Raw genomic sequence first — 57,671 nt, forward strand, 5'->3', positions numbered from 1 at the left:
GGCGTACGGTTACCGGGATAGCGAATTCTTTTTCATGAAGATCAAGAGCGTCTTTCCCGGTAATCCGTGAAGAACCATAAAAAAGCCGCGCAAATGCGCGGCTTTTTTGTGTCTGGTGTTCAGGCTCCCCCAAGCTTTTCTCTTCAACAAGCAGCTTACACGCCTACAAAGTGTCCACGTGGGCTTACCAACGCAGTAGCGTCATTCCCAGACATACAATGGAATTTGACAAGCCAGCCTTGAACTTTAGGATGACTCAACCTATAAATACTATAGAAACCCAATGAGCCTCCTACTGCCTTTTCCACTGCCAAAAAAGAAAGCTCTCGAAATAATACGTGGGCTTTCGGAGGTATCGGAACGCATCTTTTACTCTCCGCATGCCAAGGCAAGGATGATTGAGCGAGGGGTGAGCATGCCGGATGTGATGGACCGCCTGGGCAAGGGGCAGATCACCGAAGGGCCGTTCCAGCAACAGGGGGGTGATTGGAGGTTTACTATTTCCTGGTTTAGAGCTGGGTCACCTCTCCAGGTCGTCGGCGCAATCGATGTTAATGACGACGGGACATTTCTCGTCATAGTGACCACGATACAAAAGAAGGGATGAATTTATGTACCACTACGTAGAGAGCGGCCTGCCAAATGTATGGCTTAGCAACGGCTTCGTGGTGAAAGAGACCGCGTATGGCGAGTCCGTCGCCATCACCGATGTGAAAGGCTTACATGACGTCATCGGCAAGGCCATCGCCGAGAAGACTGCTGTGTTGACAGGGGCTGAGTTCCGATTCCTCAGGAAAGAACTTGGGCTGTCTCAAGAAAGCCTCGCTGAGATCGTTGGTTTGACGAGCCAGGCTGTAGCGATCTGGGAAAAAACCGACAAAATCCCAATGGTGAACGACCGCTACTTGAGGGGCCTTTATCTCGAAGCCAAAACTGGCGAAGCGGATTTGATGGCAGCTATCAACACCATCAACAAATTGGACCACGACCTCTACAAACTGAATCTGGAGTTTGAAGGCGGATGGCATAACCAAGGCAATGCATACGCTTGAATATGAATGGTGCGAAAAAGCCCGGCGAAAATGCCGGGCTTTTTGATGTGCGAATGGCACAGCTTTTTCGTACCCGCAATTAGCCCCTACTTGGGCAACGCATACGCAATCACATAATCCCCACGATCCGTCGACTGACGCGCACCACCCACCGTCAGCAGGATGTACTGCTTGCCGGTTTTCGGCGAAACGTACGTCATCGGCCCCGACTGACTGCCCACAGGCAAACGCGCCTTCCAGATCTCATTGCCGTTGCCGGTATCGAACGCACGCAGGTAGAAATCCTGTGTCCCGGCGAAGAACAACAGCCCCGACTGGGTCGCCAGCGAAGCGCCCAGCGTCGGCATGCCAATCGGGATTGGCAAATGCATGCGGATCCCCAGCGGGCCAGTGTCTTGCACGGTGCCGACCGGGACTTGCCACATCAGTTTGTGGGTCTTGAGGTCGATGGCGGACATCGTGCCAAACGGTGGTTTCTGACACGGAATGCCGGCCGCCGAGAGGAAGCGTTCGCGCATCGCACCGAACGGCGTACCTTCCTGCGGCACCACACCCATTTCAATACCACTGGCCCCGGCGGCGATCTTGTTGCGCGGGATCATGTAGTTGGCAAGGCCGAGGCGCATGTCGTTGACGAACATGTAGTGGGTGTTCGGGTCCACCGAAACGCTGCCCCAGTTCATGCCACCCAGCGAGCCCGGGAACTGCAACGCGCGATCAAGCCCTGGCGGGGTGTAGACGCCTTCGTGGCGCATGCCTTTGAACTGGATGCGGCACATCAGTTGATCGAACGGCGTGGCGCCCCACATGTCGGACTCGGTCAACGTCTTGTTACCGATTGACGGCATGTCCACCGAGAACGGCTGGGTCGGTGAATAGCGTTCGCCGGGGACATTGCCTTGCGGCACCGGACGCTCTTCGACGCGGGCGATCGGTACACCGGTTTCGCGATTGAGCAGGAAGATCTCGCCCTGCTTGGTCACTTGCGCCAAGGCTGGCTGCACGCCGCCCTTGTCGTCCGGCACGTCGTACAGCAGCGGCTGGGCTGGCAGGTCGAAGTCCCAGAGGTCGTGGTGAGTGGTCTGGAAGTGCCAGCGCACCTGACCGGTCTTCACGTCGATAGCGACGATGGACGAGTTCCATTTGTCATCGAATGCCGTGCGCTGGCCGCCGAAGAAGTCCGGGGTGGCGTTGCCGGTTGGCAAATACACCAGACCGAGCCTGGCGTCGTAGGACATGGCCGACCAGACGTTCGGCGTACCACGGGTATAGGTCTCCCCGGCAGGCGGGCGTTTGGTGGTGTTCGGATTTCCCGGATCCCACGCCCACACCAGTTCGCCACTGCGCACGTCATAGGCGCGGACCACACCTGGCGGTTCGCCGGTGGAGTAGTTATCAGCCACGCGGCCGCCGACAATCACTACGTTACCGGCGACCAACGGGGTCGAGGTTTGCTGGTAATAGCCCGGTTTCACTTCGCCCATGTCCGTTGTCAGGTCGACCGTGCCGAGGTTGCCAAATTCCTCGCAAGGCATGCCGGTGTCGGCATTGATGGCGATCAAACGCGCATCGCCGGTCGGCAGAAACAGACGTTTCGTACAGGCTGTTGGCTGGTTATCCGACGACGGCGGCGTTTCGGAATACCCCAGGCCTCGGCAGCGCTGCCAGTTCGGCGCGGTGCCTTGCGGGTCGAATTTCCAGCGCTGAGCGCCGGTGTCGGCGTCCAGGGCGAAGACTTTGCCGTAGGCGGTGCAGGTGAAGACCGTGTCACCGATTTGCAGCGGGGTGTTCTGGTCTTCAGCACCGGCGCCGGTGCTTTGCGGGACGTCGCCGGTATGGAAGGTCCACGCGACTTGCAGCTTGTCGATGTTGCCTTTGTTGATCTGGTCCAGCGCGGCAAAGCGATTGCCGGCGGTGGTGTTGCCCCAATGCGCCCAGTCTTTCTGTTCAGTGCCCGGCGTCACCGGCGTTACCGCCGGCTCGATGGAAGCCTTGACCACATGCGTAGGCACAAACATGTAGGCCATCGTTGCGACGACACCAACGCCCAGGATACCGGCCAGGCCATAGGCACCGCGGCCCGCCGTCGCGCCTGAAGCGCGCACCAGCATCGGATACATCAACGCAACGACCAGACCGATCACGGCGAATGTCAGCACTCGTGAGACGAGCGGCCAGTAGTCGAAACCGGCATCCCACACCGCCCACATCGCGGTCAGGATCAACGCCAGGCCATAAAGCCACGCGCCTTGGGGCTTGCATCGGGCAATCATCAGCCCGGACACCAGCATCGCCAAGCCCATCAGCAAGAAGTAAGCGCTGCCACCCAGCGCGATCAGATAACCGCCGCCTGCTGCGAGGCCAAGCCCGATCAAGGCAATCAGCACACCCAGACCGCGCAACAGCCATTTGCCGCCGCCGGCAGCCCCAGAATTATTCATGTCGGAAATTTTCCCCATTTGTGACAAGCGCAGAATGATGTACTACCTAGTTACTTATGGCAATTTGTCGCAGTCATAAATGTTCTGAACGGTACAAAGACTCGTTCGAATATCGCCCACAAGCGTCGTGTCGAACGAGCCTGTAACATGCTCAATCATTGTTCCACGCCACTGGAGACGCCCCTTGCCTGATACACGCCCACCCGTTCTTGACGAGATAGATCGCCAGTTGATCGCCGCCCTGCAGATCAACGCCCGCGAGAGCGTGGCCATGCTGGCCCGGCAATTGGGCATTGCGCGCACGACCGTCACCTCACGATTGGCGCGCCTGGAAAAGACCCGGGTCATCACCGGTTATGGCGTGCGACTCGGTCAGCGCGTGGTGGATGGCGGATTACAGGCGTACGTCGGGATTACCGTGCAACCGCGCTCGGGCAAGGAAGTGCTGCGTCGGCTCAGTGCGATGGCTCAGGTTCAGCAGTTGTGTGCGGTGAGTGGCGAATTTGATTATGTGGCGTGGCTGCGGACTGACTCGCCAGAGCAACTGGATCAGTTGCTGGATCAGATCGGCAGTGTCGATGGGGTGGAGAAGACGACGACGTCGATTATTTTGAGTAGCAAGATTGATCGGGGGCAGCCGGTTTAGCGTTCGGGTTTGGGCTGTTTGGCGACTGAACGCGCCTCTTCGCGAGCAGGCTCGCTCCCACAGGGATCGGATTTTGTCAGATAGCAGGTATATATCGTCATATTGATTGGTTTATTGGCAAAACGACGACACATTGCGTCTTATTAACGTGTTCTACGCTCACTAGAATGGCTGCCATCTTTTCCTATACTCAGACGCGCATCCTGCGTCGGGTCGCCAGCAAGGTCAGCCATGAACAAGAACAATCGCCATCCTGCAGACGGTAAGAAACCAGTCACCATTTTCGGCCCGGACTTTCCTTTCGCCTTCGACGACTGGATCGAACACCCGGCTGGCCTGGGCAGCATTCCTGCGCACAACCACGGTGCCGAAGTAGCGATTGTCGGCGCGGGCATCGCCGGTTTGGTGGCGGCCTACGAGTTGATGAAGATGGGCCTCAAACCCGTCGTCTACGAAGCCTCGAAGATGGGCGGTCGCCTGCGCTCCCAGGCGTTCAACGGGACCGATGGAATCGTCGCCGAATTGGGCGGGATGCGCTTCCCGGTATCGTCTACCGCGTTTTATCACTACGTCGACAAACTCGGCCTGCAGACCAAGCCTTTTCCGAACCCGCTGACGCCCGCATCGGGCAGCACGGTGATCGACATCGAAGGCAAAACCCATTACGCACAGAAACTGGCGGATCTTCCAGCACTGTTCCAGGAAGTGGCTGACGCCTGGGCGGATGCACTGGAAGCCGGTTCACAGTTCGCCGATATCCAGCAAGCGATCCGTGACCGTGACGTGCCGCGCCTCAAAGAATTGTGGAATACCCTGGTTCCGCTCTGGGACGACCGCACTTTCTACGACTTCGTCGCGACCTCAAAAGCCTTCGCCAAACTCTCGTTCCATCACCGCGAAGTGTTCGGCCAGGTCGGCTTCGGCACCGGCGGCTGGGACTCTGACTTCCCGAACTCGATGCTGGAAATTTTCCGGGTGGTGATGACCAACTGCGATGATCACCAGCACCTGGTCGTCGGCGGCGTCGAACAAGTCCCGCAAGGCATCTGGCGGCATGTGCCGGAACGCTGCGTGCACTGGCCCGAAGGCACCAGTCTCAAGTCTTTGCACCGAGGCGCGCCACGCTCCGGGGTCAAAAAAATCGCCCACGCCGCTGACGGTCGTTTTGCGGTCACCGACAACAATGGCGACACCCGCGAATACGCCGCTGTACTCACCACGTGCCAGAGCTGGCTGCTGACCACTCAGATCGAATGCGACGAAACCCTGTTCTCGCAAAAGATGTGGATGGCCCTCGACCGCACCCGCTATATGCAGTCGTCGAAGACGTTCGTGATGGTCGACCGCCCGTTCTGGAAGGACAAGGATCCGGAAACCGGCCGCGACCTGATGAGCATGACCCTCACCGACCGCCTGACCCGTGGCACTTATCTGTTCGATAACGGTGACGACAAGCCCGGCGTGATTTGCCTGTCGTACTCGTGGATGAGCGACGCGCTGAAAATGCTCCCGCACCCGGTGGAAAAACGCGTGAAACTGGCGTTGGACGCGTTGAAAAAGATCTACCCGAAAGTCGACATCGCCGCGCGCATCATCGGCGATCCGATCACCGTGTCGTGGGAAGCCGACCCGCATTTCCTCGGTGCTTTCAAAGGCGCCCTGCCCGGCCACTACCGCTACAACCAGCGCATGTACGCGCACTTCATGCAGGACGACATGCCGGCCGAGCAGCGCGGGATTTTCATCGCCGGTGACGACGTTTCGTGGACCCCGGCCTGGGTTGAAGGCGCGGTGCAGACCTCGCTCAACGCGGTGTGGGGCATCATGAAACACTTCGGCGGTGAAACTCACGCCGAGAACCCGGGTCCAGGAGATGTGTTCAACGAGATCGGTCCGATCGCCCTGCCCGAGTAAGAGGAATCCGAAATGCGCGTAGCCCTTTACCAATGTCCACCGCAGCCCCTGGACGTCGCCGGCAATCTGCAACGCCTACAGCAATTGGCCCAGGAAGCGAATGGCGCCGACCTGTTGGTGGTGCCGGAGATGTTCCTGACCGGCTACAACATCGGCGTCGATGCGGTCAGCGTCCTCGCCGAGGTGCACAACGGCGAGTCGGCGCAGCAGATTGCGCGCATTGCCAAGACCGCCGGGATTGCCATTTTGTATGGCTACCCGGAGCGCACCGAGGACGGGCAGATCTACAACGCCGTGCAGTTGATCGACGCCCACGGCGAGCGGTTGTGCAACTACCGCAAGACGCACTTGTTCGGCGACCTCGATCACTCGATGTTCAGCGCCGGGCAGGATGATTTTCCGCTGGTGGAACTCAACGGCTGGAAACTTGGCTTCCTGATTTGCTACGACATGGAGTTCCCGGAAAATGCCCGGCGCCTGGCCCTGGCCGGTGCCGAGCTGATCCTGGTGCCAACGGCGAACATGATTCCCTTCGACTTCGTCGCCGACGTCACCGTCCGCGCCCGTGCATTCGAAAACCAGTGCTACGTGGCCTACGCCAATTACTGCGGCCATGAAGGCGAGATCCACTACTGCGGCCAGAGCAGCATTGCCGCACCGGATGGCAGTCGCATCGCTCAGGCCGGCCTGGATGAAGCGCTGATTGTCGGCGAACTGGATCGTCAATTGATGGCCGACTCACGGGCCGCCAATCGCTACTTGATCGATCGTCGTCCCGAGCTTTACGGCGACCTTAACAAGCGCTAATCCCCTGTAATCCGCTAGCATTAGCGCTTCTCTGTACTGGAAGTGCTCATGCCTGCGCTGAATCACCCTCGCCCCCACACTGAAACCCTGGCCAATGGCTTGCGGGTGACGTTGCGTCATGCCCCGAATTTGAAGCGCTGCGCGGCGGTACTGCGTGTTGCGGCGGGCAGTCACGATGTGCCACTGGCGCGGCCCGGTCTGGCGCATTTTCTGGAGCATTTGCTGTTTCTGGGGACGGAGCGATTTCCGACCGGGCAAGGGCTGATGGCCTACGTTCAGGGTCATGGCGGTCAGGTCAACGCGCGGACCAGTGAGCGCACCACCGACTTCTTTTTCGAGCTGCCACCTCAGGCGTTTGCCGGTGGGCTGGAGCATCTGTCAGACATGCTCGCTCATCCGCGTATGAATCCGGACGATCAGTTGCGGGAACGGGAAGTGCTGCACGCGGAATTCGTCGCCTGGTCGCAGGATGCGCTGGCGCAACAGCAATTGGCGTTGTTCGATGGGTTTTCTTCGACGCATCCCTTGCGCGGGTTTCATGCCGGCAACCGCGACAGCCTGCCAGTGCAGCAGCCCGAGTTTCAGCAAGCGTTGAGGGATTTCCATCAGCGGTTTTATCAGACCGGGCAGATGACCCTGAGCCTGGCCGGGCCGCAGACTCTCGATGAGTTACGAGAGATGGCTCAGCGTTTTGGCACCGGGATTCCCGTCGGGCAACGAGTCCCGCAACACGCACCTGAAGCGCTGGTGAACTCGTCGGAAAAAACTTATCAACAGGCTGGCGAGCGCCGGCTCGATCTTCTGTTCGCGTTCGAAGCGTTACCAGAGTCATCGCCTGAGGCTCTGGCGTTTCTGTGCCATTGGCTGAACGCCGTGAAACCTGGCGGACTGGTGGCGACACTGCGAGAACGGGGCCTGGCGGACAGCCTGAAAGCTGCGCCGCTGTATCAATTCGCCGGGCAAGCCTTGCTGCACGTCCAGTTCATCACTTCTCAATCGAAAAGCCTGATTGGCCAAACGCTTCTCGACTGGCTGGGCTTTTTTGCCTCCCATCAAGACTGGGCCGGCTTGCGCGAAGAATACGCCGCCCTGGTGCAACGCCAGCAGCAGGTCAGCGGTGCCTTGCAAATGGCTCAGTGGGACGCCGAGCAACTGGAAACAGGGTTATCCGAACAGGGCGTTGTAGCGCTGAAAGACATCCTGAACAAAATCGGTGCTGTGGATAACTTCAGCAGCGAATGGCAACTGCCGACGCCTAATCCGTTTATACGCAGCGAAGCGCCCGCGGCCAATGCCGGGCTGATTCGCGGGCAGACCAGCAAACACCGTGGCCTGCGCACGTTTGCCCAGGACCGCTCACGCAGTCGGCGCGAAAACTCCCCGATGCAATTTAGTTCGGTGCTGCCAGATAACACCGATGAAGGGGTGATTTATCTGCGCTGGAAACTCGACTTCACACCTCTCGCCAGTCTTCAGTCGACATTGGAGAACCAGTTGAAGCCCTTGCGCGAAGATGCGCGTCAGGCGGGTGTCGACTTTTCCTTCAGCGCTTCAGGCAATGAATGGCTGTTGAAGATGACGGGGCTACAGGCACCGATGCCAACTGTCCTCGAACACGCCTTGAAAGAGCTGACAACACACGGATGCTCACAGGATGAACCGCCAAGCGCCCCATTGATGCCGATCAAGCAACTGCTGAAGGCGCTGCCTGGTCTTTGTCTTGAACCCTCTGCTGACTCAGGCGACTTGCAGCAACTTTGGTCGAGCGCGCGCTGGGAAGGCTTGGCCGTTGGCCTGTCGTCACAGACACAAGCGGCGATGGGTTTGGCGCTGAGCCGCGTGCCCGGCGTGGCGGATCAACCCTCTTCGCCGCCCTCGATCAACGCGCAGCGCCTGTGGACAACTGTCGACACCGACTCCAGCGAACACGCGCTATTGCTGTTCTGTCCGACCGCCACGCAAGACATCGCCGACGAAGCCGCCTGGCGACTGCTCGCCCAACTGTGCCAGACGCCGTTCTATCAGCGCCTGCGGGTCGAGCTGCAACTGGGCTATGCCGTGTTCAGCGCACTGCGCCAGATCCATGGGCAGGCCGGGATTCTGTTCGGCGTGCAGTCCCCGAGCGTTGCACCGGCAGGTTTGCTGGAACATACCGAACAGTTTCTAAGCGACTTGCCAGGAATGATCGAAGGCTTGGACGAGGCGACATTCACCGCCCACCGTCAGTCTTTGGCGGAGCAATTCGACCTGAACGCCCTTCCCGTCCCTCAGGCAGCCGAACTGCTCTGGCAGGGCAAACTGGCTGGCCACTCGTCGGATTATCTGGAGCGTCTGCCTGAAACAATTCTGTTGATCGACCGCGATGCACTATTGGACGCTGCCAAGCGATTGAATCAAGCACTCGGCGGCTGGCGCTGCCTGGCCAGCGGCCCAAGCCCGAGCGCGGTTTGGCAAGTGACAAAATGATCATTACAGGCGCTGCAATTAGCTTTCTCAAAGTTTCACGGGCAACCGCGCTGTAATTTTGAGTAACATAGCAACCTAACTATCTGAACATCTCCGGCTGGAGGTGGACTATATGTATAGACCTCAACTGTCCCATCACCTGAAGGAGCGCTCCCATGTCCTGGTCCAAACCCGCTTACACCGACCTGCGTATCGGCTTTGAAGTCACCATGTACTTCGCAAGCCGCTAATCTTTTTGTATCGCAGTGCCAACGCCTCGGCTCGCCGAGGCGTTTTTATTTTCAGTTTTCGAATGATGGAGCGGCCATGTTTGTCCAGATTCTAGGTTCCGCCGCTGGCGGCGGTTTCCCCCAGTGGAACTGCAACTGCGTGAACTGCGCCGGTTTTCGCGATGGCAGCCTGAACGCCAAGGCGCGGACCCAGTCGTCCATCGCCATTTCCGATGATGGCGTGAACTGGGTGCTGTGCAACGCTTCGCCAGACATTCGCGCCCAACTCCAGAGTTTCGCCCCGATGCAACCGGGTCGGGCCCTGCGCGACACCGGCATCAGCGCGATCATCCTGATGGACAGTCAGATCGATCACACCACCGGCCTGCTCAGCCTGCGCGAAGGGTGTCCGCATCAGGTCTGGTGCACTGACATGGTCCATGAAGATTTGAGCACCGGTTTTCCGCTGTTCACCATGCTGACCCACTGGAACGGCGGGCTGGACTGGAACCGGATCGAGCTCGATCGCAGTTTCACCATTGCGGCCTGCCCGAACCTGCGTTTCACCCCGCTGCCGCTGCGCAGCGCAGCCCCGCCCTATTCGCCACACCGCTTCGATCCGCACCCCGGCGATAACATCGGCCTGATCGTTGAAGACCTGAGCACTGGCGGCAAGCTGTTCTACGCACCGGGCCTGGGCAAGGTCGACGCGCCGCTGCTGGAGATCATGGCTGGCAGCGATTGCCTGCTGGTGGACGGCACGATGTGGGACGACGACGAAATGCAGCGCCGTGGTGTCGGCACCCGCACCGGTCGGGAAATGGGCCATCTGGCGCAGAACGGTCCCGGCGGCATGCTGGAAGTGCTGGAGCAATTGCCCGAGCAACGCAAGGTGCTTATCCACATCAACAACACCAATCCGATTCTGGATGAGGATTCGCCGGAACGTGCCGAGCTGGTTCGGCGGGGTGTTGAAGTGGCGTATGACGGCATGAGTATTGTGTTGTAGCTGACAGCCAATTCGCGAGCAGGCTCGCTCCCACAAGGGGACCGCATTCCAATGTGGGAGCGAGCCTGCTCGCGAAGGCGTCAGACCAGACACCAAAGAATCCACCGGTTGTTCCCCGGAGAACCGCAATGACTGACACCCCAATGTCCCCCGCCGAATTCGAGGCCGCCCTGCGTGCCAAAGGCGCCTATTACCACATCCATCACCCCTACCACGTGGCGATGTATGACGGTCGGGCGACGCGCGAGCAGATCCAGGGCTGGGTCGCCAACCGCTTCTACTATCAAGTGAACATCCCCCTGAAAGACGCCGCGATCCTCGCCAACTGCCCAGACCGCGAAATCCGCCGCGAGTGGATTCAGCGTTTGCTCGACCACGACGGCGCCCCCGGCGAAGACGGCGGCATCGAAGCCTGGCTGCGGCTTGGCCAGGCGGTTGGACTCGACCCGGATCAACTGCGCTCCCAGGAACTGGTCCTGCCCGGCGTGCGGTTCGCCGTCGATGCCTACGTCAACTTCGCCCGCCGGGCCAGTTGGCAGGAAGCCGCCAGCAGTTCGCTGACCGAACTGTTCGCGCCACAGATCCACCAATCGCGCCTCGACAGCTGGCCGCAGCACTACCCGTGGATCGACCCGGCCGGCTACGAGTATTTCCGCACTCGCCTGGGCCAGGCGCGGCGCGATGTGGAACACGGTCTGGCGATCACTTTGCAGCATTACACGACGCGGGAAGGCCAGGAGCGCATGCTGGAAATTCTCCAGTTCAAACTGGACATTCTTTGGAGCATGCTCGATGCCATGAGCATGGCCTACGAACTGAAACGCCCGCCGTATCACAGCGTGACCGAACAACGGGTCTGGCACAAAGGAATCACCTTATGAGTTTCGACCGCAGCAACACCCCAATCTGGCGTACCGGCTACCGTTTCCAGTACGAACCGGCGCAGAAAGGCCATGTGCTGCTGTACCCGGAAGGCATGATCAAACTCAATGAAAGCGCCGCGCTGATTGGCGGCTTGATCGACGGCGAACGCGATGTCGCCTCGATCATTGCCGAACTGGACGCGCAGTTCCCCGGCGTGCCCGAGCTCGGTGAAGACATCGAGCAATTCATGGAGGTCGCCCGTGCTCAGCACTGGATCGAACTTGCCTGATTCTGCGTCAGGCACGTTACCGCCCAAACCGGAAATCGGCCTGCCGCTGTGGTTGCTGGCCGAACTGACCTACCGCTGCCCGCTGCAATGCCCGTACTGCTCCAATCCACTGGACTTCGCCGAGCAAGGCAAAGAGCTGAGCACCGAGCAGTGGATCAAGGTGTTCCGCGAAGCGCGGGAAATGGGCGCGGCGCAGTTGGGCTTTTCCGGTGGTGAGCCGCTGGTGCGCCAGGACCTCGCCGAGTTGATTGCCGAGGCGCGCAAGCTGGGTTTCTACACCAATCTGATCACCTCCGGCATTGGCCTGACCGAGCAGAAAATCAGTGATTTCAAGAAGGCCGGCCTGGACCACATCCAGATCAGCTTTCAGGCCAGCGATGAGCAGGTGAACAACCTGCTGGCCGGCTCGAAAAAAGCCTTCGCACAGAAGCTGGAAATGGCCCGTGCGGTGAAGGCTCACGGCTATCCGATGGTGCTGAATTTCGTGACCCATCGGCACAACATCGACAAGATCGACCGCATCATCGAGCTGTGCATCGCACTGGAAGCAGACTTCGTCGAACTCGCCACTTGCCAGTTTTACGGCTGGGCGCAGCTTAACCGGGTCGGCCTGTTGCCGACCAAGGAACAACTGGTCCGCGCCGAACGCATCACCAATGAATACCGCGCCAAGCTGGAAGCCGAAGGGCATCCGTGCAAGCTGATTTTCGTCACGCCGGACTATTACGAAGAGCGCCCGAAAGCCTGCATGAATGGCTGGGGCAGCATCTTCCTGACGGTCACGCCGGACGGCACCGCCCTGCCCTGCCACGGCGCCCGGCAAATGCCGGTGCAGTTTCCCAACGTGCGCGACCACAGCATGCAGCACATCTGGTACGACTCGTTCGGCTTCAATCGTTTTCGCGGTTACGACTGGATGCCCGAGCCCTGCCGCTCCTGCGACGAGAAAGAAAAGGACTTCGGCGGCTGTCGCTGCCAGGCGTTCATGCTCACGGGCGATGCGAGCAATGCCGACCCGGTGTGCAGCAAATCCGAACATCACGGCGTGATCCTCAAGGCCCGCGAAGAAGCCGAGCACGCGACCCAGACCATCGAACAACTGGCCTTTCGCAATGAACGAAACTCACGCCTCATCGCAAAAAGCTGAGCCCTTCAGCGCGGCTAAAGCCGTCGCTGCCGGTGTCGACTTTGCCGAGTTGCAGGTCGGCCGCAACGGCTTGTTCTGGAACGAGTACCGACCTGAAGACGGCGCCTGCCGGATCTGGCATTGGCGCGATGGCCAGGCACATTGCCTGACACCCGCGGGTTTCAGCGTGCGCAGTCGGGTGTACGAATACGGCGGTGGCGCGTTTTGCCTGACCGATGACGGGATAGTGTTCGTCAACGAGGCGGACCAGCAGCTGTATCGGCAATCGCTCACAGGCGAGCCTTTGTTGCTGACGTCGGGCGAGTGCCGTTTTGGCGATCTGCAATTCGCCCACGGCCAGGTTTTGGCGGTTGAAGAAAACCGCGACCGGCATCGATTGGTGGCGATTGATGTGAAGGACGGCACGCGTCATCTGCTGGCAGAAGGTGCCGACTTCTACGCGGCGCCAACCCTGAGCCCAGACTCGCAACGCCTCGCGTGGATCGAGTGGAGCCGCCCCGATCAGCCCTGGACCGCGACGCGGCTGATGGTTACCGAACGTCTAAACGATGGCGGGTTTGCCTCGCCGCGCTGCGTGGCTGGCGAGGGTATTCAGGAGTCACTGCAACAGCCTCGATTCGATGACAGCGGTCGACTGCTTTGTCTGACGGACCGTGGCGGTTTTTGGCAGCCATGGGTGGAATCTGCAGACGGTTTGCGCCCGTTGCCCTGCGCCGCAGCGGATCACGGGCCGGCGCCTTGGCAACTCGGAGGTTGCACCTGGTTGCCTTTGGGTAAAGATGATTACCTGGCCAGTTGGACCGAAGAGGGTTTTGGCCGACTGGGTCTTTGCGGTGAGACCGTCGAAGATTTCACCGGTGCCTACAGTCGCTTCCGCCATCTGGCGCTGGATGAGCGATTCATTTACTGCATCGCCGCATCGCCAGTCAGTTCGTCAGCGGTGATCGCCATCGACCGCTCCAACCGGCGGGTCCAGGTACTGGCCGGCGGGATTGCACCGTTACCAGCCGCGCAGATCAGCGTCCCGCAAACCCTGCGCTACCCGAGCGGTTCAGGTGAAGCCCACGGTTTCTTCTATCCAGCGATGACCGGGGATGCAAAGCCGCCACTGGTGGTGTTCATTCATGGCGGCCCCACATCGGCGTGCTACCCGATGCTCGATCCGCGTATTCAATACTGGGCACAACGCGGCTTTGCCGTGGCCGATCTCAACTACCGAGGCAGCAGCGGCTATGGCCGGGCCTATCGCCAGGCACTGCATTTGAGCTGGGGCGACGTCGATGTGGAAGACGCCTGCGCAGTGGTCGCCCATCTCGCCGACCGTGGATTGATCGACGGTGAAAAAGCGTTTATTCGTGGCGGCAGTGCCGGCGGTTATACGACCCTGTGTGCGCTGGCATTTCAGAAAGTTTTCCGCGCCGGCGCCAGTTTGTATGGCGTCAGCGATCCCGTGGCATTGGGACGCGCAACGCACAAGTTCGAAGGCGATTATCTGGACTGGCTGATCGGCGATCCTTTGGAGGACGCCGAGCGCTATGCCGCGCGAACGCCGCTGCTGCATGCGGGCAACATCAGCGTGCCGGTGATTTTCTTTCAAGGGGAACTGGACGCTGTGGTCGTGCCGCAACAGACCCGTGACATGGTTAACGCGCTGCAGGACAACGGCATTCTGGTTGAAGCGCATTACTACGCGGATGAACGCCATGGCTTTCGCAAGGCCGGCAATCAGGCCCATGCGCTGGAGCAGGAGTGGTTGTTTTATCGGCGGGTGATGGCGTTGGTGGACTGAAGTCTGAGATCAATCCGGAAATTGTGGCGCCACCTTCGCGAGCAGGCTCGCTCCCACATTGGATCTTAGGCGTACAGAAATCCCTGTGGGAGCGAGCCTGCTCGCGAAAGCGATCTACCTGACGCCGCCAAACTCAACGCTTGGCGATGATGTAAACCGCATGCACGATCCCCGGAATATAACCGCACAACGTCAGCAGAATATTCAGCCAGAACGCGCCGGCGAAACCGACTTGCAGAAACACACCCAATGGCGGCAACAGAATGGCGATGATGATTCGAATAAAGTCCATGGGGCAGCTCCTGATTGGAAGTGGCTCGTGTGAGCCCTACAGTTAATCGACCTGTGCCGTTCGTCAGGGTTCAGTCCCTTCCCCCCTTCAGCCAAAACTTCGCGGTGCATTGCACACAAAAAAACGCCCCACGCGAAAGAATCAAACGTGGGGCGATGCGTTATTACCGCGAGACGGTTCTGGAATCTGTGTGGGAAAGGGTCGGTCAGACCGCAATCCCTTTACGGCACTGCAATTGTGCGGTGCGCACACGGGAGAAGGCGCGGGTCAGGCGCAGAAGCATTTCGTCGATGTTGGCGTTGCTGACTGTCAGCGCGGGGGTGAAGCGCAAGCAGTCGGGTTGCGGGGCGCTGAGTAACAGGCCTTCGTACAGCGCGGCACTGACCACGGCGTCGGCCGAATCGTCCGACAGCGTCAGCCCCCAAAGCAGCCCTTGCCCACGCAATTGGCCGTGACCATACCGGTGAGCCAGGCGCCCGAGGCCTTCACGCAGGTGCTGCCCGGTTTCCCTGACATGCTCGAGAAACCCCTTGTCCTGCACGCTGTCGAGTACCGCCAGCCCGGCCGCCGTCATCAAGGCATTGCCGTGATGAATACCGCTCAGGTCGCCCACGTCGAAACAGCAGGCCTTGCCTCGCGCCAGCAACGCAGCGAGCGGCACGCCACCGCCCAATCCTTCGCCGAGGACGACGATATCTGCCCGAACGCCGTAGGACTGTTCGGCGAGCAATGTGCCGCAACGCCCGATACCGGTTTGCACTTCGTCGAGAATCAGCAGAATCCCCAGCTCACGACATAAGCGTTCCACACCCTTGAGGTAATGCTCGGTAGCCGGGATTACTCCCGCCGCGTTCTGGATCGGTTCAAGCATGATTGCTACGGTCCGGGCGTCGACCGCTGCATGCATTGCCACAAGATCATTGAAGGGAACAGGGTGCAAATCCGCCTTCGTTCCGAAACGACGGTCAAGGCAGCCGTTGCCGGCAACGACGATGCGCGAAGCTCCACCGCGATAGCGCTGGCCCCACTGACACGCCAGTTTGATTGCCGCGTCACACGCTTCGCGGCCGCTGTTGAGCAAGTACGCCTGATCACTGCCAGTGGCGGTGCAGAGGCGCCCGGCAAGGTTGAGCATGCCGCGATTGTGCACAGCAAAACCGGGATTGATCAGTGATTGAGCCTGTTGCGAAATCGCCTGGACCAATACTGAGGGGCTGTGCCCCAAGCTGTTGACCCCGCCACCTTGCGTGAAATCCAGGTAAGCGCGGTCATCGCTGTCCCATAACCAGGAGCCTTGGCCACGCACGAAAATCTGTTTCGGCCGCTCGACGCTGGGCATCAGGTACTCGCTGGAAAGGTTGTCGCGGTGGGACGGCTGGAAAGTGTCCACAGCAAGGTCATCAAGACACGGCGGATTACGCCGCAAATTGAACAGGTTCATCCAGAAAAACCTCGATTGAGATTTTTTGCCTTACCTATGTAAACACCTTCGGCGCAAACGGTATTCATCGCGTTCTATGGCCCTGTAAGCCTTGTGAATGCGGTTAGACTAGGCGCTTGCACGGCCTTGAGCCATTTCGATTTCCCAGCATTTTCGATAAGCATCCCTTATGGATTTCAAGCAACTGCGTTATTTCGTCGCGGTCTACGAAGAAGGCCACGTCGGCCGGGCTGCCGAGCGGCTTTCAATCTCCCAACCGGCGTTGTCCCAGCAGATCCGGCACCTCGAACAGAACCTTGATGTGAGCCTGTTTGAGCGCAGCAGCAAACGCCTGCTGCCCACCCTGGCCGCTCATACTTTGTACAACCATGCAGTGCCATTGCTCGACGGCATGCAGCGGGCGCGCGAGGCATTGGGCAATTTCAAGGGACAGGCGTTGCGCACACTGGCCATCGGTGTACTGCAAACCGTACACACCAGCCTGGTGCCGCAGATGCTTGAGCGGGTACGCAAGGCTCAACCGCATCTGGTGGTGCAGATCTACGAACTGACCGGGCTGGAAATCGAGCGACGCCTGCTTAACGGCTCGCTGGACATCGGCATCAGCTACCTGCCGCCGCGCCAGCCAGGGTTGCATGGCGTGATGCTGTACGAAGATGAACTGACCCTGGTCATCCCCGCCGATCATCCGCTGCGAGAGTTCAAGAAAGTCTCCATGAGTCAGGCCGCCGAGTTGCCGATGCTGTTGCTGGGAGAAGAGTTCCAGGTGCGACAGATCTGGCAGACGCAACTGGCCAACCTTGGCAGGCGCCCACAGGTACAGGCGGAGTTGAACAACATGGCGGGGATTCTCGACAGCCTGCCACATACCCGACTGGCGACTGTGCTGCCCGGACGCTCGCAAAAGGCGCTCGGCAATAACGAACTGCTGTGGAAACCGCTGACTGAGCCGCGAGTGCCGCTGAAAGTCGGATTGGTCTGCCGGGATGTACAGCGGCAACAGACCTCGCTGGCCTTGTTACGCACGCTGTTGGAGGAAGTGATGAACGGGCCCGATGAACGCTTGAACCGCTCGAAAACCCTCGACGGACTGAGCTGAGCACTTTTCTGCGGGCAAAAGAAAACCCCGCCGAAGCGGGGCTTTGCAGACTGTTTCCCTGACATCCATTTCACTCCGCCGTCCTGGCAGAATCCTACGTGTCCGTGTTGTTGCTTTGCGCTTCCTGCGCGACGTCCATGTGAAGTAGATTAGCTGTGGATCCAATCTACGCCTATGGGAAAACAGCAGCACGTCATGTAAGAGAATGCTTACATGACGTCACGTTTGTCAGAACTGCGCAGCATCCAGCAAGAACAGGGACTCGCTACCGGCCTTCACCGACGCGCTCAACGAGTGAATGCGTGGCAATAGACGGGCGAAATAGAAGCGCGCCGTGCCCAGCTTGCTGGCGTAGAAATCGTCCTGTGTTTCTTTACCCAATGCGGCTTTGGCCATCAATGCCCACATGTAGGCGTACGCCACGTAACCGAAGGTTTGCAGGTACTCGACCGATGCCGCGCCGATTTCATTCGGGTTGTTTTTCGCGCGGTCGAGCAACCAGGCGGTCAGCTCGTCGAGGGTGGTCACGGCGTCGTTCAGCGGCTTGGTGAACTCGGCCAGATCGGCGCTGGCCGTCGCGGTGAAGTGACGGATCTCGTCAGCGAACAGGTTGTAGAACGCCCCGCCGGTGCCGACGATCTTGCGCCCGACCAGGTCCAGCGCCTGAATGCCGTTGGTGCCTTCGTAGATCTGCGTGATGCGCACGTCGCGCACCAGTTGTTCCTGGCCCCACTCACGGATGTAACCGTGGCCGCCGAACACCTGTTGGCCGTGGACCGTGGTTTCCAGACCGAGGTCAGTCAGGAACGCCTTGGCCACCGGGGTCAGCAACGCCACCAGGTCTTCAGCGCGTTTGCGGGTGGTCGCGTCTTCGCTGAATTTGGCGGTGTCCAATTGCATGGCCACGTAAGTCGAAAACGCACGACCGCCTTCGTTCGAGGCTTTCATGGTCAGCAGCATGCGACGCACGTCCGGGTGGACGATGATCGGGTCGGCGACTTTGTCTTTGTTCTGCGCGCCAGTCGGCGAACGGCTTTGCAGACGGTCGCGAGCGTATTCAACGGCGTTTTGATAGGAGCGCTCGCCAGTCGCGAGGCCCTGGATACCGACGCCCAGACGCTCGTAGTTCATCATGGTGAACATCGCCGCCAGGCCCTTGTTCGGCTCGCCGACCAGGTAACCGATGGCTTCGTCGAAGTTCATCACGCAGGTCGCGGACGCCTGGATGCCCATCTTGTGTTCGATCGAACCGCAGTTCGCCGGGTTACGTGCGCCGAGGCTGCCGTCGGCGTTGACCATGAACTTCGGCACCAGGAACAGCGAAATACCTTTCGGACCGGCCGGCGCGTCCGGCAGCTTGGCCAGCACCAGGTGAATGATGTTTTCGGTCAGGTCGTGCTCGCCACCGGTGATGAAGATCTTGGTGCCGCTGACTTTGTAGGAACCGTCGGCCTGAGGTTCAGCCTTGGTGCGGATGATCCCCAGGTCAGTACCGGCGTGTGGCTCGGTCAGGCACATCGAACCGGCCCAGACGCCGGCGTACATGTTCGGCAGGTACGCGGCTTTCAGCTCGTCACTGGCGTGGGCGTTGATCGACAGGCAGGCGCCGGCGGTCAGCATCGGGTACAGACCGAACGACAGGCTGGCGGAGTTGACCATTTCTTCGACCTGAGCCGAAACAGCCTTGGGCATGCCCATGCCGCCGTAGGTCGGATCACCACCCACGCCGACCCAACCGCCTTCAGCGTAAGTCTGATATGCCTGTGGGAAACCTGCCGGCGTGGTGACGGCACCGTCCGCCCAATGGCAACCTTCTTCGTCAGCTGCACGGCTCAGGGGCGCGATGCTTTTGCTGGTGACCTTGCCGGCTTCTTCAAGAATGGCTTCGACGGTTTCCGCATCGACGGTCTCGGCCAACGCGGGCAGCTCGGCCCAGAGTTTGGTGACCTCGAAAACTTCATTGAGAACGAAGCGCATATCGCGCAGGGGCGCTTTGTAGTCAGCCATGGCAAACCTCGCAAGATCTAAACAGGTGATTCGTAGGAGTGGTGCAGTCGTTGGGTCCGAGTGTAACCCAACAACTTTTACGACACATAGGGTCAGCCCATGACCGTTTTGTAATGATTGGTCACTGACCATTTAGTCATAAAAAAAGCCCGCAGTGACGCGAGCTTTCTTTGTTACTCATTTTAAAAGACTAAAGCGCAAACAACTCCGCTGGCAGCTTCATCAGGCAATCACTGCCCGCCTCGATGGCTGCCCGATGAGCGGCAGTACGCGGCAGCAAACGCTTGAAGTAAAACTCGTTGGTCGCGAGTTTGCCCTGGCAATAATCGGCCTCGCCGCTGCCCGCATCGAGTTGCGCCTGAGCCACCAGCGCCATGCGCAGCCATAGATAGCCGAGGATGATGTAACCGCTGTACATCAGGTAATCCACCGACGCAGCGCCGACTTCGTCGGCATTCTTCATCGAGGCCATGCCGACTTGGGTGGTCAGTTCGCCCCACTGCTGATTCAGTGTGTTGAGTTGCGCTACGTAGCTACCGAGCTGCGGGTGTTCAGCGTTCGCCGCACAGAACTTATGGACGATCTTGGTGAAACCACGCAGCAGCTTGCCCTGACTGCCGAGCACTTTGCGCCCGAGCAAATCCAGCGCCTGAATACCGTTGGTGCCTTCGTAGATTGGCGCGATCCGGCAGTCGCGGACCAACTGCTCCATGCCCCATTCACGAATGAACCCATGCCCGCCAAACACCTGCATGCCGTGGTTGGTCACTTCCAGCCCGGTATCGGTCATGAAGGCTTTGCAGATTGGCGTCAGGAACGCCAGCAGGTCTTCGGCATCCTGGCGCGCGCTTTCATCCGGACTCAGATGCGCCACGTCCAGCAACTGCGCGGTGAAGTAAGTCAGTGCGCGGTTACCTTCGTTGAAGGCTTTCATGGTGAGCAACATCCGGCGCACGTCAGGATGGACGATGATCGGGTCGGCGGCTTTCTCTGGCGCTTTCGGGCCCGTCAGCGAACGCATTTGCAGGCGGTCGTTGGCGTATTTGATCGCGCCTTGAAAGCTCGCTTCGCCCAGACACAATCCCTGCATCCCGGTGCCGAGGCGCGCATGGTTCATCATGGTGAACATGCAGTTCAGGCCTTTGTTCGGCTCCCCGATCAAGAAACCCTTGGCGCCATCGAAGTTCAGGACGCACGTCGCCGAAGCCTTGATGCCCATTTTGTGTTCGATCGATCCGCAGGAAACGCCATTGCGCTCGCCCGCCTCGCCCTCGGTATCGGGCAGGAATTTAGGCACGATAAACAGCGAGATGCCGCGGGTGCCGGCCGGCGCGTCCGGCAATTTCGCCAGCACCAGATGAATGATGTTGTCGCTCATGTCGTGCTCGCCGGCCGAGATGAAAATCTTGCTGCCGGAGATCGCGTAGCTGCCATCGGCTGAAGGCACGGCGCGGGTCTTGATGATGCCCAGGTCAGTACCGCAATGGGCTTCAGTCAGGCACATGGTGCCGGTCCATTGGCCCGCGGTGAGTTTGCTCAGGTAGGTGTTTTTCTGTTCTTCAGTGCCGTGGGCGTGGATCGCCGACATCGCGCCGTGAGTCAGGCCCGGGTACATGCCCCAGGAAGTGTTGCTGGAACCGACCATTTCGCTGATCACCAGCCCCAACGAACTCGGCAAGCCCTGGCCGCCGTACGCGGGGTCCGCCGCCAGACCGTGCCAGCCGCCCTCGACGTATTGTGCGAAAGCTTGCTTGAAGCCTGTAGGCGTCGTTACCACGCCATTGTCGAAATGGCAGCCCTCTTCGTCGCCGCTGCGATTCAACGGGGCCAGAACGTTCTCACAGAACTTCGCGCCTTCTTCGAGGATGGCGTTGATCATGTCCGGGCTGGCCTCGGTGGCGCCCAGCGCAGCGTAGTTGCTGTGGAAGTCGAAGACGTGGTCGATCAGAAAGCGCATGTCGCGCAGGGGAGCTTTGTACTCAGGCATGGTCGTTACTCCGTCAGCAGATGCTTCAAACCTACTGCCGGGCACCACGCCTCACAATCACAGTCCAGACGCTGAATGCGCCATCATCACTCAACCCGCAGCGGCGTCCATTCGCACGGCGCCACGTCGGGTCTGACCGAACGCCACCACGCAGTTTCGTCCGGCACCCTTGGCGCTGTAGAGCGCTTCGTCCGCCGATTTGAGAACCTTCTCAGGGGTGCGCTGCTCCACGCGTTCGGCGACGCCGATGCTGACCGTGACTGACACACTCGAAGCCCCCGGGCCCGAGCGGCGCTGACGACCTTGCTGGTCGTCCTGAGGCCGGTTGTCCTGATTGCGCAGCTGAATATTGTAAGTGGCGATGGATTCGCGGATGACTTCCAGGTGCGGCATGCACTCTTCGAGCGTCTTGCCTGCGAACACCAACGCAAATTCCTCACCGCCATAGCGATATGCCCTACCGCCACCGCCGATTTTCGACAGTTTGCTGGCGACCAGTCGCAGCACCTGGTCGCCGACATCGTGACCGTGGGTGTCGTTGAATTTCTTGAAGTGATCGACGTCGCTCATGGCCAGCACGTAATTACGCCCCAAGCGCTGCATCCGCTCGTTCAAGGCGCGACGGCCCGGCAGACCGGTGAGTTCGTCGCGGAATGCCATTTGATAGGCCTCATGCGCGACCGCTGCGGCAATCATCAGCATCACCTGACTGCACATGATGTTCAGGGTAAACGGAAGAATGAAGGTTTTCGGCAGCGCCCAGAACAACCCGAGCAAACCCACCAGTTGCGCGGCGTGCAACGGTCGCGGGTTGCGCCAGTATTGCCAGCTCAGCAACAGGAACGAAGCGATGAACACCGGGTAAGCCAGCTGAATCAGGCTCATCCAGGCACCATGCAGTGCCGGCCAGCGGATTTCCGACAACCACATCAGCAAAGCTTGTGGGTAACTCTGCTCCAGTCCCAACGCGACACTGCCGACGGCCAGCAATACCGCGAAGCGCGCGACCATGTCTTGAAACAGGTGCGTGCGCTCCTGCCAGGCCGCGAAAACGCCGAACAACAGCGGCAGCAACAGGCAACACAAATGGAAAACCACGGCGGCGTCTTCGCGGACTTTGCCGTTGTCGCGGTAATAGTCGGTCTGGGTGTCGAGCAAAAAGTAGGCGATGTACACCGTGACCATCAGAAACAGCTCGCGCTGACGTCGGTAAACCGCGCAATACGCACCGCCGAGCAACAGCACCAACGTCGGCAGGACGTTGAACAGCGAAGTGAAGAAAACGTTCAGATCCTTGATGTAGGCAGCCGCAAGCCCCGCAAGTAAAAGCAGTAACGACGGTAGGAAATGGCTGAAACGTACAGCGGAAGAACGCGGCAAGGGTAAAGCTCCGACCGTCATGACAATAGATGGCATTGTGCCCACCTACTGTAACGGCAGAAACCTCGACTTACTGAGCGAAATGTCAGGTTTTTTTAGCGGGTGCGTGACTGGCCGCAAACAGCGCGGCCGGTCACATCAGTCCATCAGAGATCGTTGTAGAACGGCAAGAGTGGCCCTTCCGTAGCCGGGCGCCCTTCCGCACCGACCGGTTTGAGTGTAATCAGCGCATCTGCCGCTTGTCGGGTGGTGATTTTCGGACTGACCGGCTTCAACGTCACGGCGTTTTCATCACCGATATGGCCTTGTGGAATGACCAGCGATGGATGATCGAAAGGCGCCTGTTCCCAGGCCACGCGCTGATCGGTCAGCCCGACTTCCATGAACTTGACCAGTGCGTCCACTTCATCAGGCGTCAGGTTCAGGGCGGTCATGTCCGGATCAAGGTTGGAGGTGTTGTGCTGATTCACACTCGGATGATCGAAGCCGCTGGTGTTGTTCGCTTCCGAGCCGCGCCGGTCACCACCGCGGTTGTAGAACTCGACGACCTGCCTGAGTGTCGAGCGGCTGCCGTTGTGGAAGTACGGCCCGGTCAGCGCGATGTTGCGCAGCGTTGGGGTTTTGAAGGCGCCATCCACCGCATCGTGGAAACCGACGTTGGGTTTGAGCGTCGAATCGCAGGGTAATCCCGCACTCAACAGCGCTTCGAAGGTACACACATCCACGTCCAGAGGATCCGGCACATTGATGCCCTGCAACTGGGTGTTGTATTCGCGAGTGAACGCCAGCGGGTTGCCCCATGCGTCGGACCCACCGAGCCCCAGGTCTTCCGACGTCGGGCGCACACCGGTGTTGTAGAAACCGTTGTCGTACAGCGCGGTGAGGTTGTCAGCCATCAGCATCCGTTCGATCCGCTCACGGGGATGGAACAGCAAGCGGCTGGCAGCGTTGGTCAACTCCGCTCCGCCGTGACAATTGACGCACTTGCCCTTGCCGAGGAACAGGTTCATCCCTTCGACCTGCTGTGCATTCATCGCCTGCTGATTGCCTTGCAAGTAAGCATCCACGGGGGCCTGGTCGGAGACCAGGGTGGATTCGTACATCTGAATCGCCAGCCCGAAGAACAGCGGGAAGTTGGCCTCCATCTGGGTGTACGGCGCGCCGCCGAGCGAAACCTGTTGTGTGGCGTTCCACAGCCGAGGCTGGAAAGCGGCCTTGATCAATTCTCTGTAGGTCGGACGGCGGGCGCCGGAAACCGGACCCAGCACAGAGTCGGTGGATGAAATCCGCTGCTGCTTGAGCATCAGCGAGTCGAGCATGCGTCGGCCAATGTCGGCGAAGGTGCGCCCGCCGCAGGACATTTCCACGGGGCTGCCCGGTGGGCCAACAGCCTGCGAGGCGGCAGAGGCATCGTTGAGGGCCAGCCGAACCTTGGTGGCCACCCCGCTGCGATCGCTGGTGACGAAGATCCCGGCATCGGGGTCGCGATTGCCGAACGGCGAAAAGCCGTTGAACACGTTATTGGCCCGTCCGTCCCAGAAGTTACGCACGTTGAACGCGGCGTTGATCACCGTCGGGGCATTGCGTCCGGTGCTGCGCCGCACGTTGATACCGCCGACCTGAAACACGCCGTCCGGTTGCTGCGTGCATTTGTCGAAGCGCGGCTGATTCGGTTTGACGAAGTTGGCATCGAATACCCCTTGCGAGCCGACCACATCGTCGGTCGAGTAGACAATCGCCGAGTTGCGATCCAGCGGATCGGCCAACACGTGGGTCGGAAAATCGGTTTTCTTCAACGTGTAGTTCGGGCCGCCCTTGCCGGCGGACAGGGTCGCGTAGGAAGGAACGTCGCCGGGAATATCGGAGGCTACAAACGGCTTGTTGAAGATCGATGAAACGTTGGCATGGGTGCTGGCCTGGCCCGGGTTGATCTGGTTGGTGATCCGGTGATCGACACCCGCATGAAAGTGACAGGATGCACACGCCGTGGAGCCATCGCTACCGATCTCCATGTCCCAGAACAGCGCCTTGCCCAGCAGAACCGCCGCCGAGCGATTGAGCACATAGTCGGTCATCAGGTCGACCTTGCGCCCGCCTTCGGTGCCGGAAGGGTCAGGCGGGATCAGGCCGTGCAGCGTCTGCAGGGAAGGGACTTCCGGCACGGGCAGATCAACTTCTGCCGCCGTCGCCGCGAATGCATGTTTGGCGGGCAGACTGATAACGAGCAGCCCGCAGACGATCACGCAGGGCAGACGGACAGTTCGAACAAAAAGGCTCAAGTTCACCATGATGACACCCCGATTCAGTGATGGAGTTGCCGGGCATGAGGCGTCACTCAACTGGCAAAGTTAGACTTTGTCGTTGCCGAAGTTGAAACGCTACGGAAGGCACCGTGGCAGGCGCTTAATTGAACTGTAGCTGTTACAAAAGATTTCAACAGCAGAAATACAAATTAATTTTGAACTTTTATTCAAGCCTCAACCTTGGTGCAAATCCCCCATTACCGGGGGCAATTCCCCAGCCACAGAGGGCCTCACAGCAATAGCCCAAGCGCCCGCGAGGTCTTAAACTTTGGCCCCGTAATTGCAAAACAAGTTATTTGACTTATTTAATACTGAAAACAATTTGCCCCCGTTAGTTAATTGAAGACAAAGGCACTAGTTGCAGTATCGGCGACTACTTATTGTTTGTATAAAGCAAAAAAAACCGCCACTCCCGAAGGAGCGGCGGCTTTTTTGAAGCACTGCGTTAAGGCTTAGTAGCCCAGATCGAAGTTCTCTTCTTTCATGTCCATCAGGTTGTTGGCGCCCGACAGCATGGTTGCAACGTGAGTGCGGGTACGCGGCAGGATGCGCTGGAAGTAGAAGCGCGCAGTCTGCAGCTTGGCGGTGTAGAACGCCTCTTCGGAAGTGCCGGCAGCCAGTTTCTCGGCAGCCAGACGCGCCATGTCAGCCCAGAAGTAGGCCAGGCAGGCGTAACCGGAGTACATCAGGTAGTCCACGGAGGCCGCGCCGACTTCTTCGCGATCCTTCATGGCCGCCATACCGACCTTCATGGTCAGCTCGCCCCATTCTTTGTTCAGTGCAGCCAGCGGTGCGACGAACTCTTGAACCGCTTCGTTGCCTTCGTTGGTCTGACAGAACTTGTGGACGATCTTGGTGAAGCCTTTCAGGGCCTCGCCTTGGGTCATCAGCACTTTACGGCCCAGCAGGTCGAGTGCCTGGATACCGGTGGTGCCTTCGTACAGCATCGAGATGCGGCTGTCGCGAACGTTCTGCTCCATGCCCCACTCGGCGATGAAGCCGTGGCCGCCGTAGATTTGTACGCCGTGGTTGGCCGATTCAAAACCAACTTCAGTCATGAAGGCTTTGGCGATTGGCGTCATGAAGGCCAGCAGTGCGTCGGCTTTCTTTTTCTCTTCTTCATCCACGCCGTACTTGACGATGTCGACTTGCTTGGCAGTGAAGTAAACCATTGCACGGTTGCCTTCGGCGAATGCCTTCATGGTCAACAGCATGCGACGTACGTCTGGGTGAACGATGATCGGGTCAGCTGCTTTTTCCGGCGCTTTCGGGCCAGTCAGGGAGCGCATTTGCAGACGATCGCGAGCGTATTTCAGGCCGCCCTGGAAGCCGATTTCAGCATGGGCCAGGCCTTGCAGTGCGGTACCCAGACGTGCGGTGTTCATGAAGGTGAACATGCAGTTCAGGCCTTTGTTCGCCGGGCCGATCAGGAAACCGGTGGCCGCGTCGAAGTTCATCACGCAAGTCGCGTTACCGTGGATGCCCATCTTGTGTTCCAGGGAACCACAGCTCACCGCGTTGCGAGCGCCGATCGAACCATCCGCGTTCGGCATGAACTTCGGCACGATGAACAGCGAAATGCCTTTGGTGCCAGCCGGTGCATCCGGCAGGCGGGCCAGTACGATGTGGACGATGTTGTCGGCCATGTCGTGTTCACCGGCCGAGATGAAGATCTTGGTGCCGGATACTTTGTAGGAACCGTCGGCCTGAGGTTCGGCCTTGGTGCGCAGCATGCCCAGGTCGGTGCCGCAGTGCGGTTCGGTCAGGCACATGGTGCCGGTCCACTCGCCGGAAACCAGTTTGGTCAGGTACGCGTCTTGTTGCTCAGGCGTGCCGTGTTCGGAAATGGTGTTCATCGCGCCATGGGACAGGCCTGGGTACATGCCCCACGACCAGTTGGCTTCGCCAACCATTTCGCTCACAGCCAGACCCAGAGACTCCGGCAGGCCTTGGCCACCGTGCTCTACGTCGTGCGCCAGGCTAGGCCAGCCGCCTTCAACGAATTGTTTGTAGGCTTCTTTGAAACCCGTCGGGGTTTTAACGCCGGACTCACTCCAGGTGCAGCCTTCGGTGTCACCCACGCGGTTCAGCGGAGCCAGTACCTGCTCACAGAACTTGGCGCCTTCCTCGAGAATGGCGTCAACCATGTCCGGAGTTGCGTCCGCACAAGCCGGAAGGCTCTGATAGTGCACTTCGTAGCCGAGCAGTTCGTCACGAACGAAGCGAATATCACGCAAGGGGGCCTTGTAGTCAGGCATAGCGATAAACCTCTGCTGATGTAACCGGGAATGAACGACCGCGTGGATTTGTTGTGGCGGTCAAACAGTTGTTTGAAACATACGTTTACGCCCAAATCTTGTCAAGCATCGATCTTGGGCCGTTTGTCATCGCCTGATCGATCTGCCGGACACGCAGCAGCGCACCACCGATGCTCAAGCAAAGGTGCCGTGTAGAAAAGATTAGTTGAGGGAGAAGGACTTACGCAGAAAAACGCCGCGAAAAGTCGCGGCGTTCCAGAAGCGGTTTCAGCGAGGGATCAAGCGAATGTATCGATCAACGTTCCGAGCATTTCGTCTGAAGCCTTGGCAACTTTAGCGCCCGCTTCCACCTGGAATTTGCCTTGAGTCATCTCGATGACATTGCTGGTCAGGTCGGATCGCTGACTGCGATCAACCGAACGCAGGCGATCCACCTGAACTTCGGAAGACTGGCTGGTCACCGAACGCTCAATGGTGTTATTGGCGATCTGCCCGGCGGCTTGATCGACGCGGTTCTGCCCTGTCTGAATGGTGCTCAGACCCGCATAAAAAGCAGTGTTACCTGAAATCTGCATGGGAGAACTCGTCCGGCAAGGGGATCAATAGCGGGCATTGAATCAGACATGATGGCAAAACGCCCGATAAAAACACTAATGGCACAGTGCCTTGTGATAGCTAAAACCTAGTCCAGCAAATCCAGCTGCAAATGTTCCGCCACCGATTCAGCGGTGACCGACTTGAGTTTCGGCACCCGCCCAAGGCACGGTGCGGGGATGCGCTCGGCGAGTGTCGCGAGGTTCTCCTCCAGCCGCGAGGTTTTGGGATCAATGATATTGGCCACCCACCCCGCCAACTGCAATCCATCCTGGGCAATCGCCTCGGCCGTCAACAGCGCATGATTGATGCAACCCAGGCGCACACCGACCACCAGAATCACCGGCAAATCCAGCGCCATCGCCAAGTCAGACAGATTGTCCTGATCCGCCAACGGCACTCGCCAGCCGCCCGCCCCTTCGATCAGGGTGAAATCGGCCTGCATATCGAGAATCTCGCGCATAGGCGTCAACAGCGATTGCACCGTCAGCGCCACGCCAGCTTCCCGCGCGGCCAGGTGCGGCGCGATGGCTGGCTCGAACGCCACCGGGTTGACCTGTGCATACGTCAACGGCAATGAGCATTCGGCCAACAGCGCCAGCGCATCGGCGTTACGCAACCCCTTGGGCGTCACGTCGCAGCCCGAGGCAACCGGCTTGCCGGCTGCCGTGCTCAAGCCTGCCGACCGCGCGGCATGTAACAACCCGGCGGCCACGGTGGTCTTGCCGACATCAGTGTCCGTACCGGTGATGAAATAGGCTTTGCTCATAAAGGCTTCTCCAATACGGCATAAACCACCTGATAAGTCGCCGGCAAACCCTCAGCCTGACGAAACTGCTCATACGCCTCGATCAAACCGAGGATCCGCGCCCGGCCAGTCAAACCACCCGGCCGCCCAGGGTTCAAGTTGTGCGCACCCAAGGCCTTGAGTTCATGGGTCAGGCTGCGCACATCCGGGTAATGCAACACATGAGGACGGGTTTGCAGACTGACGGTTTTCAAGCCGCTGGCCGCACACAGTTGCTGATAAACACCCAACTCGCGGAAGCGATTGACGTGCACCATGCCATCGACCTGCCGCCAACTGTCACGCAGCTCAAACAACGTCCCTACACAAAGACTAGCAAACGCGAAAATCCCGCCCGGTTTCAGCACACGCTGCGCTTCGCTCAGGACCGAGCCGAAGTCCGCGCACCACTGCACGGCCAGGCTGGAGAAGATCAGGTCGCAGGTTGAATCCTGCAGCGGCAAGCGCTCCGCATCACCTGCGATGAAATGGGTGGCGCCCCCCAATGGCCGTGCGTGATTGAGCATGCCTTCGGCAATGTCGAGGGCGACACCCTGACCGGTGGGAAAACGCTCACCCAGCGCCCGACTGAAATACCCGGTGCCGCAGCCCAGGTCGAGCCAACGATCCGGGAAAAAATCCGCGGGCAGGCGACTCAACAACTGGCTGCCAACATCGCGCTGCAACTCCGCCACGCTGTCGTAGCTCGCCGCGGCACGGGAAAAAGAGGCGGCCACCTGGCGCTTGTCGGGCAAACCGCCGGACAGGCTGTGAAGGGATAAATCAGTCATCACCGGACTCATGCAAAAAGGCCTGAATCGCCCCCGCCACACCGTGGGGGTCTTCCAGAAGAAACGCGTGGCCGGCCTGTTCAATCAGACCGATTTCGACATCCGGCAGCAGCGCCAGCAAGTCCCCCGCTGCTTCGGCCGGGACCAGGCCGTCGAGGCCGGCGAACAAATGCAGTTGCGGACCGCGAAACGCCTGCAAAGCCTGGCGAGTATCCAGTTGTGCGAGAACCTCCAGACCACTCATCAAGGTCGAAGCAGAAGCGTTTGGCGCGCCACCGAGCAACAACCGCGACAGACCGCGCGGGTCTTCGGCGCCCTGTGCGCACAGCAACGAAAACCGTTTCAACGTCATGCGCGGATCAGCCTGGCAGCCAGCCAGGAACGCATCGAACGTCTCGCCAGGCATCGCGCTCGGCCATTGCTCATGGGCGACAAACGAAGGATTACTCGCCAGGGTCAGCAAGCCGCAGCAGCGATCACCGCGCCGTGCCGCCAGTTCGGCCGCCAGCATGCCGCCCAAGGACCAGCCGCCGAGCCAGGCGTCCTGCGGCACTGTCGAATCGAGTTCATCGAGCCATTCCTGAAGATCACTTGACTCCAGTTCCGGCAACGGTTCGATCTCGACGCGCAGGTGCTCATCCAGCCCCTGCAAGGCCGCCGCCAAAGGTTCCAATGGCGAAATCCCGAGGCCCCAACCGGGCAACAGAATCAATCGATCACGCATGGCTTGGCTCCGGTTTCAGTTGGGCAAAACAATCGGCCAGTCCATCTAACAATAGTTGCACCTGGGCCTCGCTATGCGCGGCGGTCAGGGTCACGCGCAAGCGGGCGCTGCCAGCCGGCACCGTCGGCGGACGGATTGCCGTCACCATCAGGCCACGTTCGCGCAGCATCTGCGACAGTCGAACCGCACGCCCGGCATCGCCGATCCTGATCGGCTGGATCGGCGTGAAGCTGTCCATCAGCTCCAGGCCGATTTGCTCGGCACCTTGGCGGAACTGGCGGATCAACGTCTTCAGATGCTCACGTCGCCAATGTTCGGTGCGCAGCAGTTCGAGGCTTTTCAGCGTCGCACACGCCAGCGCCGGTGGCTGGCTCGTGGTGTAAATATAGGGACGGGCGAACTGGATCAGGCTTTCGATCAGCTCTTCGCTGCCCGCGACAAAAGCCCCGGCGGTACCGAACGCCTTGCCCAGCGTACCGACCAACACCGGCACGTCTTCCTGGCTCAGGCCGAAGTGCTCGACAATCCCACCGCCATTGGCACCCAGCGGGCCAAACCCGTGAGCGTCATCGACCATCAACCACGCGCCTTTGGCCTTGGCTTCGCGGGCCAGCGCCGGCAGGTCGGCAATGTCGCCGTCCATGCTGAAAACGCCGTCGGTGACCACCAGCGTATTACCCGTGGCTTTCTCCAGGCGCTTGGCCAGGCTGACCGCGTCGTTGTGCAGGTAGCGGTTGAAACGCGCGCCGGACAGCAGACCAGCATCCAGCAGCGAAGCATGATTGAGCCGGTCTTCGAGCACCGTATCGCCCTGCCCGATCAGTGCGGTGACCGCGCCGAGATTGGCCATGTATCCGGTGGTGAACAGCAACGCACGCGGGCGCCCGGTCAGATCAGCCAGGGCTTCTTCCAGTTCATGGTGCGGCGTGCTGTGACCGATGACCAAGTGCGACGCCCCGCCACCCACGCCCCAGCGAGCAGCACCGGCACGCCAGGCTTCGATCACTTGCGGGTGATTGGCCAGGCCCAGGTAATCGTTGTTGCAGAACGCCAGCAATGGCTGGCCGTCGACTACCACTTCCGGGCCTTGAGGGCTGTCGAGCAGCGGGCGCTGGCGATAGAGGTTTTCGGCACGACGGGCAGCAAGGCGTGCGGCGAGATCGAAAGACATGCAGGCCTCGGCTATCAAATGACACATGACCACTGTGGGAGCGAGCCTGCTCGCGAAGTGGCCTTCACACTCAACATAAATGTCGACTGTTCGATCGCTTTCGCGAGCAGGCTCGCTCCCACAGTGTTTTGCATTCCTTCAGAGGAATCGGTGGAGACTTTAAACAGCGGCGTTATAGAACTGCTCGCTGCTCTTCTGCTCAACCAGTGCCTGTTCAATTGCCGCCTGATGCACCTCGTCGGCGTGCTCTTCGCGCGCTTCCGGCAGAATCCCCAGGCGCGAGAACAGTTGCATGTCCTTGTCGGCCTGCGGGTTGGCGGTGGTCAGCAGTTTTTCGCCGTAGAAAATCGAGTTCGCGCCAGCGAAGAACGCCAGGGCCTGCATCTGTTCGTTCATGGCTTCGCGGCCAGCGGACAGGCGCACGTGGGATTGCGGCATCAGGATGCGGGCAACGGCGAGCATGCGGATGAAGTCGAACGGATCGATGTCTTCGGCATTTTCCAGCGGCGTGCCGGCAACTTTCACCAGCATGTTGATCGGCACCGACTCTGGATGCTCAGGCAGGTTGGCCAGCTGGATCAGCAGATTGGCGCGGTCATCGAGGGACTCGCCCATGCCGAGAATACCGCCGGAGCAGATCTTCATCCCCGATTCACGCACGTAGGCCAGGGTTTGCAGGCGTTCGCTGTAGGTGCGGGTGGTGATGATACTGCCGTAGAACTCAGGCGACGTATCGAGGTTGTGGTTGTAGTAGTCGAGGCCGGCGTCGGCCAGCGCAACGGTCTGGTCCTGATCCAGGCGACCGAGGGTCATGCAGGTTTCCAGGCCCATGGCCTTCACCCCTTTGACCATTTCCAGCACGTACGGCATGTCTTTGGCCGACGGGTGTTTCCACGCCGCACCCATGCAGAAACGAGTCGAACCAATGGCCTTGGCGCGAGCGGCCTCTTCGAGGACCTTCTGCACTTCCATCAGTTTTTCTTTTTCCAGGCCGGTGTTGTAGTGACCGGACTGTGGGCAGTATTTGCAATCTTCCGGGCAAGCGCCGGTCTTGATCGAGAGCAGCGTGGAAACCTGGACGCGGTTGGCGTCGAAATGTGCGCGGTGCACCGTCTGAGCCTGGAACAACAGGTCGTTGAATGGCTGAACGAAGAGTGCTTTGACTTCGGCCAAAGACCAGTCATGACGCAGGGTTGCAGAGGTGCTGGCGCTCATGGGCGTTTCCTTTGTTTTATGCTTGGCAAGCGGCTGGGGGATGGAATACCCACAGACGCGACACGGATGTTCGGCATATTTAAGGAAGACTCATGCGCTGTCAACCACGATACGATGGACCGGTTTACATCTGGTTAAAAAACAAACAACACTGTTTGCTCTGTGCTGAACCGGCCGAGGAAAACATCCCGATCTGCATGGCCTGCGAAACCGAGTTGCCCTGGCTTGGCGATCACTGCCAGACCTGCGCCCTGCCCTTGCCCGGCACAGGCTTGACCTGCGGCCAGTGCCTGAAACAACCACCCGCCTTCGAGCGAGTCGCCGCGCCGTGGTCGTACAGCTTTCCGCTGGACACGTTGATCACGCGCTTCAAGCATTCGGCAAAGTGGCCGTTTGGCCGCCTGCTCGCCGATCTTCTCGCGCAATACCTGCAACATCGCTTCGACGAACACCTCAATCGGCCCGACGCACTGGTCCCGGTGCCGCTGGCTACAAAACGACTGCGCCAACGGGGTTTCAATCAAGCCGCGATGCTCGCCCGCTGGCTCAGCCACGCCTTGAACATTTCTTGCGACGAATCGCTGTTGGCAAGGATTCAAGACACCAGCGCGCAGCAGGATTTGAATGCCGAAGCCCGCAAGAAGAACCTGCGCAACGCGTTCGCCCTGACACCCGGCGCGCAGATCAAAGGGCGCCATTTGGCGTTGGTGGACGACGTGCTGACCACGGGTGCCACGGCGCAAGCCCTCGCCCGGCTGCTGATGGACGCTGGGGCTGCGCGGGTTGACGTCTATTGCCTGGCTCGCACACCCAAGCCGGGCGATGCGGCCTGACTTGACTCCCGGTGCCCAAGCGGCCAACGTCTTCTAATTGTCACAGCCAAAGCGCCTCGCCATGTCCTTGCCTACCTTGTTGTCCCAGCACATTGTCCGTCGTCCGCAGCGCATCGCCTTGCTGCAACACATCGCCGAACAAGGCTCGATCACCCGCGCTGCGAAAAGCGCGGGCCTGAGTTACAAGGCGGCGTGGGACGCCATCGATGAGCTGAACAACCTGGCGCAGAAACCGCTGGTGGAACGTAGCGTCGGCGGCAAGGGCGGCGGCGGTGCCAAACTCTCCAGCGAAGGCCTGCGCGTGTTGCGCCTTTATCAAAAGCTGCAAGTCCTCCAGGCCCAGGTGCTGGAAGCCGCCGAAGATGCCAGCGATCTCGACCTGCTCGGCCGCTTGATGCTCCGGACCAGCGCGCGCAATCAACTGCACGGCAAGGTTGTCGAGATCGAAGCCCAGGGCCGCAACGACCGCATTCGTCTCGAACTGGCCGAAGGCTTGAATATCGATGCGCAGATCACCCACGACAGCACCCTGCGCCTGGAGCTGGAAACCGGCACCGAGGTGGTCGCCCTGATCAAGGCCGGCTGGCTGGACGTGCTGGCGATCGAGCAACACGCAACACCCGGCAACAATTGCCTCACCGGCATTATCGAAGAAATTCTCGACGCCGAAGACGGCCCCAGCGAAGTGCGCATCAGCTTGCCCAATGGCCAGACGCTGTGCGCCTTGGCCGAGCCACTGCATTTGCGAACCCACGGGCTGACCACTGACAAACCGGTGCGGGTGCAGTTTTCGCCCTCGAACGTCCTGTTGGGCACTCCGCTCTGAAACAAAAGCGTCATGTCCGCTCACTAAGGTGGCTGCAAAAACCGCAGGGAGCCTGATGTGAGCCTATTAGAAGAAAACCAGTCCACCGATCTCGAAAAAATGGTCGGCCTCAGCCGTCGCGGTTTTATCAGCGCCGGTGCCCTCTGCGGTGCCGCCATGTTCCTGGGTGGCAACCTGCTGAGCCGCAGCGTCATGGCCGCGAGTGTCAGCGCAGGCACCAGCAAACTGTTGGGTTTCGACAGCATCCCCGCCGCCACCAGCGACGCCATTACCTTGCCGGCCGGCTACAAGTCCTCGGTGCTGATCAGCTGGGGCCAGCCGCTGCAAAAGAATGGCCCGGCCTTCGACCCGAGTGGCAACGGCACGGCCGAGCATCAGGAAGTCCAGTTCGGTGACAACAACGACGGCATGAGCCTGTTCGAGTTTCCCGGTGAAAAAGACCGGGCGCTGATGGCGATCAACAACGAATACACCAACTATCGCTACCTCTACGCGCACGGCGGCATGCCGCAATCGGCCGAAGAAGTGCGCAAGGCGCTGGCCTGCGAAGGCGTGTCGGTGATCGAAGTGCAGCGCAAGAACGGCCAGTGGCAGTTCGTCCAGGGCTCGCGCTACAACCGTCGTATCCACGGCAATGCGCCGATCAGCCTGAGCGGCCCGGCCGCCGGCCATGAACTGCTGAAAACCAGCACCGACCCACACGGCAAGAACGTCCTCGGCACCTTCCAGAACTGCGCCAACGGCAAGACGCCGTGGGGCACGTACCTGACCTGCGAAGAGAACTTCACCGACTGCTTCGGCAGCAGCAATGCCGAGCAAAAATTCGACGCGGCGCAAAAACGCTACGGCGCGGTGGCAGCCAGTAAAGAGATCAACTGGCACCAGCACGACGAGCGTTTCGACCTGGCGAAGAACCCGAACGAACTCAATCGTCACGGCTGGGTGGTGGAAATCGACCCGTTCGATCCGCAATCAACCCCGGTCAAGCGCACGGCCCTGGGCCGCTTCAAGCACGAAAATGCTGCGCTGGCAGAAACCCATGACGGCCACGCCGTGGTGTACATGGGCGATGACGAGCGCGGCGAGTTCATCTACAAGTTCGTCAGCCGCGACAAGATCAACCACAAAAACCCCAAGGCCAACCGCGACCTGCTCGACCACGGCACCTTGTACGTGGCGCGCTTCGATGCCGGCGACGGTAATGCCGATCACCCGAAAGGCAAAGGTGAGTGGGTCGAGCTGACTCACGGCAAAAACGGCATCGACGCCAGCAGCGGTTTCGCCGACCAGGCCGAAGTGCTGATCCACGCGCGTCTCGCCGCCAGCGTGGTGAAAGCCACACGCATGGACCGTCCGGAATGGATCGTGGTCAGCCCCAAGGATGGCCAGGTCTATTGCACCCTGACCAACAACGCCAAGCGCGGCGAAGAGGGTCAACCTGTGGGTGGGCCAAACCCGCGCGAGAAAAACGTCTACGGGCAGATCCTGCGCTGGCGCACCGACCGTGACGATCACGGCTCGAAAAGCTTTGCCTGGGACCTGTTTGTGGTCGCCGGCAACCCGGGCGTCCACGCCGACACGCCAAAGGGCGGTTCGTCGAACATCACCCCGCAGAACATGTTCAACAGCCCGGATGGCTTGGGTTTCGACAAGGCCGGGCGGTTGTGGATTCTCACCGACGGCGATTCGAGCAATGCCGGTGATTTTGCGGGGATGGGCAACAACCAGATGCTGTGTGCCGACCCGGTGACCGGGGAGATCCGCCGGTTCATGGTTGGGCCGATCGGTTGCGAAGTGACCGGCATCAGCTTCTCGCCGGATCAGAAGACGTTGTTTGTCGGGATTCAGCATCCGGGGGAGAACGGTGGATCGACGTTCCCTGAGCATTTGCCGAATGGAAAACCGCGGTCTTCGGTGATGGCCATTACTCGTGAAGATGGCGGGGTCGTCGGCGCCTGATCAGGCCCCTTCGCGAGCAGGCTCGCTCCCACAGGGGATTTGCGGAGTGTCGCAGATCCAGTGTGGGAGCGAGCCTGCTCGCGAAAGCGTCCGCCCAGACCACACTCATCTCAAGGCCAGGCCCTAAAGACGCCCCGTCTGCGCTACCATGCTTGGCCGGACGCGGCAGCCTGCTGCGCGCAGGAGTCAGCATGGCCCACCCGTTTGCAACCCTTACCCCAGACCTCGTGCTCGATGCCGTCGAAAGCATCGGCTTTCTCAGCGACGCGCGCATTCTGGCGCTCAACAGCTACGAGAACCGCGTCTATCAAGTCGGCATCGAAGACTCCGAGCCGCTGATCGCCAAGTTCTACCGCCCACAGCGCTGGACCAACGAAGCGATTCTCGAAGAGCACCAGTTCACCTTCGAACTCGCCGAGTGCGACGTGCCCGTGGTCGCGCCGATGATTCACAACGGCGCCAGCCTGCACGAACATAACGGTTTTCGTTTCACCCTGTTCCCGCGCCGTGGTGGCCGTGCGCCGGAGCCAGGCAATCTCGATCAGCTCTATCGGCTGGGTCAGTTGCTCGGTCGTCTGCACGCCGTGGGTTCCACCAAACCGTTCGAACACCGTGAAGCGCTGGGCGTTAAGAACTTCGGTCACGACTCGCTGACCACCCTGCTCGAAGGCAACTTTGTTCCCAAGAGTTTGCTGCCCGCCTACGAGTCCGTGGCCCGCGACCTGCTCAAGCGGGTGGAAGAGGTCTACAAGGCCACGCCGCACCAGAACATCCGCATGCACGGCGATTGCCACCCCGGCAACATGATGTGCCGCGACGAAATGTTCCACATCGTCGACCTCGACGACTGCCGCATGGGCCCGGCGGTGCAGGACATCTGGATGATGCTCGCCGGTGACCGCCAGGAATGCCTCGGCCAATTGTCGGAATTGATGGACGGCTACAACGAGTTTCACGATTTCGATCCGCGAGAACTGGCGTTGATCGAGCCGCTGCGCGCCTTGCGCCTGATGCACTACAGCGCCTGGCTCGCCCGTCGCTGGGATGACCCGGCGTTCCCGCACAGTTTTCCGTGGTTCGGCAGCGAGCGGTATTGGGGGGACCAGGTGTTGGCGTTGCGTGAGCAATTGGCGGCACTCAATGAAGAACCACTAAAACTCTTCTGACCCAACACAACCCCCACAGGGGTTGTGTTCACAATTGCCCAACCTATTCAGGCAGGACATTCGGAGATAAATCTCCTTACAATCTCCCTTTGTTAGCTGCCTAAGCAAGGACTCTGCATGCAAGCCGCCAACCCGCGTCGCGGGTACATTCTGGGCCTGAGTGCCTACATCATCTGGGGACTTTTCCCGCTCTACTTCAAAGCCATCGCCAGCGTGCCCGCCGTGGAGATCATCATCCATCGCGTGCTGTGGTCCGCGCTGTTCGGCGCCTTGTTGCTGATGGTCTGGAAACATCCCGGCTGGTGGCGCGAGTTGCGTGACAACCCGAAACGCCTGGCGATCCTGGCCCTCAGCGGCACGCTGATCGCGGCCAACTGGCTGACTTACGTGTGGTCGGTGAACAATGGACGGATGCTTGAGGCCAGCCTCGGTTACTACATCAACCCGCTGGTGAACGTGTTGCTGGGGATGTTGATCCTCGGCGAACGGCTGCGGCGCATGCAGTGGCTGGCCGTTGGTTTAGCGGCGGTTGGCGTGGCGCAGCAGGTGTGGCAAGTCGGCAGCCTGCCGTGGGTGTCGCTGGTATTGGCATTGACGTTCGGGTTCTACGGATTGATCCGCAAGCAGGCGCCGGTCAAGGCACTACCGGGGCTGGTGGTGGAAACCTGGATGCTGGTGCCGATTGCCATTGCCTGGCTGCTATTCAATCAAACCGCCACAAGCGCTCAGCCCGAGTTCTGGACCACCTCCGAAGCCTGGTGGCTGGTGGCCGCCGGCCCGGTCACGCTGGTGCCGCTGGTGTGTTTCAACGCCGCCGCACGGCATTTGCCCTACACGACATTGGGATTTCTCCAGTACCTCGCGCCGACACTGGTGCTGCTGCAAGCCGTTCTGTTGTTTGGCGAACAGCTGTCGTCCAGCACACTGGTTGCGTTCATCTTTATTTGGGCGGGCCTGGCGGTGTACAGCGTTGATGCGTGGATAAGTCTGCGCCGCCGCAGCTGATCAAAAAACACACAAACCTCTACAGGCCACGTCCCACGTGGCCTGCATCGATCCTTCCCAAGGTTATCCACAGCGTGATCCCCGGCGTTTGTGCGCAACTCGTTGAAACTGATGGTTTTTTGATCAGATCCTGAAGAAGCCCGGCCGGCGTGGGCTGGCGGGCTGTCTCTACAGGTTATCCACAGGCAGGTGCACGTTAATCTTGGATAAGCCTGTCAAGGCTCGCTGCGCAGCACCAGTTCGACCATCAAATCGTCCGCCAGGGTTTCCAGGCGCGACTGCAAGACGTCCAGCGACAAGGTCAGTGGCACGGCAAGAATCGCCTCGGCATGGAACAGCGGCTCGCTGCTCATCGGCGCCGGCCGCACTTCGGTCACCAACCTTTCCAGGTTCACCCCTTGTTCGCTGAGCAGACGAGTGATGTCGCGCACGATCCCCGGACGATCGTTGCCGACCAACTCCATTGCAATCGGCTTCCAGGTGCAGGATTGCTCGATGCCGCTTTCGGCAATCAGTACGCGAATGCCTTGGGCGGACAACGCCTGCAGGGCATCGACCAATTCATCGTAGGCCTCGGCCGGCACTCCCACCCGAAGGATCCCGGCAAACTGCCCGGCCATGCGCGACATGCGGCTTTCCAGCCAGTTGCCGCCGTGCTCGGCAATGCACTGGGCGATGCGCTCGACCTGCCCAGCCTTGTCCGGAGCAAATACTGTGAGTACGAGGTGGTCCATGGCGCAGCCCTCTTTTGTTATAGAAACAGAAGTATAGGCAAGGGGAAAAATTCAGCGCGGCACTGCTTTTGTGGCGAGGGAGCTTGCTCCCGCTGGGGCGCGAAGCGCCCCCTGCATTTATCCAGACCAGCGCATTCGCTGGTTTTGCGACTGCTTCGCAGCCGAGCGGGAGCAAGCTCCCTCGCCACAGAAACCAAAGCCCCATAGCCGTGCTTCAAAGATTATGTGTACAACTTTTTATATTTAACTGGAACAATCCAATGGTTTTTTGAGAACATCCCGTTCCCCGACATGACTGCAATGCGTCATGGGGTCGCAGAACGACGTAATTAGTCTAATTTTCACAAGCGCAATTCATCATGTAGTATGCCGCAGCGCGCACTACATAACGTTGGATCGATGTCTGCCACCGGCACACTCGCAACCCTGAAAAGCCCTGTCAGCAAGGCCTCCAAGCCGTTGATCGGACCGAACCCAGCCGCCCGAAAGGGCATGTACTGGCGGACGGGTTTGTGGTTTAAATGGCCAGAGGCTTCATTGTCAAAATTGAAGAGCTGAAAAGCGAAATAGCTGAGCAGAGTGAGGCAAGCAATGACTGAACACGTTCAAGTCGGTGGCCTGCAGGTCGCCAAAGTCCTGTTCGACTTCGTGAACAACGAAGCCATTCCCGGTACCGGCCTCACCGCCGATAAGTTCTGGGCCGGTGCCGACAAGGTCATTCATGACCTGGCGCCGAAGAACAAAGCCCTACTCGCCAAACGCGATGATTTCCAGGCTCGTATCGATGGCTGGCACCAGTCTCGTGCCGGTCAGGCGCACGACGCCGTGGCCTATAAAGCCTTCTTGCAAGACATCGGTTATCTGCTGCCAGAAGCGGCCGATTTCCAGGCAACGACGCAAAACGTCGATGACGAAATCGCCCGCATGGCCGGCCCACAGCTCGTGGTCCCGGTCATGAATGCCCGTTTCGCGCTCAACGCCTCGAACGCCCGCTGGGGTTCGCTGTATGACGCGCTCTACGGCACCGACGCCATCAGCGAAGCTGACGGCGCGGAAAAAGGCAAAGGCTACAACAAGGTTCGCGGCGACAAGGTGATTGCCTTCGCCCGCGCCTTCCTCGACGAGGCCGCGCCATTGGCTGCCGGCTCCCACGTCGATTCCACCGGCTACAAAATCGTTGACGGCAAACTGGTGGTCGCCCTTAAAGGCGGCAGCAACACCGGCCTGCGCAACGACGCTCAGCTGATCGGCTTCCACGGCGACACCAGCGCGCCGACCGCGATCCTGCTGAAGAACAACGGCCTGCACTTCGAAATCCAGGTCGACGCCAGCACCCCGGTCGGCCAGACCGACGCTGCAGGCATCAAAGACATCCTGATGGAAGCCGCACTGACCACCATCATGGACTGCGAAGACTCCGTCGCCGCCGTCGATGCCGATGACAAAGTGGTGATCTACCGCAACTGGCTCGGCCTGATGAAGGGCGACCTGTCGGAAGAAGTCTCCAAAGGTGGTAAGACTTTTACCCGCACCATGAACGCCGACCGCACCTACACCAGTGTCGATGGCAAGGAACTGAGCCTGCACGGTCGTTCGCTGTTGTTCGTACGTAACGTCGGTCACCTGATGACCATCGACGCCATCGTCGACAAAGACGGCAACGAAGTGCCGGAAGGCATCCTCGACGGTCTGGTGACCAGCCTTGCAGCGATCCACAGCCTCAATGGCCACAGCTCGCGCAAGAACAGCCGCACCGGTTCGGTCTACATCGTGAAGCCGAAAATGCACGGTCCGGAAGAGGCCGCGTTCACCAACGAACTGTTCGGTCGCATCGAAGAAGTTCTCGGTCTGCCGCGCAACACGCTGAAAGTCGGGATCATGGACGAGGAGCGCCGTACCACGGTCAACCTCAAGGCTTGCATCAAGGCGGCCAGCGAGCGCGTGGTGTTTATCAACACCGGTTTCCTCGACCGTACGGGCGATGAAATCCACACCTCCATGGAAGCCGGCCCGATGGTGCGCAAGGCCGACATGAAGGCCGAGAAGTGGATCGGCGCCTACGAGAACTGGAACGTCGATATCGGCTTGAGCACCGGCCTGCAAGGTCGCGCGCAGATCGGCAAAGGCATGTGGGCGATGCCCGACCTGATGGCGGCGATGCTCGAACAGAAAATCGCCCACCCACTGGCCGGCGCGAACACGGCCTGGGTTCCATCGCCGACCGCAGCTGCGCTTCACGCGTTGCACTACCACAAGGTCGACGTGTTCGCCCGTCAGGCCGAACTGGCCAAACGTGCGCGCGCTTCGGTGGACGACATCCTGACCATCCCGCTGGCCGTCAATCCACAGTGGACCGCCGAACAGATCAAGAACGAACTGGACAACAACGCCCAGGGCATTCTCGGTTATGTGGTGCGCTGGATCGACCAGGGCGTGGGTTGCTCGAAAGTGCCGGACATCAACGACGTCGGCCTGATGGAAGACCGTGCAACGCTGCGTATTTCCAGCCAGCACATCGCCAACTGGCTGCGCCACGGCATCGTGACCGAAGCGCAAGTGATGGAAAGCCTCAAGCGCATGGCGCCGGTGGTTGACCGTCAGAACGCCAATGACGCGCTGTACCGTCCGCTGGCCCCGAACTTCGACAGCAACATCGCCTTCCAGGCGGCGGTCGAACTGGTGGTCGAAGGCACGAAGCAGCCGAACGGCTACACCGAGCCGGTTCTGCACCGTCGTCGTCGCGAGTTCAAGGCTGCCAATGGCCTGTAACTAGTCGCTGACGCTGGACATGAAAAAGCCCTGATCTTTCGATCAGGGCTTTTTTATTTGTGAATGCAATCCACTGTGTGTGTGTGAATCAGAGAGATCAGTACTAAGGCTCTATGCCCAACTCATGCTTGACCAGCTCCAGCAACTTCTCGGTGTCGATAGGCTTGAGCAGGAAATCCACCACACTCAAATGCATCGCCGCGATGGCGTCTTTCACGTCAGCGTCGCCGGAAACAATGATGATGGGCAAGGCCGCCCGAACCGACTCACGCACCTGACGGATAAGTTCCAGGCCATCGACATTGCCCATACGCAAATCGGTGATCACCAGACCGATTGAAGGCTTTTTCACTTCCTCTTCAGCAACCAGCAACTTGAGTGCGGTTTCACCACTGGCAGCGGTGATGCAGCGAATACCGTCCAGTCCAAGAATCTGCGACAACAACTCGCGTGCATCTTTATCGTCGTCGACGATCAGCACTCGCTGCGGCGGCAAATCGGGTTCGAGCATGACGGCACTCAGCGCCTCGCGCTCGGCATCACTCAAAATATCTTGGTCGGACATGGCGCTCTCTACGTTTTCAATTCAATCCCCTAGCTCAATCGTCAGACACCGCTAAGCAGACCCTCAATGTGCACGTCGTCGGAAACTTTTTCTATAGCCAATGTAGGAGGTTTTTCCCACATTTGCGTCAGACATTTCCTAACTTCCGACACCTGCAAGGCCTACCTAGACTTACGTCCAATGGGCACTCCGCACGCAGGGGCGGACGATGGCAGAGTCATCCGACAACAACAATTCAAAAAAGACTGCGGTAATGGTTATGAGTAAAGCGGACGCCTTCACACAGGCAGGGAAAACCGCCGTATTGCAAAACATTCAGGGTACCTTGCAATTCCTTCAGCGTTTCCCGCCCTTCAATCAGATGGAACACGCTCACCTGGCGTACCTGGTTGAACAATGTCAGCTGCGTTTTTATGCCCCCGGCGACAGCATCATCAAGCCCGCCGATGGCCCGGTTGAACATTTCTACATCGTCAAACAGGGCCGCGTCGTAGGCGAGCGCCCGCACACGGCCAAGGGTGGCACCGAAACCACGTTCGAAATCACCACGGGGGAATGCTTCCCCTTGGCTGCGTTGCTGGGTGAACGGGCGACCCGAACTGAGCACTTGGCCGCCGAAGACACCTTTTGCCTTCAATTGAACAAGCTGGCGTTCATCAAACTGTTCGCGATTTCCAGCACCTTCCGCGACTTTGCCCTGCGCGGCGTCAGTAGCCTGCTGGATCAGGTCAACCAGCAAGTCCAGCAAAAAGCCGTGGAAACCCTCGGCACTCAGTACTCGCTGAACACACGCCTGGGCGAATTGGCCATGCGCCACCCGGTGACCTGCAGCCCGGCGACGCCGCTGCGTGAAGCAGTGACGCTGATGCACGAGCAACAGGTCGGCAGCATCGTCGTGGTCGATGAACACAAAGCCCCGCTGGGGATCTTCACCCTGCGCGACCTGCGCCATGTGGTAGCGGCCGGCACCAACGACTTCAACGAAACCATCGACCGACACATGACCCAGGCGCCGTTTTTCCTGTCGCCGGACCACAGCGCTTTCGACGCAGCCATCGCCATGACCGAGCGGCACATCGCGCATGTCTGCCTGGTGAAAGATCAACGCCTGTGCGGCGTGGTCTCGGAACGCGACCTGTTTTCCCTGCAACGGGTGGATCTGGTGCACCTGGCACGGACGATTCGCAGCGCCCAGCGCATCGAAAACCTGGTGCTGATGCGTGGCGAGATCGGCCAACTGGTCGAGCGCATGCTGGCTCATGGCGCCTCGTCGACGCAGATCACCCACATCATCACCTTGCTCAACGACCACACCGTGTGCCGGGTGATCGAACTGACCCTCGCCGACAAAGGCGACCCCGGCGTGCCGTTCAGTTGGTTGTGCTTCGGCAGCGAAGGCCGGCGTGAGCAGACGCTGCACACCGATCAGGACAACGGCATTCTGTTCGAGGCCAGGGACGCCGCGCACGCTGCCGAGATTCGCGGCAAGCTGTTGCCGATAGCCCAGCAGATCAACCAGAGCCTGGCGCTCTGCGGCTTCACGCTGTGCAAGGGCAACATCATGGCCGGCAACCCGGAGTTGTGTTTGTCGCGGGCCGAATGGGCGCGACGGTTTGCGGCGTTTATCCGCGAGGCGACGCCGGAGAACCTGCTGGGTTCGAGCATTTATTTCGACCTGCGCGTGGTCTGGGGTGACGAGCAAGGGTGCGAACAACTGCGTCGCGCGATTCTTGATCAGGTCGGCGATAACCGGTTGTTCCAGCGGATGCTGGCCGAAAACGCCTTGCGCAATCGTCCACCGGTGGGACGTTTCCGGGAGTTCGTGCTGGCGCGCAAGAACGGTGAAAAAGCCACGCTGGACCTCAAGGTGCAGGGGCTGACTCCCTTCGTCGATGGCGCACGGTTGCTGGCATTGGCCCACGGGATCGAGACCAACAATACCCTGGAGCGTTTTCGCCAACTGGTGGCCAAGGAAATCATTCAGCCGCTGGACGGGGCCGCCTATGAAGAGGCGTACCACTTCATTCAGCAAACCCGCATGCAGCAACATCAGCTGCAAACGCGGGAGAACTTGCCCTACTCCAACCGGGTCGATCCGGACAGCCTCAATCATCTGGACCGACGGATCCTGCGCGAATCCTTGCGCCAGGCGCAACGCCTGCAAAGCAGCCTGACCCTGCGGTATCAGCTATGAGCCTGTTTTCATGGCTGCGCCCGGCTACCCCGCTGCTGACGGAGGAGTTGCAACAACGACTCAAGTGCTTGCCGGCGGTAGCCGAGCTGGGTGAATGCAGCCTGCGTGAACAACGCTGGGTGGTGCTCGACCTGGAAACCACCGGGCTCAACCTGAACAGGGATCGGGTGTTGTCCATTGGTGCCGTGCTGATCGAGGACGGCGCCATCGACTTCAGCCAGCAGTTCGAACGCACGCTGCAATGCGCCGATATGAAGCTCGCGCCCAGCATGCTGATTCATGGCCTCGGCCCTAGCGCCATTGCGGCCGGCAGCGACCCGGCGCAAGCCCTGCTCGATTTCATGGAGTTCCTCGGCGACAGCCCGGTGTTGGCGTTTCATGCGCCGTTCGATCAGCACATGCTGGGCCGCGCATTGAAAGACCACCTGGGCTACAAGTTGGCGAATCCGTTTCTGGATGTGGCAGACATCGCCCCGCTGCTGTGCCCTCAGGCGCACATTCGCGAGGCTGGGCTGGATGAGTGGATCGACTGGTTCAAGCTGCAAGTGTTCGAGCGACATAACGCCAGTGCCGATGCGTTGGCGACGGCTGAATTGGCGTTGATCCTGTTTAGCCGGGCGCGGCAGCAGCAGATTCATAGTCCGTTGAATTTGCAGCAGCGGGTGAGTCAGTGGAAACGCCGGCAGCATGCGCCTTCATTCTAGTAATGGGGTGAATTGACTGGTGCCTTCGCGAGCAGGCTCGCTCCCACAGGGTTAACGCTGAACCCTGTGGGAGCGAGCCTGCTCGCGAAGAACGATAACGCGGTCGAACTGGTTACTTAACACTCCATTCACCCGACCAGCGCCAATTGCTTACCTTCCCCGCCTCTGCCACAATCGCGAACAATTCTCGTTAGTTAACACTTCCCAATCGGTGATGCTGCGTGTCGTCAATCCAAAGCCCCCACAGTGAGCTCGTTGGTGCGTTATATCGCGACCATCGCGGTTGGCTATTGGCCTGGCTGCGACGCAACGTGGCGTGCCCGCAACGTGCCGAAGACCTGAGCCAGGACACCTTTGTGCGGTTGCTGGGCCGCGATGAGCTGAATGAACCCCGCGAGCCGCGGGCGTTCCTGGTGGCAATTGCCAAAGGCCTGCTGTTCGACTACTTCCGCCGCGCAGCGCTGGAACAGGCCTACCTCACCGAACTGATGCTGATCCCCGAAGGCGAACAACCGTCGGTCGAGGAGCAGCAGTTGATCCTCGAAGACCTCAAGGCCATCGACCGTTTGCTGGGTCAGCTGTCGAGCAAGGCTCGCGCCGCGTTTCTCTATAACCGCCTCGACGGCCTCACCCATGCCGAAATCGCCGAACGACTGGGCGTCTCGGTGCCGCGTGTCCGGCAATACCTGGCCCAAGGGATTCGTCAGTGCTACATCGCCTTGTACGGTGAACCGGTATGAGCCCGGTCAGCTCCAAACCGGTGTCGGCCAAAGTGCTGGATGCAGCGATTGCCTGGCAATTGTCCCTCGACTCCGGCAGTCCGGTGGAGCGCGAAGCGTTCAGCCAGTGGCACGCAGCCCACGAGGAACATGCCCGCGCCTGGCGCCAGCTGGGCATGCTCGACCAGCGTTTCAGCGTTGCCAACGGCCCGGCTCGCACGGCGTTGCTGCAATCGCGTGAAAGCATTCGTCGTCGCGTGCGCAAACTGGGCAGCGGTGTGGCCAGTGTTATCGCCGTGATCGGACTGGCGTTGTTTGCCGGTGAGCGTTATTTGCCCCTCGACTATTGGCTGGCAGACCAGCGCACCGCCACCGGCGAGCAGCGCACCCTGCGCCTGGCGGACGGCACGCTGCTCAACCTCAACACCCACAGCGCCGTGGACATCCGTTTTGATGAGAAGCAGCGGCGGATCATCCTTCAGGAAGGCGAAATCCTCGTCGAGACCGGTCACGGCGATGCCCGGCCGTTTATCGTCGAAACCCGCGAAGGCAGCATGCGTGCACTCGGGACGTTGTTCCTGGTCAAGCGCGAGGAAGAAGGCACGCGCCTGAGCGTGTTGAAGTCCGCCGTCGCCGCGCATCCGCAGGCGAGTCCTGAAGAACAGATTCTGCAAGAAGGCCAGCAAGTGCTAATGCGCAGCAATGGCCTGGGGCCGATTGTCGCCGTCAATGCCGGCGCCGACGCGTGGACTCGCGGCATGCTGGTGGTCGATAACGCCCGCCTGGAAGACCTGGTGTTCGAACTCGGCCGGTATCGGCGCGGGCACCTGGGTGTTGCACCCGAGATTGCCGACCTGCGGATCACTGGGAGCTTCCCGCTGCATGACACCGACAAAGCCTTGAGCGCCCTGCTGCCGACCCTGCCGGTGCAGATCGAACAACACACGCCGTGGTGGGTGACGGTGGCGAAGGCTGATGCCAAACCTTGAGTCCTGTGGTGTCTGAGCGGCCGTCTTCGCGAGCAGGCTCGCTCCCACAGGGGATCTCCAGTGGACTCAAATTCTGTGTACACCAAAGATCAAACTGTGGGAGCGAGCCTGCTCGCGAAGATGCCGTCTGACTCAATCAATTTTCTGAATCGAAATTATTTTCATCCAGCCCTATCACTTTTCAATTCTCGTCCGGCACCTAAACAATTGAGAAATGTTTCCATTCAGGAGCCGCCGTATGTCCCGTTCGCTGAACACCTTGTTGCGCCCCAGTTTGCTGGCTATCGCCATTGCCCTTTGTGCCCCTCTGGCCAGCACTCAGCTGATCGCCGCTGAACAGGCCTCCAGCGTTCACGCCTACAACCTGCCGGCCGCGCCATTGGCCAGCACCCTGAATCAGATTGCCAGCCAGGCCGGCCTGGCGCTGTCGCTGAATCCATCCCTGGCCGCGGGCAAAACCTCGGCGCCGGTGAAGGGTCAGTTCGACGCGGCCGCCGCCCTGCGTGAAGCCTTGCGCGGCACAGGGCTGCAACTGGAACAAAGCAGCGCCGGCACCTACAGCCTGGTCGCCATTCCCGAGGGCACACTGGCCCTGCCGGAAACCGCGGTCATTGGTACGGAAAACATCGAAAGTGCCTGGGGCCCGGTAGACGGCTACCTCGCCAAACGTACCGCCGCCGGCACCAAGACCGATACTGCGCTGGTCGACGCACCGCGCTCGATTTCCGTCGTTACACGCGAGCAAATGGACGACCGCAACGTCCAGAACCTCGATGACGCCGTGCGCTACATGCCCGGCACCACCGCCAGCAGCTACGGCAGCGACACCCGCGCCGACTGGTTGCGCGTGCGTGGTTTCGAACCGACCCAGTTCCTCGATGGCCTGCCACTGCCTAAAGGCACGTATGCCACCCCGAAACAGGAAACGTGGAACCTCGATCGCCTCGCCGTTCTGCGCGGCCCGGCTTCGTCCGTTTATGGCCAAACCCCTCCGGGCGGCCTGCTGGACATGGTCAGCCGTCGTCCAACCGCTGAAGACAGCCACGAAATCCAACTGCAATACGGCAACTACAACCAGCGCCAGATCAACTTCGCCAGCACCGGCAAGATCGATGACGAAGGCCAGTTTCTCTACAGCCTGAGCGGTGTGGTGCGCGACAGTGACACGCAGATCGACCACGTCGACAACAAGCGCTACAACATTGCGCCGAGCCTGACCTGGAACATCGACGAAGACACCCGATTCACCTTGCTCACCCAGTTCACCCGTGACGATACCGGCATCACCAGCCAGTTCCTGCCGGTGCAAGGTACGAAAATCGACATGCCGTTCGGTGATATTTCTCACCACAAAAACCTCGGCGATCCGGAGTGGGAATACTACGACCGCACCTACTACGCGCTGGGCTATGCGTTCGAACATCGCTTGAACGACGTCTGGCAGTTCAGGCAGAACCTGCGTTACACCAAGACGGATCTGTCGTTCCAGGCCGTCACCGTTGGCTCGTATCCGTTCACCCAGGTGGATGACGCGGGCAATGTTGGCCGCACCACCACCAGCGTCGATGAAGACATCAGCCAGTTCGCCGTGGATAACAATTTCCAGGCTGACTTCGCGACCGGCGAAGTGAATCACACCGTGCTGCTTGGTCTCGATCACCAACGCAGCAATACCAATTACCTCTCCATTTTCGGCACCGCACCACCGATCAACGTCAACAACCCGATCCATGGCTTGCCGATCGAGCGTCCGGCGCGTTCCACCGCGTTCTACGATTACGACCAGAAGACCTACCAGACCGGCCTGTACGTGCAGGATCAAATGGCCCTCGACCAATGGCGCCTGACCCTCGGCGGCCGTGAAGACTGGGTGCATACCGGCACCAAGTTCTTCAACAAGGGCGATGCCACCAACACCGAGCGCGACAAGAATTTCAGCGGCAACGCGGCGATCAGCTACGTCTTCGACTCGGGCTTTGTGCCGTACCTGTCGTACGCCGAATCCTTCCAGCCGACCACCGGCGCTGCGGCTTCGTCCACCGAATCGTTCAAACCCACCGAAGGCAAGCAGTGGGAACTGGGCATCAAGTACCAGCCGCCCGGCAGCAACACCCTGCTGACCGCTGCGATCTACGACCTGACCCAGAAAAACGTCTCGGTCACCACCACGGTTGCCGGTACGCCGATCACCAGCCAGACCGGTGAAGTCAAAGTCAAAGGCCTGGAACTGGAAGCGGTTTCCGACGTGACCGAAAACCTCAAGCTCATCGCCGCGTACACCCTGGCCAAATCCGAAGTGCAGGATGGCGACTTCAAAGGCAATCGCCTGCAACTGATGCCTAACCAACAGGCCTCGCTGTGGACTGACTACACCTGGCACAACGGCGTGCTGGACGGCTTCGGCGTAGGCGCCGGCGTTCGCTACACCGGCAATACCTATGGCGATCAGGCCAACACCGAACTGGGCAAGGCAGATGCCTACACCGTGTTCGACGCTGCCGTTCATTACGACCTCGGCCGCCTGGACAACACCCTGAAAGGCGCGTCCCTGGCCCTGAACGCCACCAACCTGTTCGACAAGGACTACATCTCCACTTGTGACAGTTTCTACTGCTACTACGGCGACCAGCGCAGCGTCGTCGCCAGTGCAACCTACAAGTGGTAATCGTCTGACCTGACATGCCCCAACACCAGGCCGTCCTCTTCAGGACGGCTTTGGTATTTCTGAAGGCCTGGAAATGAAAAGTAAAACAATCCGCCGCTGGTCCTTCGTCCACACCTGGACCAGCCTGATCTGCACGGTCTTTTTGCTGATGCTGGCATTGACCGGGTTGCCGTTGATCTTCCACCACGAGATCGACCATCTGCTGGGCGATGCTGCCGAGTTGAAGTCGATGCCGGCGGACACACCGAGGCTGGATTTGCAGCAGTTGGTGCAGGCGGCTGAAAAGCATCGTCCCGGCGAGGTCATGCAGTACTTCGGTTTTGAGGACGACGAGCCCAACGGCGCCGTTACGATCATGGCGGCCACCGCCGGCACCGAGCCGAACTCCTCGCACACCTTCATGCTCGACGCCCGCACCGGCGAAGCCGTGGAGATGCCCTCGGCCAATGGCGGATTCATGATGGTCATGCTGCGCCTGCACGTGGACATGTTTGCCGGCCTGCCGGGCAAGTTGCTGCTGGCGTTCATGGGGCTGATGTTTGTGGCGGCGATCATTTCCGGGACGGTGCTGTACTTGCCCTTCATGCGTCGCTTGAAATTCGCCACCGTGCGCCAGGACAAATCCACTCGCCTGCGCTGGCTGGATCTGCACAACCTGATCGGCGTGGTCACGCTGACCTGGGCGCTCGTCGTCGGCGTGACCGGCGTGATCAGTGCCTGTGCCGACCTGCTGATTGCTGCCTGGCGCAACGACAGCCTGACTGCGATGGTCGCACCGTACCGCGACGCGCCACCGCTGACGCACCTCGCACCGGCGAGCCGTCTGCTCGACATTGCCGAGGAAGTGGCGCCAGACATGACGCCCGACTTCATCGCCTTCCCCGGCACGCGGTTTTCCAGCGAACACCATTACGCGGTGTTCATGAAAGGCAGCACCCACCTGACATCGCACTTGCTGACACCGGTGCTGATCGACGCCAGCACCCTGCAAGTCACCGCCGTGGCTGAACGACCGTGGTACATGGACGCCATGGGCATGTCGCAGCCGCTGCACTTTGGCGATTACGGCGGCATGCCGATGAAGATCCTGTGGGCGACCCTCGATGTGCTGACCATCATCGTGCTCGGCAGCGGGGTTTACCTGTGGGTGGTGCGGCGCAAAGCGGCAAAACCAGTGCTCGAACCTGCCGAGGCTCAAGCATGAAGCCGAGGCAATCGAACTTCTGGAAGGTCTTCGGCACACCCGCGTTTATCGCCTTGCTCAGCGCTGCCGGGTTGTTCGCCGCGCTGCTGGGTGATGGCGTGTGGGACGCCCTCAGCTGGCTCGGCCTGGGCGTGCCCGCGTTCTTCGCCCTGCGCGGCCTCTTGCAACGTCACTGAACTGTGTCGGTGCGCTATGCTGCCCGACACTGCCACCGACCGAGACGTTGCCATGTCCGCCCCCAGCATGACCCTGTACCACAACTCGTTATCGCCCTTCGTTCGTAAAGTCATGGTGCTGCTGCACGAAACCGGTCAGACCGGCCGCGTGGCGCTGCAAGACTGTGTGCTCACGCCGGTCAACCCGGACCTGTCACTCAACGAAGACAACCCGCTGGGCAAAATCCCCGCCCTGCGCCTGGCCGACGGCACCGTCATCCATGACAGCCGGGTGATCCTCGATTACCTCGATCACCAGCATGTCGGCAACCCGCTGATTCCGCGCGAAGGCTCGGCCCGCTGGCGTCGCCTGACCCTGGCCTCCCTGGCCGACGGGATCATGGACGCGTCGGTGCTGGTTCGTTACGAAATGGTCCTGCGCGACCCGCAGAAGCATTGGGACGAGTATCTGGATGCCCAGCGCGACAAGATTCGTCGCGGCTTGGCGTTGCTGGAAAAGGACGCGATTGCCGAGCTGACCAGCCATTTCGATGTCGCGGCGATCAGCGTGGCCTGTGCGCTGGGCTACATCGACCTGCGCCATCCGGATCTGCAATGGCGCGAGGCGAATCCGCAGTTGACGGCGTGGTATTTCGAGGTGAGTCAGCGGCCTTCGATGTTGGCGACGATGCCTAAGGTCTAGATCTTCATTGATTGTTCCGGCCTCTTCGCGAGCAGGCTCGCTCCCACAATTGATCTGCGGTGTCTGCAAATTTTGCGTCCGCTGCAGATTCCTTGTGGGAGCGAGCCTGCTCGCGATGGCACCACACCGCATCCACCGGAAACAACACCGCAATCAGCGTTGCCAACACCTCCCCTTCCCGCTGATCCTCCCGCAACCCAATCGACCGGCTCATTCCACCGCCCCCAGATCAAACACCATCGGCTTCGCGTTCTTCTGCCCGATCCCGTACCAGTCCAGCTTACGGGTCAACACCATGAACACCCCGAGCAAGCCGAACAGCAACAACGAGCCCATCAGCAACGCGTAATCCTCGGCACTCAACAAGCCATAGAGCAAGCCGTACAACGCCGCCAGCCCCGCCGAAAAACTCAAGCCATGGCGCACGCTGCGCAGCACATGGCAGACATAAAACCCGATCAACAACACACAGCCCGCCGACGACAACAGATACGCCAGGGCAAAGCCGATGTGTTCGGACAGCGACAGCAGCAACAGATAGAAGAACGCCAACGCCACGCCGACCAACGCGTATTGCACCGGGTGCACCGCCAGGCTTTTCAGCACTTCGAACAGGAAGAATCCGGCGAAGGTCAGGACGATAAACAGCAACGCATATTTGATCGCCCGATCACTCTTCAGATACTGATCCACCGGATCGATAAAGCTCACGCCGAAGCTGCGCCCGTTGTACGCCTCGCAACCACCGCCGGACACACAACTGCTCAGCGCTTCCTGCAGGTTGGTGGAGAAGAACGACGTCTGCCAGTTGGCTGTAAAGCCTTGATCGGTGACTTCACGCTGGGCCGGCAGGTAGTTGCCGATGAAGCTCGGATGCGGCCAGTTCGCGCTCAGCGAGACTTTGCTGGTCTTGCCCACCGGAAGAATCTGTAACTGCCCGGTGCCCTGCAAACGCAGGTCAAAACCGAAGGCCAGCTCTGTGACTTGTTTGGTGTCCAGCGCTGGCAACGTCACGTGCACGCCCTCGCCCAGCCAACCCACCTGACTGCCCGGAACGAAGTCCAGCGTCTGGCCGTTCAGGTCCAGTTTCAACGCATTTTCGATGCCGCGAATGTCGCTGATGCCCACCGCCAGAAACGGCTGGTCAAACTGGTAATCCGCAAAGTCTTCCTTGATGCCCCATTGCGCCGGGACCGAGAAGTGCCCGCTGATATGGTTTTCTGCATGGAACAGGCGCGCCTCGTAAATGCCCCGCGAGCGGAGTTCGGTCTGGATCTGACCATCGAGCTCGAAACGCTCTGGCAGGAAGTACAAACGACCGCGCTCTTCGCCGATGTCCTGGTAGCGCTGGTTGGTTTTCTCGTTAAGCTTCCAGGTGCGCACCACTTTGCGATACGGCACCACCATCAGCGGGCCGCTCAGTTGCTGGCTGAAACTGGAGCTGCGGGCGATGTCTTCGAGTACACCGTCACGCAGTTGCTGGCGGTCCTGGATAATGCCGTTGATCATCAAGAGCGGAATCAGTAGCAACAAAATCAGAAGGGCAATGGCCCCGAGTTTTAGGGTCAGGCTGCGGTTCATGGGACTCTCCCTGTTTGGATCGGGAGATTCTGGGAGCGCTGTGTGGGGGATTTATGGAGGGATTATGGAGTTTATGTGGAGACTGCACTGCCTCTAGTGGGAGCGAGCCTGCTCGCGAATGCCGCGACTCGGTCCTAAGCCAGGCGCAACCTGACTTCAACACCGCCCTCAGCATTGCCAATGCTCAACGACCCGCCATGCAACTTGACCACTTCTTCGACAAAATTTAGCCCCAACCCTGTACTTTTCCGCCCGCTGTCCGGACGCGGCAACGAATAAAACCGCTCGCTCAACCTCGGCAACGCATAGTCGGGAATCGCCTCTGCCTGGTTGAACAGCCTGAACTCAATCTGTTCCCCAACACGCTCGGCGCTGAAACGCAGCACACCCTGAACCGGGGTGAAATCCAGCGCGTTCTCCAACAAGTTCCCCAGCGCCTGACGCAACAGAAACGGCTCACCGGTCAGCGTCAGGTCCGTTGAAATCTGTTGCTCCACGCGCAACTGCTTGCCCTCGATCCGCGCCGCCTGGGCCTTCAACACTTCATCCACCAACCCGGCCAACGGCACCGCCACCCGCTCCTCAAGACCTTGGCGTTGCTCCACCTGCGCCAGGTTCAACAGCCGCTCAATCAACTGCTGCATGCGCACGCTTTCGCTATCAATATTGCTGACGAACCGCTGCTGCTGTGCCAATGGCATCTCGCCCTGCAGCAACTCCGCCGCCCCACGAATCGCTGCCAATGGACTCTTCAATTCATGGGTCAGCGTGTGCACGTAACGCTCGACGTAGGCCTTGCCTTCGAGCTGCGTGCGCATGTGCTCCACCGCTGTCGCCAGTTGCTCCAGTTCGCCGCCGCGGTAATGCGGCACCTCGACCCGTCGGCCGTCACTCACCGCTTGCGCATAAGCGGTCAACCGTCGCAGCGCTGCGCTCAACCACCACGACAACAACGCCCCGAACAACAGGCCAAGGCCAATCAGCCCGGCGCCATACACCAGCAATCGTCGTTCGGTGCGATCGACGTAAGGCTGCAACGAGCTGTTGGGCTTGGCCACGGTAACCACGCCGATGATCTGGCCATTGTCGCGGATCGGAGCGCCTACATGCATCACCGAGGAATTGGCGTCGTTCGGATCGCTGCGCGTGGAGCGGGCGCCGTATTCGCCGCGCAGGGTCAGGTAGACGTCGTTCCAGCGCGAGTAATCCTGCCCCACCGCCGCGCCGCTGGAGTCCAGCACCACGATGCCTTTGGCGTCGGTGACGTAGATGCGGTGATTGACCTGATTCTTCGGCAAGCCCCAGATGCTTGCCTTCGGTTGCCGCTCGCCGTAGGCCTTGAGCAACTCGGGCCAGCGATTCTGGTTGAGGGTCCCGGCCTTGAAGTCGTCGCGCAGGATTTCGGCCATCAGGTTGGCCGTGTCGACCAGGGTTTCTTCGGTGGACTGGCGCACACCGGGACGGATTTCTTCCATCACGGTGTTGAGCACGAAGTAACCGGTCAGGCCGATGAACAGCACGTAGACCAGGAAAATCCGGATCCCCAGCGGCATCAGCTGTGCCCCGGGCTGTAGCTGTAGCCGAGGCCGCGATGGGTCTGGATTGGCTCGGCGTCTGCCCGTACCAGACGCAATTTGGCGCGCACGCTCTTGATGTGGCTGTCGATGCTGCGCTCGTAACCGGCATCGGCGGCGATGCCCAACGCATCCAGCAACTGATCGCGGCTGAACACCCGCTCGGGTTGTTCCAGCAGGCATTGCAGCAAGCGGAATTCGTGACGGGTCAGGCTCAGCGGTTGACCGCGATAATTGATTTGCACCCGTTCGTTGTCGACCCGAAACAGCGCCGATGAGGATTCGGCCACAGTCCTTGGCGCCATGCGTTTGAGAATGGCCCGGACCCGAGCGGCCACTTCCCGTGGGCTGAAGGGCTTGACCACGTAATCGTCGGCACCGATCTCCAGGCCCACCACCCGGTCGATTTCGGCATCGCGGGCACTGAGGAAGATCACCGGCACTTCGCTGAAACGGCGCAATTGCTTGCAGGTCTCGAAGCCGCTGATATCGGGCAAACCAATGTCGAGAATGATCAAATCCGCTGGCGCGGCACGCTGATGCTCCAGCGCTGCCGCACCCAGGCTCAGCCAGGTCGTGGTGAAGCCTTCACCCTGCAACGCGAAAACCAGGGTGTCGGCAATCGCCGCTTCGTCTTCGACAATCAAGATATGAGGCATGGCGTCCTGGCCCGTTTATGAAGTGGGCGAACGGTGCCCCAAGGCTCACGTCACGTCAATCAGACCACTTGAATTCAGCAGTCGGGTTTGTCGGCGGTAAAACGACGTGCCGGGTTCACCGCTGCGCCGAATTCACGCAAGGCCTTGGCGCCGATCAACAAAGGGTAGTTGAAGCTGCTGCGGTCGGTCAGGTTGACCTCGACGGTGCGCTTGACGTTGCCCAGGCACAGTTCCAGATCGACCACCGGACGCTTGGTGGGCTCGACCGCTTCCTTGTCATCGTCCTCTTCTTCAGAGCGAGTCTTGATCTTGCTGATCCGCGCGACCTTGTGTTCGTAGACTTTGTTGCTGGCGTCCTTGGTGGCGAGGCGGAAACGCACCCAGTCTTCGCCGTCGCGGGTGAAGGTTTCGATGTCCTTGGCCGACAGCGACGCGGTCAGGGCGCCGGTGTCCATCTTGGCCTTGAGCACCTCGCCGCCGATTTCCGGCAGCGCGATGTATTCGTAACGCCCGTACAGGGTCGGCTCGGCGGCCAGGACCGGCAGGGCCACCAGGGAAAACAGTGCGAGGATCGATTTCACGTAATGGGCATCCTTTGGAAATTGGGGCGCAGTGGCCGAACTCTAGACCGCAAACAACAACGATAGTTGGACTGTCATAGATCCCTGTGGCGAGGGGGCTTGCCCCCGTCCGACTGCAAAGCAGTCGTAAACCGGTTCATTCGATCTACCTGATAGATCGCGACACATCCTTTTGGGGCCGCTTCGCCGCCCAACGGGGGCAAGCCCCCTCGCCACAGTAGATATCAGCAGGCTGCTAGGTTAACGCCTCAAAGGTGAAACATTCGTCACCCCCGATTTGGCCTCCCGCCCGAAGCTGCTTATCATGTCGCGCCCAAATGATCCCAAGAGTTATTTATGCGCCGCCTGCTCACCGGCTGTTTCGTCACCCTGCTGCTGTTGCTCAACACCCTGGTCCTGATCGGGCCGCTGATGGTGTTTGCCCTGCTCAAACTGGTCCTGCCCGGTCGCTATCGCGACTACGCCTCATGGGCCGTGATGTGGATCGCCGAGACCTGGGCCGAGATCGACAAACTGATTTTCCGGCTGTGCATCCCGACCCGTTGGGACATCCGCGGCGGCGAAGGCTTGCGTGTCGACACGTCCTATCTGGTGATCAGCAACCATCAATCCTGGGTTGATATCCCGGCATTGATCCAGACCCTGAACCGGCGCACGCCGTTCTTCAAGTTCTTCCTCAAGAAGGAGCTGATCTGGGTGCCGTTCCTGGGGCTGGCGTGGTGGGCGCTGGATTACCCGTTCATGAAGCGCTACACCAAGGCGTACCTGGCCAAGCACCCGGAGTTGGCCGGCAAGGATCTGGAAATCACCAAAGCGGCGTGCGAGCTGTTCAAGCGTCAGCCGGTGACGGTGGTCAATTACCTGGAAGGCACACGCTACACCGCCGCGAAAAGTGCCCAGCAGCAATCACCCTTCACTCACCTGCTTCGGCCCAAAGCCGGTGGCGTGGCGTTTGTGCTGGCAGCGATGGGCGAACAGCTGGACGCCGTGCTCGATGTGACGGTGGTGTATCCGCAACAGGCGATTCCCGGGTTCTGGGACTTGATCAGCGGCAACGTGCCGAGGGTCATTATCGACATCAAGACCCGCGAGCTAGACCCGGCGCTGTGGCAAGGCGATTACGAAAACGATCCGCTGTTTCGCGAAAAAATCCAGAACTGGGTCAACCAGCTCTGGATCGAAAAAGACCAGCGCATCGACGCATTGCGCGGCGAGCGCCGTTGAATCAACTGCCGGTGCCGGCGCCCCAGATGCTGCCCAAGCTGTTCAGCAGTGGACCGCCAACGCCTTGCTTACCGAGGAAATCGAGCAGTACCGGGGCAAACTGACCGACCATGCCGCTGTCCATGCCCAAGGCACTGAACGCGGTGTTCAAGTCATTGGTGTCCTTGACGTTGCCCAGCG

49 protein-coding genes (1 of these 49 running past the window's edge) are annotated in these 57,671 nt (G+C 60.0%); 28 read left to right on the top strand and 21 right to left on the bottom strand.

Annotated elements, in window-relative coordinates:
* The first annotated feature begins 283 nt into the window (after positions 1-283).
* Positions 284-607 (top strand): DUF4258 domain-containing protein, encoded by a 324-nt coding sequence (locus AC07N8_RS21300; protein WP_493145836.1) that lies wholly within the window; start codon positions 284-286, stop codon positions 605-607.
* A gap of 4 nt (positions 608-611) precedes the next feature.
* Positions 612-1,052, top strand: a complete 441-nt coding sequence (locus AC07N8_RS21305) for a helix-turn-helix domain-containing protein (protein WP_483843105.1) — start codon at positions 612-614, stop codon at positions 1,050-1,052.
* 86 nt (positions 1,053-1,138) lie between these two features.
* Here AC07N8_RS21305 and AC07N8_RS21310 read toward each other — a convergent pair whose 3' ends face one another.
* On the bottom strand, positions 1,139-3,493 hold the full coding sequence (locus AC07N8_RS21310; RefSeq protein WP_493145835.1) for a glucose/quinate/shikimate family membrane-bound PQQ-dependent dehydrogenase: 2,355 nt from the start codon (positions 3,491-3,493) through the stop codon (positions 1,139-1,141).
* 184 nt (positions 3,494-3,677) lie between these two features.
* On the opposite strand from AC07N8_RS21310, the gene AC07N8_RS21315 reads away from it, so the two are divergent.
* The 10 genes from AC07N8_RS21315 to AC07N8_RS21360 all read left to right on the top strand — a co-directional run bounded on the left by AC07N8_RS21315 (position 3,678) and on the right by AC07N8_RS21360 (position 14,633).
* On the top strand, positions 3,678-4,139 hold the full coding sequence (locus AC07N8_RS21315) for an Lrp/AsnC family transcriptional regulator (RefSeq protein ID WP_027926714.1): 462 nt from the start codon (positions 3,678-3,680) through the stop codon (positions 4,137-4,139).
* A gap of 231 nt (positions 4,140-4,370) precedes the next feature.
* On the top strand, positions 4,371-6,053 hold the full coding sequence (locus AC07N8_RS21320) for a flavin monoamine oxidase family protein (RefSeq protein WP_493145834.1): 1,683 nt from the start codon (positions 4,371-4,373) through the stop codon (positions 6,051-6,053).
* A gap of 12 nt (positions 6,054-6,065) precedes the next feature.
* Positions 6,066-6,860 carry a carbon-nitrogen hydrolase family protein gene (locus tag AC07N8_RS21325; protein ID WP_493145833.1) on the top strand — a complete coding sequence of 265 codons (795 nt, stop codon included), beginning with the start codon at positions 6,066-6,068 and terminating at the stop codon, positions 6,858-6,860.
* A 48-nt stretch (positions 6,861-6,908) separates the two neighbouring features.
* Positions 6,909-9,326, top strand: coding sequence for a pyrroloquinoline quinone biosynthesis protein PqqF (gene pqqF, locus AC07N8_RS21330; RefSeq protein ID WP_493145832.1), 2,418 nt, complete (start codon positions 6,909-6,911; stop codon positions 9,324-9,326).
* 155 nt (positions 9,327-9,481) lie between these two features.
* Complete coding sequence (gene pqqA / locus AC07N8_RS21335; RefSeq protein WP_009045898.1) at positions 9,482-9,556, top strand: pyrroloquinoline quinone precursor peptide PqqA; 75 nt, start codon at positions 9,482-9,484, stop codon at positions 9,554-9,556.
* 76 nt (positions 9,557-9,632) lie between these two features.
* Positions 9,633-10,544 carry a pyrroloquinoline quinone biosynthesis protein PqqB gene (gene pqqB, locus AC07N8_RS21340; protein ID WP_483843110.1) on the top strand — a complete coding sequence of 304 codons (912 nt, stop codon included), beginning with the start codon at positions 9,633-9,635 and terminating at the stop codon, positions 10,542-10,544.
* A gap of 128 nt (positions 10,545-10,672) precedes the next feature.
* Positions 10,673-11,425, top strand: a complete 753-nt coding sequence (gene pqqC / locus AC07N8_RS21345; RefSeq protein WP_483843111.1) for a pyrroloquinoline-quinone synthase PqqC — start codon at positions 10,673-10,675, stop codon at positions 11,423-11,425.
* Positions 11,422-11,697 carry a pyrroloquinoline quinone biosynthesis peptide chaperone PqqD gene (gene pqqD, locus AC07N8_RS21350; RefSeq protein WP_493145831.1) on the top strand — a complete coding sequence of 92 codons (276 nt, stop codon included), beginning with the start codon at positions 11,422-11,424 and terminating at the stop codon, positions 11,695-11,697. The genes pqqC and pqqD overlap by 4 nt, the downstream gene beginning before the upstream one ends.
* Positions 11,690-12,844 carry a pyrroloquinoline quinone biosynthesis protein PqqE gene (gene pqqE, locus AC07N8_RS21355; protein WP_177327636.1) on the top strand — a complete coding sequence of 385 codons (1,155 nt, stop codon included), beginning with the start codon at positions 11,690-11,692 and terminating at the stop codon, positions 12,842-12,844. Before pqqD ends, pqqE begins: the two co-directional genes overlap by 8 nt.
* Positions 12,810-14,633, top strand: a complete 1,824-nt coding sequence (locus AC07N8_RS21360; RefSeq protein ID WP_493145830.1) for a S9 family peptidase — start codon at positions 12,810-12,812, stop codon at positions 14,631-14,633. Before pqqE ends, AC07N8_RS21360 begins: the two co-directional genes overlap by 35 nt.
* Positions 14,634-14,766: 133 nt before the next feature.
* On the opposite strand, the gene AC07N8_RS21365 is transcribed toward AC07N8_RS21360, so the two are convergent.
* Positions 14,767-14,925, bottom strand: coding sequence for a YqaE/Pmp3 family membrane protein (locus tag AC07N8_RS21365; protein ID WP_007904205.1), 159 nt, complete (start codon positions 14,923-14,925; stop codon positions 14,767-14,769).
* 205 nt (positions 14,926-15,130) lie between these two features.
* The gene (locus tag AC07N8_RS21370) at positions 15,131-16,366 is read right to left on the bottom strand and encodes an aspartate aminotransferase family protein (RefSeq protein WP_493145829.1); all 1,236 of its coding nucleotides are present in this window, start codon (positions 16,364-16,366) and stop codon (positions 15,131-15,133) included.
* Positions 16,367-16,535: 169 nt separating this feature from the next.
* On the opposite strand from AC07N8_RS21370, the gene AC07N8_RS21375 reads away from it, so the two are divergent.
* Positions 16,536-17,465, top strand: a complete 930-nt coding sequence (locus AC07N8_RS21375) for a LysR family transcriptional regulator (RefSeq protein WP_483843115.1) — start codon at positions 16,536-16,538, stop codon at positions 17,463-17,465.
* A 228-nt stretch (positions 17,466-17,693) separates the two neighbouring features.
* Here the strand turns inward: AC07N8_RS21375 and AC07N8_RS21380 are convergent, their stop codons facing one another.
* The 11 genes from AC07N8_RS21380 to bioB all read right to left on the bottom strand — a co-directional run bounded on the left by AC07N8_RS21380 (position 17,694) and on the right by bioB (position 32,682).
* The gene (locus tag AC07N8_RS21380) at positions 17,694-19,472 is read right to left on the bottom strand and encodes an acyl-CoA dehydrogenase C-terminal domain-containing protein (protein ID WP_483843116.1); all 1,779 of its coding nucleotides are present in this window, start codon (positions 19,470-19,472) and stop codon (positions 17,694-17,696) included.
* 190 nt (positions 19,473-19,662) lie between these two features.
* Entirely contained in the window at positions 19,663-21,459 is a 1,797-nt protein-coding gene (locus tag AC07N8_RS21385) for an acyl-CoA dehydrogenase C-terminal domain-containing protein (protein ID WP_493145828.1), read from the bottom strand.
* A 90-nt stretch (positions 21,460-21,549) separates the two neighbouring features.
* Positions 21,550-22,839 (bottom strand): GGDEF domain-containing protein, encoded by a 1,290-nt coding sequence (locus AC07N8_RS21390; protein WP_123433066.1) that lies wholly within the window; start codon positions 22,837-22,839, stop codon positions 21,550-21,552.
* Positions 22,840-22,985: 146 nt separating this feature from the next.
* Positions 22,986-25,127, bottom strand: coding sequence for a cytochrome-c peroxidase (locus tag AC07N8_RS21395; RefSeq protein ID WP_483843118.1), 2,142 nt, complete (start codon positions 25,125-25,127; stop codon positions 22,986-22,988).
* 467 nt (positions 25,128-25,594) lie between these two features.
* Entirely contained in the window at positions 25,595-27,400 is a 1,806-nt protein-coding gene (locus tag AC07N8_RS21400) for a phenylacyl-CoA dehydrogenase (protein ID WP_493145827.1), read from the bottom strand.
* A gap of 278 nt (positions 27,401-27,678) precedes the next feature.
* On the bottom strand, positions 27,679-27,975 hold the full coding sequence (locus tag AC07N8_RS21405; RefSeq protein WP_483843119.1) for a pyrroloquinoline quinone biosynthesis protein PqqE: 297 nt from the start codon (positions 27,973-27,975) through the stop codon (positions 27,679-27,681).
* Between the two features lie 107 nt (positions 27,976-28,082).
* The gene (gene bioD, locus AC07N8_RS21410; RefSeq protein WP_483843120.1) at positions 28,083-28,763 is read right to left on the bottom strand and encodes a dethiobiotin synthase; all 681 of its coding nucleotides are present in this window, start codon (positions 28,761-28,763) and stop codon (positions 28,083-28,085) included.
* Entirely contained in the window at positions 28,760-29,572 is an 813-nt protein-coding gene (gene bioC / locus AC07N8_RS21415; RefSeq protein WP_493145826.1) for a malonyl-ACP O-methyltransferase BioC, read from the bottom strand. The genes bioD and bioC overlap by 4 nt, the downstream gene beginning before the upstream one ends.
* A complete protein-coding gene (locus AC07N8_RS21420) occupies positions 29,565-30,296 on the bottom strand; it encodes an alpha/beta fold hydrolase (RefSeq protein ID WP_483843122.1) in 732 nt (243 codons plus the stop codon). Before AC07N8_RS21420 ends, bioC begins: the two co-directional genes overlap by 8 nt.
* Positions 30,289-31,467 carry an 8-amino-7-oxononanoate synthase gene (gene bioF, locus AC07N8_RS21425; RefSeq protein WP_493145825.1) on the bottom strand — a complete coding sequence of 393 codons (1,179 nt, stop codon included), beginning with the start codon at positions 31,465-31,467 and terminating at the stop codon, positions 30,289-30,291. The genes AC07N8_RS21420 and bioF overlap by 8 nt, the downstream gene beginning before the upstream one ends.
* Before the next feature lie 159 nt (positions 31,468-31,626).
* On the bottom strand, positions 31,627-32,682 hold the full coding sequence (bioB, locus tag AC07N8_RS21430) for a biotin synthase BioB (RefSeq protein WP_010467114.1): 1,056 nt from the start codon (positions 32,680-32,682) through the stop codon (positions 31,627-31,629).
* 92 nt (positions 32,683-32,774) lie between these two features.
* On the opposite strand from bioB, the gene AC07N8_RS21435 reads away from it, so the two are divergent.
* The 5 genes from AC07N8_RS21435 to rarD all read left to right on the top strand — a co-directional run bounded on the left by AC07N8_RS21435 (position 32,775) and on the right by rarD (position 38,471).
* The gene (locus AC07N8_RS21435; protein ID WP_493145824.1) at positions 32,775-33,515 is read left to right on the top strand and encodes a ComF family protein; all 741 of its coding nucleotides are present in this window, start codon (positions 32,775-32,777) and stop codon (positions 33,513-33,515) included.
* A 61-nt stretch (positions 33,516-33,576) separates the two neighbouring features.
* Entirely contained in the window at positions 33,577-34,341 is a 765-nt protein-coding gene (locus AC07N8_RS21440; protein WP_493145823.1) for a TOBE domain-containing protein, read from the top strand.
* 57 nt (positions 34,342-34,398) lie between these two features.
* Complete coding sequence (locus AC07N8_RS21445; RefSeq protein WP_493145822.1) at positions 34,399-36,300, top strand: PhoX family protein; 1,902 nt, start codon at positions 34,399-34,401, stop codon at positions 36,298-36,300.
* Between the two features lie 191 nt (positions 36,301-36,491).
* Positions 36,492-37,466: a serine/threonine protein kinase gene (locus AC07N8_RS21450; RefSeq protein WP_123433055.1), complete on the top strand. Its 975-nt coding sequence runs from the start codon at positions 36,492-36,494 to the stop codon at positions 37,464-37,466.
* A gap of 117 nt (positions 37,467-37,583) precedes the next feature.
* The gene (gene rarD / locus AC07N8_RS21455; RefSeq protein WP_483843127.1) at positions 37,584-38,471 is read left to right on the top strand and encodes an EamA family transporter RarD; all 888 of its coding nucleotides are present in this window, start codon (positions 37,584-37,586) and stop codon (positions 38,469-38,471) included.
* Between the two features lie 215 nt (positions 38,472-38,686).
* On the opposite strand, the gene AC07N8_RS21460 is transcribed toward rarD, so the two are convergent.
* Positions 38,687-39,205, bottom strand: coding sequence for a glycine cleavage system transcriptional repressor (locus AC07N8_RS21460; RefSeq protein ID WP_027926687.1), 519 nt, complete (start codon positions 39,203-39,205; stop codon positions 38,687-38,689).
* A 591-nt stretch (positions 39,206-39,796) separates the two neighbouring features.
* Between AC07N8_RS21460 and AC07N8_RS21465 the strand changes: the two genes are divergently transcribed.
* Complete coding sequence (locus AC07N8_RS21465; RefSeq protein WP_493145821.1) at positions 39,797-41,974, top strand: malate synthase G; 2,178 nt, start codon at positions 39,797-39,799, stop codon at positions 41,972-41,974.
* A gap of 103 nt (positions 41,975-42,077) precedes the next feature.
* Here AC07N8_RS21465 and AC07N8_RS21470 read toward each other — a convergent pair whose 3' ends face one another.
* Entirely contained in the window at positions 42,078-42,539 is a 462-nt protein-coding gene (locus AC07N8_RS21470) for a response regulator (protein WP_483843129.1), read from the bottom strand.
* A gap of 253 nt (positions 42,540-42,792) precedes the next feature.
* Between AC07N8_RS21470 and AC07N8_RS21475 the strand changes: the two genes are divergently transcribed.
* The 8 genes from AC07N8_RS21475 to AC07N8_RS21510 all read left to right on the top strand — a co-directional run bounded on the left by AC07N8_RS21475 (position 42,793) and on the right by AC07N8_RS21510 (position 51,872).
* Positions 42,793-44,733 carry a putative nucleotidyltransferase substrate binding domain-containing protein gene (locus tag AC07N8_RS21475; RefSeq protein ID WP_493145820.1) on the top strand — a complete coding sequence of 647 codons (1,941 nt, stop codon included), beginning with the start codon at positions 42,793-42,795 and terminating at the stop codon, positions 44,731-44,733.
* On the top strand, positions 44,730-45,437 hold the full coding sequence (locus tag AC07N8_RS21480) for a 3'-5' exonuclease (protein WP_493145819.1): 708 nt from the start codon (positions 44,730-44,732) through the stop codon (positions 45,435-45,437). The genes AC07N8_RS21475 and AC07N8_RS21480 overlap by 4 nt, the downstream gene beginning before the upstream one ends.
* Positions 45,438-45,658: 221 nt before the next feature.
* Positions 45,659-46,177: an RNA polymerase sigma factor gene (locus tag AC07N8_RS21485; protein ID WP_483843132.1), complete on the top strand. Its 519-nt coding sequence runs from the start codon at positions 45,659-45,661 to the stop codon at positions 46,175-46,177.
* Positions 46,174-47,145 carry a FecR domain-containing protein gene (locus AC07N8_RS21490; protein ID WP_483843133.1) on the top strand — a complete coding sequence of 324 codons (972 nt, stop codon included), beginning with the start codon at positions 46,174-46,176 and terminating at the stop codon, positions 47,143-47,145. Before AC07N8_RS21485 ends, AC07N8_RS21490 begins: the two co-directional genes overlap by 4 nt.
* Before the next feature lie 238 nt (positions 47,146-47,383).
* Complete coding sequence (locus AC07N8_RS21495) at positions 47,384-49,810, top strand: TonB-dependent siderophore receptor (RefSeq protein ID WP_493145818.1); 2,427 nt, start codon at positions 47,384-47,386, stop codon at positions 49,808-49,810.
* A gap of 73 nt (positions 49,811-49,883) precedes the next feature.
* Entirely contained in the window at positions 49,884-51,014 is a 1,131-nt protein-coding gene (locus AC07N8_RS21500; RefSeq protein WP_483843135.1) for a PepSY-associated TM helix domain-containing protein, read from the top strand.
* Positions 51,011-51,190: a hypothetical protein gene (locus AC07N8_RS21505; RefSeq protein WP_493145817.1), complete on the top strand. Its 180-nt coding sequence runs from the start codon at positions 51,011-51,013 to the stop codon at positions 51,188-51,190. Before AC07N8_RS21500 ends, AC07N8_RS21505 begins: the two co-directional genes overlap by 4 nt.
* Positions 51,191-51,242: 52 nt before the next feature.
* On the top strand, positions 51,243-51,872 hold the full coding sequence (locus AC07N8_RS21510) for a glutathione S-transferase family protein (protein WP_483843136.1): 630 nt from the start codon (positions 51,243-51,245) through the stop codon (positions 51,870-51,872).
* Positions 51,873-52,082: 210 nt separating this feature from the next.
* Here the strand turns inward: AC07N8_RS21510 and creD are convergent, their stop codons facing one another.
* The 4 genes from creD to rloA2 form a co-directional block, all read right to left on the bottom strand.
* Positions 52,083-53,453: a cell envelope integrity protein CreD gene (gene creD / locus AC07N8_RS21515; RefSeq protein WP_493145816.1), complete on the bottom strand. Its 1,371-nt coding sequence runs from the start codon at positions 53,451-53,453 to the stop codon at positions 52,083-52,085.
* Between the two features lie 134 nt (positions 53,454-53,587).
* On the bottom strand, positions 53,588-55,006 hold the full coding sequence (creC, locus tag AC07N8_RS21520) for a two-component system sensor histidine kinase CreC (protein ID WP_493145815.1): 1,419 nt from the start codon (positions 55,004-55,006) through the stop codon (positions 53,588-53,590).
* Positions 55,006-55,686, bottom strand: coding sequence for a two-component system response regulator CreB (creB, locus tag AC07N8_RS21525; protein ID WP_493145814.1), 681 nt, complete (start codon positions 55,684-55,686; stop codon positions 55,006-55,008). Before creB ends, creC begins: the two co-directional genes overlap by 1 nt.
* 74 nt (positions 55,687-55,760) lie before the next feature.
* Complete coding sequence (gene rloA2 / locus AC07N8_RS21530) at positions 55,761-56,267, bottom strand: retropepsin-like aspartic peptidase RloA2 (protein ID WP_493145813.1); 507 nt, start codon at positions 56,265-56,267, stop codon at positions 55,761-55,763.
* Positions 56,268-56,603: 336 nt separating this feature from the next.
* On the opposite strand from rloA2, the gene yihG reads away from it, so the two are divergent.
* Positions 56,604-57,491, top strand: coding sequence for a 1-acylglycerol-3-phosphate O-acyltransferase, YihG family (gene yihG, locus AC07N8_RS21535; RefSeq protein WP_493145812.1), 888 nt, complete (start codon positions 56,604-56,606; stop codon positions 57,489-57,491).
* A gap of 1 nt (position 57,492) precedes the next feature.
* Here yihG and AC07N8_RS21540 read toward each other — a convergent pair whose 3' ends face one another.
* On the bottom strand, positions 57,493-57,671 hold the 3' portion of the coding sequence (locus AC07N8_RS21540) for a DUF2780 domain-containing protein (RefSeq protein WP_493145811.1). 379 nt of this gene lie beyond the right edge of the window; the window shows 179 of its 558 coding nt (coding positions 380-558); the start codon falls outside the window, past its right edge — the gene reads right to left on this strand; the stop codon is at positions 57,493-57,495.

This window comes from Pseudomonas sp. GW821-FHT10C09 (assembly GCF_059415465.1).

Coding starts and splice junctions, on each gene's coding strand:
- pqqD (WP_493145831.1), top strand. CDS start 11,422: ATGAGTTTCGACCGCAGCAACACCCCAATCTGGCGTACCGGCTACCGT.
- creB (WP_493145814.1), bottom strand. CDS start 55,686: ATGCCTCATATCTTGATTGTCGAAGACGAAGCGGCGATTGCCGACACC.
- AC07N8_RS21325 (WP_493145833.1), top strand. CDS start 6,066: ATGCGCGTAGCCCTTTACCAATGTCCACCGCAGCCCCTGGACGTCGCC.
- AC07N8_RS21380 (WP_483843116.1), bottom strand. CDS start 19,472: ATGGCTGACTACAAAGCGCCCCTGCGCGATATGCGCTTCGTTCTCAAT.
- AC07N8_RS21370 (WP_493145829.1), bottom strand. CDS start 16,366: ATGAACCTGTTCAATTTGCGGCGTAATCCGCCGTGTCTTGATGACCTT.
- creD (WP_493145816.1), bottom strand. CDS start 53,453: ATGAACCGCAGCCTGACCCTAAAACTCGGGGCCATTGCCCTTCTGATT.
- pqqC (WP_483843111.1), top strand. CDS start 10,673: ATGACTGACACCCCAATGTCCCCCGCCGAATTCGAGGCCGCCCTGCGT.
- AC07N8_RS21480 (WP_493145819.1), top strand. CDS start 44,730: ATGAGCCTGTTTTCATGGCTGCGCCCGGCTACCCCGCTGCTGACGGAG.
- AC07N8_RS21500 (WP_483843135.1), top strand. CDS start 49,884: ATGAAAAGTAAAACAATCCGCCGCTGGTCCTTCGTCCACACCTGGACC.
- bioC (WP_493145826.1), bottom strand. CDS start 29,572: ATGACTGATTTATCCCTTCACAGCCTGTCCGGCGGTTTGCCCGACAAG.
- rarD (WP_483843127.1), top strand. CDS start 37,584: ATGCAAGCCGCCAACCCGCGTCGCGGGTACATTCTGGGCCTGAGTGCC.
- AC07N8_RS21435 (WP_493145824.1), top strand. CDS start 32,775: ATGCGCTGTCAACCACGATACGATGGACCGGTTTACATCTGGTTAAAA.
- pqqF (WP_493145832.1), top strand. CDS start 6,909: ATGCCTGCGCTGAATCACCCTCGCCCCCACACTGAAACCCTGGCCAAT.
- yihG (WP_493145812.1), top strand. CDS start 56,604: ATGCGCCGCCTGCTCACCGGCTGTTTCGTCACCCTGCTGCTGTTGCTC.
- AC07N8_RS21365 (WP_007904205.1), bottom strand. CDS start 14,925: ATGGACTTTATTCGAATCATCATCGCCATTCTGTTGCCGCCATTGGGT.
- bioB (WP_010467114.1), bottom strand. CDS start 32,682: ATGAGCGCCAGCACCTCTGCAACCCTGCGTCATGACTGGTCTTTGGCC.
- AC07N8_RS21385 (WP_493145828.1), bottom strand. CDS start 21,459: ATGCCTGAGTACAAAGCTCCCCTGCGCGACATGCGCTTTCTGATCGAC.
- AC07N8_RS21465 (WP_493145821.1), top strand. CDS start 39,797: ATGACTGAACACGTTCAAGTCGGTGGCCTGCAGGTCGCCAAAGTCCTG.
- AC07N8_RS21405 (WP_483843119.1), bottom strand. CDS start 27,975: ATGCAGATTTCAGGTAACACTGCTTTTTATGCGGGTCTGAGCACCATT.
- AC07N8_RS21375 (WP_483843115.1), top strand. CDS start 16,536: ATGGATTTCAAGCAACTGCGTTATTTCGTCGCGGTCTACGAAGAAGGC.
- AC07N8_RS21360 (WP_493145830.1), top strand. CDS start 12,810: ATGAACGAAACTCACGCCTCATCGCAAAAAGCTGAGCCCTTCAGCGCG.
- AC07N8_RS21505 (WP_493145817.1), top strand. CDS start 51,011: ATGAAGCCGAGGCAATCGAACTTCTGGAAGGTCTTCGGCACACCCGCG.
- AC07N8_RS21450 (WP_123433055.1), top strand. CDS start 36,492: ATGGCCCACCCGTTTGCAACCCTTACCCCAGACCTCGTGCTCGATGCC.
- AC07N8_RS21395 (WP_483843118.1), bottom strand. CDS start 25,127: ATGGTGAACTTGAGCCTTTTTGTTCGAACTGTCCGTCTGCCCTGCGTG.
- AC07N8_RS21320 (WP_493145834.1), top strand. CDS start 4,371: ATGAACAAGAACAATCGCCATCCTGCAGACGGTAAGAAACCAGTCACC.
- AC07N8_RS21310 (WP_493145835.1), bottom strand. CDS start 3,493: ATGAATAATTCTGGGGCTGCCGGCGGCGGCAAATGGCTGTTGCGCGGT.
- pqqB (WP_483843110.1), top strand. CDS start 9,633: ATGTTTGTCCAGATTCTAGGTTCCGCCGCTGGCGGCGGTTTCCCCCAG.
- AC07N8_RS21495 (WP_493145818.1), top strand. CDS start 47,384: ATGTCCCGTTCGCTGAACACCTTGTTGCGCCCCAGTTTGCTGGCTATC.
- AC07N8_RS21420 (WP_483843122.1), bottom strand. CDS start 30,296: ATGCGTGATCGATTGATTCTGTTGCCCGGTTGGGGCCTCGGGATTTCG.
- AC07N8_RS21400 (WP_493145827.1), bottom strand. CDS start 27,400: ATGCCTGACTACAAGGCCCCCTTGCGTGATATTCGCTTCGTTCGTGAC.
- AC07N8_RS21510 (WP_483843136.1), top strand. CDS start 51,243: ATGTCCGCCCCCAGCATGACCCTGTACCACAACTCGTTATCGCCCTTC.
- AC07N8_RS21305 (WP_483843105.1), top strand. CDS start 612: ATGTACCACTACGTAGAGAGCGGCCTGCCAAATGTATGGCTTAGCAAC.
- AC07N8_RS21490 (WP_483843133.1), top strand. CDS start 46,174: ATGAGCCCGGTCAGCTCCAAACCGGTGTCGGCCAAAGTGCTGGATGCA.
- AC07N8_RS21440 (WP_493145823.1), top strand. CDS start 33,577: ATGTCCTTGCCTACCTTGTTGTCCCAGCACATTGTCCGTCGTCCGCAG.
- bioD (WP_483843120.1), bottom strand. CDS start 28,763: ATGAGCAAAGCCTATTTCATCACCGGTACGGACACTGATGTCGGCAAG.
- AC07N8_RS21300 (WP_493145836.1), top strand. CDS start 284: ATGAGCCTCCTACTGCCTTTTCCACTGCCAAAAAAGAAAGCTCTCGAA.
- bioF (WP_493145825.1), bottom strand. CDS start 31,467: ATGTCTTTCGATCTCGCCGCACGCCTTGCTGCCCGTCGTGCCGAAAAC.
- AC07N8_RS21475 (WP_493145820.1), top strand. CDS start 42,793: ATGGTTATGAGTAAAGCGGACGCCTTCACACAGGCAGGGAAAACCGCC.
- creC (WP_493145815.1), bottom strand. CDS start 55,006: ATGCCGCTGGGGATCCGGATTTTCCTGGTCTACGTGCTGTTCATCGGC.
- AC07N8_RS21470 (WP_483843129.1), bottom strand. CDS start 42,539: ATGTCCGACCAAGATATTTTGAGTGATGCCGAGCGCGAGGCGCTGAGT.
- AC07N8_RS21460 (WP_027926687.1), bottom strand. CDS start 39,205: ATGGACCACCTCGTACTCACAGTATTTGCTCCGGACAAGGCTGGGCAG.